This is a genomic window from Paraburkholderia sp. RCC_158 (assembly GCF_041355255.1).
In the GTDB taxonomy this organism is placed as follows: domain Bacteria; phylum Pseudomonadota; class Gammaproteobacteria; order Burkholderiales; family Burkholderiaceae; genus Paraburkholderia; species Paraburkholderia graminis.
Window position 1 is genome coordinate 1 of record NZ_JBFUPM010000022.1, and the last position, 49,416, is coordinate 49,416.

General features: G+C 61.6%; 88 protein-coding genes (1 of these 88 only partly in view). 5 read left to right on the top strand and 83 right to left on the bottom strand.

Going from position 1 to position 49,416, the window contains the following annotated elements; all coding sequences use genetic code 11:
- From AB6809_RS29295 to AB6809_RS29410, 24 genes are all read right to left on the bottom strand, one after another.
- The coding region (locus AB6809_RS29295; protein WP_371027740.1) for a tape measure protein at positions 1-1,031 on the bottom strand (1,031 nt) is incomplete at its 3' end.
- 10 nt (positions 1,032-1,041) lie between these two features.
- Complete coding sequence (locus tag AB6809_RS29300; RefSeq protein ID WP_371027741.1) at positions 1,042-1,284, bottom strand: hypothetical protein; 243 nt, start codon at positions 1,282-1,284, stop codon at positions 1,042-1,044.
- Positions 1,285-1,379: 95 nt separating this feature from the next.
- Positions 1,380-1,745, bottom strand: a complete 366-nt coding sequence (locus AB6809_RS29305) for a hypothetical protein (protein ID WP_371027742.1) — start codon at positions 1,743-1,745, stop codon at positions 1,380-1,382.
- Positions 1,746-1,819: 74 nt separating this feature from the next.
- Positions 1,820-2,668 (bottom strand): hypothetical protein, encoded by an 849-nt coding sequence (locus AB6809_RS29310; RefSeq protein WP_371027743.1) that lies wholly within the window; start codon positions 2,666-2,668, stop codon positions 1,820-1,822.
- 58 nt (positions 2,669-2,726) lie between these two features.
- Positions 2,727-3,110: a minor capsid protein gene (locus AB6809_RS29315; RefSeq protein WP_371027744.1), complete on the bottom strand. Its 384-nt coding sequence runs from the start codon at positions 3,108-3,110 to the stop codon at positions 2,727-2,729.
- The gene (locus AB6809_RS29320; RefSeq protein WP_371027745.1) at positions 3,110-3,568 is read right to left on the bottom strand and encodes an HK97 gp10 family phage protein; all 459 of its coding nucleotides are present in this window, start codon (positions 3,566-3,568) and stop codon (positions 3,110-3,112) included. The genes AB6809_RS29315 and AB6809_RS29320 overlap by 1 nt, the downstream gene beginning before the upstream one ends.
- Positions 3,559-3,900: a hypothetical protein gene (locus AB6809_RS29325; protein WP_371027746.1), complete on the bottom strand. Its 342-nt coding sequence runs from the start codon at positions 3,898-3,900 to the stop codon at positions 3,559-3,561. Before AB6809_RS29325 ends, AB6809_RS29320 begins: the two co-directional genes overlap by 10 nt.
- A gap of 3 nt (positions 3,901-3,903) precedes the next feature.
- Entirely contained in the window at positions 3,904-4,665 is a 762-nt protein-coding gene (locus AB6809_RS29330; RefSeq protein ID WP_371027747.1) for a hypothetical protein, read from the bottom strand.
- 2 nt (positions 4,666-4,667) lie between these two features.
- Positions 4,668-5,483 (bottom strand): hypothetical protein, encoded by an 816-nt coding sequence (locus AB6809_RS29335; RefSeq protein ID WP_371027748.1) that lies wholly within the window; start codon positions 5,481-5,483, stop codon positions 4,668-4,670.
- Between the two features lie 3 nt (positions 5,484-5,486).
- Positions 5,487-6,020 (bottom strand): hypothetical protein, encoded by a 534-nt coding sequence (locus tag AB6809_RS29340; protein ID WP_371027749.1) that lies wholly within the window; start codon positions 6,018-6,020, stop codon positions 5,487-5,489.
- Positions 6,021-6,105: 85 nt separating this feature from the next.
- On the bottom strand, positions 6,106-7,008 hold the full coding sequence (locus AB6809_RS29345; RefSeq protein ID WP_371027750.1) for a major capsid protein: 903 nt from the start codon (positions 7,006-7,008) through the stop codon (positions 6,106-6,108).
- An 86-nt stretch (positions 7,009-7,094) separates the two neighbouring features.
- The gene (locus AB6809_RS29350; protein WP_371027751.1) at positions 7,095-7,994 is read right to left on the bottom strand and encodes a DUF6651 domain-containing protein; all 900 of its coding nucleotides are present in this window, start codon (positions 7,992-7,994) and stop codon (positions 7,095-7,097) included.
- A 74-nt stretch (positions 7,995-8,068) separates the two neighbouring features.
- Positions 8,069-9,640, bottom strand: a complete 1,572-nt coding sequence (locus tag AB6809_RS29355; protein ID WP_371027752.1) for a hypothetical protein — start codon at positions 9,638-9,640, stop codon at positions 8,069-8,071.
- A 55-nt stretch (positions 9,641-9,695) separates the two neighbouring features.
- Complete coding sequence (locus AB6809_RS29360) at positions 9,696-10,982, bottom strand: hypothetical protein (protein WP_371027753.1); 1,287 nt, start codon at positions 10,980-10,982, stop codon at positions 9,696-9,698.
- On the bottom strand, positions 10,969-11,634 hold the full coding sequence (locus AB6809_RS29365; RefSeq protein ID WP_371027754.1) for a hypothetical protein: 666 nt from the start codon (positions 11,632-11,634) through the stop codon (positions 10,969-10,971). The genes AB6809_RS29360 and AB6809_RS29365 overlap by 14 nt, the downstream gene beginning before the upstream one ends.
- 350 nt (positions 11,635-11,984) lie before the next feature.
- Complete coding sequence (locus AB6809_RS29370) at positions 11,985-12,461, bottom strand: hypothetical protein (protein WP_371027755.1); 477 nt, start codon at positions 12,459-12,461, stop codon at positions 11,985-11,987.
- The gene (locus tag AB6809_RS29375) at positions 12,458-13,438 is read right to left on the bottom strand and encodes a hypothetical protein (protein ID WP_371027756.1); all 981 of its coding nucleotides are present in this window, start codon (positions 13,436-13,438) and stop codon (positions 12,458-12,460) included. Before AB6809_RS29375 ends, AB6809_RS29370 begins: the two co-directional genes overlap by 4 nt.
- Positions 13,435-13,764, bottom strand: coding sequence for a thioredoxin family protein (locus tag AB6809_RS29380; RefSeq protein ID WP_371027757.1), 330 nt, complete (start codon positions 13,762-13,764; stop codon positions 13,435-13,437). The genes AB6809_RS29375 and AB6809_RS29380 overlap by 4 nt, the downstream gene beginning before the upstream one ends.
- Positions 13,764-14,549 (bottom strand): ATP-binding cassette domain-containing protein, encoded by a 786-nt coding sequence (locus AB6809_RS29385; RefSeq protein WP_371027758.1) that lies wholly within the window; start codon positions 14,547-14,549, stop codon positions 13,764-13,766. The genes AB6809_RS29380 and AB6809_RS29385 overlap by 1 nt, the downstream gene beginning before the upstream one ends.
- Positions 14,477-14,833 (bottom strand): hypothetical protein, encoded by a 357-nt coding sequence (locus tag AB6809_RS29390; protein ID WP_371027759.1) that lies wholly within the window; start codon positions 14,831-14,833, stop codon positions 14,477-14,479. The genes AB6809_RS29385 and AB6809_RS29390 overlap by 73 nt, the downstream gene beginning before the upstream one ends.
- A 30-nt stretch (positions 14,834-14,863) precedes the next feature.
- A complete protein-coding gene (locus AB6809_RS29395) occupies positions 14,864-15,511 on the bottom strand; it encodes a ParB/Srx family N-terminal domain-containing protein (protein WP_371027760.1) in 648 nt (215 codons plus the stop codon).
- Positions 15,508-15,816: a hypothetical protein gene (locus AB6809_RS29400; protein WP_371027761.1), complete on the bottom strand. Its 309-nt coding sequence runs from the start codon at positions 15,814-15,816 to the stop codon at positions 15,508-15,510. The genes AB6809_RS29395 and AB6809_RS29400 overlap by 4 nt, the downstream gene beginning before the upstream one ends.
- Positions 15,813-16,298 carry a DUF2829 domain-containing protein gene (locus AB6809_RS29405; protein WP_371027762.1) on the bottom strand — a complete coding sequence of 162 codons (486 nt, stop codon included), beginning with the start codon at positions 16,296-16,298 and terminating at the stop codon, positions 15,813-15,815. Before AB6809_RS29405 ends, AB6809_RS29400 begins: the two co-directional genes overlap by 4 nt.
- Positions 16,295-16,957, bottom strand: a complete 663-nt coding sequence (locus tag AB6809_RS29410) for a ParB/RepB/Spo0J family partition protein (protein WP_371027763.1) — start codon at positions 16,955-16,957, stop codon at positions 16,295-16,297. The genes AB6809_RS29405 and AB6809_RS29410 overlap by 4 nt, the downstream gene beginning before the upstream one ends.
- A gap of 163 nt (positions 16,958-17,120) precedes the next feature.
- Between AB6809_RS29410 and AB6809_RS29415 the strand changes: the two genes are divergently transcribed.
- The 4 genes from AB6809_RS29415 to AB6809_RS29430 all read left to right on the top strand — a co-directional run bounded on the left by AB6809_RS29415 (position 17,121) and on the right by AB6809_RS29430 (position 20,024).
- A complete protein-coding gene (locus AB6809_RS29415; RefSeq protein ID WP_371027764.1) occupies positions 17,121-18,749 on the top strand; it encodes a DEAD/DEAH box helicase in 1,629 nt (542 codons plus the stop codon).
- A gap of 75 nt (positions 18,750-18,824) precedes the next feature.
- Entirely contained in the window at positions 18,825-19,118 is a 294-nt protein-coding gene (locus AB6809_RS29420) for a hypothetical protein (RefSeq protein ID WP_371027765.1), read from the top strand.
- Entirely contained in the window at positions 19,115-19,633 is a 519-nt protein-coding gene (locus tag AB6809_RS29425) for a hypothetical protein (protein WP_371027766.1), read from the top strand. Before AB6809_RS29420 ends, AB6809_RS29425 begins: the two co-directional genes overlap by 4 nt.
- Positions 19,634-19,718: 85 nt before the next feature.
- A complete protein-coding gene (locus AB6809_RS29430) occupies positions 19,719-20,024 on the top strand; it encodes a hypothetical protein (protein WP_371027767.1) in 306 nt (101 codons plus the stop codon).
- A 618-nt stretch (positions 20,025-20,642) separates the two neighbouring features.
- On the opposite strand, the gene AB6809_RS29435 is transcribed toward AB6809_RS29430, so the two are convergent.
- The 7 genes from AB6809_RS29435 to AB6809_RS29465 all read right to left on the bottom strand — a co-directional run bounded on the left by AB6809_RS29435 (position 20,643) and on the right by AB6809_RS29465 (position 23,917).
- On the bottom strand, positions 20,643-21,398 hold the full coding sequence (locus tag AB6809_RS29435; RefSeq protein WP_371027768.1) for a hypothetical protein: 756 nt from the start codon (positions 21,396-21,398) through the stop codon (positions 20,643-20,645).
- Between the two features lie 522 nt (positions 21,399-21,920).
- Positions 21,921-22,091 carry a hypothetical protein gene (locus AB6809_RS29440; RefSeq protein ID WP_371027769.1) on the bottom strand — a complete coding sequence of 57 codons (171 nt, stop codon included), beginning with the start codon at positions 22,089-22,091 and terminating at the stop codon, positions 21,921-21,923.
- 160 nt (positions 22,092-22,251) lie between these two features.
- The gene (locus tag AB6809_RS29445; protein WP_371027770.1) at positions 22,252-22,416 is read right to left on the bottom strand and encodes a hypothetical protein; all 165 of its coding nucleotides are present in this window, start codon (positions 22,414-22,416) and stop codon (positions 22,252-22,254) included.
- 77 nt (positions 22,417-22,493) lie between these two features.
- Positions 22,494-22,901 (bottom strand): hypothetical protein, encoded by a 408-nt coding sequence (locus AB6809_RS29450; protein WP_371027771.1) that lies wholly within the window; start codon positions 22,899-22,901, stop codon positions 22,494-22,496.
- 296 nt (positions 22,902-23,197) lie between these two features.
- Positions 23,198-23,356, bottom strand: a complete 159-nt coding sequence (locus AB6809_RS29455) for a hypothetical protein (protein WP_371027772.1) — start codon at positions 23,354-23,356, stop codon at positions 23,198-23,200.
- 4 nt (positions 23,357-23,360) lie between these two features.
- Positions 23,361-23,534, bottom strand: a complete 174-nt coding sequence (locus tag AB6809_RS29460; protein ID WP_371027773.1) for a hypothetical protein — start codon at positions 23,532-23,534, stop codon at positions 23,361-23,363.
- A gap of 134 nt (positions 23,535-23,668) precedes the next feature.
- Positions 23,669-23,917: a hypothetical protein gene (locus AB6809_RS29465; RefSeq protein ID WP_371027774.1), complete on the bottom strand. Its 249-nt coding sequence runs from the start codon at positions 23,915-23,917 to the stop codon at positions 23,669-23,671.
- Positions 23,918-24,872: 955 nt separating this feature from the next.
- Here AB6809_RS29465 and AB6809_RS29470 point away from each other — a divergent pair.
- Positions 24,873-25,262 carry a surface-adhesin E family protein gene (locus tag AB6809_RS29470; protein ID WP_371027775.1) on the top strand — a complete coding sequence of 130 codons (390 nt, stop codon included), beginning with the start codon at positions 24,873-24,875 and terminating at the stop codon, positions 25,260-25,262.
- Position 25,263: 1 nt separating this feature from the next.
- Here AB6809_RS29470 and AB6809_RS29475 read toward each other — a convergent pair whose 3' ends face one another.
- The 52 genes from AB6809_RS29475 to AB6809_RS29730 form a co-directional block, all read right to left on the bottom strand.
- Complete coding sequence (locus tag AB6809_RS29475) at positions 25,264-25,926, bottom strand: DNA ligase (protein ID WP_371027776.1); 663 nt, start codon at positions 25,924-25,926, stop codon at positions 25,264-25,266.
- Positions 25,904-26,122: a hypothetical protein gene (locus tag AB6809_RS29480; protein ID WP_371027777.1), complete on the bottom strand. Its 219-nt coding sequence runs from the start codon at positions 26,120-26,122 to the stop codon at positions 25,904-25,906. Before AB6809_RS29480 ends, AB6809_RS29475 begins: the two co-directional genes overlap by 23 nt.
- Before the next feature lie 167 nt (positions 26,123-26,289).
- The gene (locus tag AB6809_RS29485; RefSeq protein ID WP_371027778.1) at positions 26,290-26,475 is read right to left on the bottom strand and encodes a hypothetical protein; all 186 of its coding nucleotides are present in this window, start codon (positions 26,473-26,475) and stop codon (positions 26,290-26,292) included.
- 9 nt (positions 26,476-26,484) lie between these two features.
- Entirely contained in the window at positions 26,485-26,781 is a 297-nt protein-coding gene (locus AB6809_RS29490; RefSeq protein WP_371027779.1) for a hypothetical protein, read from the bottom strand.
- A 79-nt stretch (positions 26,782-26,860) separates the two neighbouring features.
- Positions 26,861-26,989, bottom strand: a complete 129-nt coding sequence (locus tag AB6809_RS29495) for a hypothetical protein (RefSeq protein ID WP_371027780.1) — start codon at positions 26,987-26,989, stop codon at positions 26,861-26,863.
- A gap of 9 nt (positions 26,990-26,998) precedes the next feature.
- A complete protein-coding gene (locus tag AB6809_RS29500; RefSeq protein ID WP_371027781.1) occupies positions 26,999-27,298 on the bottom strand; it encodes a hypothetical protein in 300 nt (99 codons plus the stop codon).
- A 43-nt stretch (positions 27,299-27,341) separates the two neighbouring features.
- A complete protein-coding gene (locus tag AB6809_RS29505) occupies positions 27,342-27,857 on the bottom strand; it encodes a hypothetical protein (RefSeq protein ID WP_371027782.1) in 516 nt (171 codons plus the stop codon).
- Positions 27,858-27,888: 31 nt separating this feature from the next.
- Complete coding sequence (locus AB6809_RS29510; RefSeq protein WP_371027783.1) at positions 27,889-28,215, bottom strand: hypothetical protein; 327 nt, start codon at positions 28,213-28,215, stop codon at positions 27,889-27,891.
- A complete protein-coding gene (locus tag AB6809_RS29515) occupies positions 28,212-28,463 on the bottom strand; it encodes a hypothetical protein (protein ID WP_371027784.1) in 252 nt (83 codons plus the stop codon). Before AB6809_RS29515 ends, AB6809_RS29510 begins: the two co-directional genes overlap by 4 nt.
- Positions 28,460-28,765 carry a hypothetical protein gene (locus AB6809_RS29520; protein ID WP_371027785.1) on the bottom strand — a complete coding sequence of 102 codons (306 nt, stop codon included), beginning with the start codon at positions 28,763-28,765 and terminating at the stop codon, positions 28,460-28,462. Before AB6809_RS29520 ends, AB6809_RS29515 begins: the two co-directional genes overlap by 4 nt.
- Positions 28,766-28,802: 37 nt before the next feature.
- Positions 28,803-29,207, bottom strand: coding sequence for a hypothetical protein (locus tag AB6809_RS29525; RefSeq protein WP_371027786.1), 405 nt, complete (start codon positions 29,205-29,207; stop codon positions 28,803-28,805).
- Positions 29,207-29,398, bottom strand: coding sequence for a hypothetical protein (locus AB6809_RS29530; protein WP_371027787.1), 192 nt, complete (start codon positions 29,396-29,398; stop codon positions 29,207-29,209). Before AB6809_RS29530 ends, AB6809_RS29525 begins: the two co-directional genes overlap by 1 nt.
- A complete protein-coding gene (locus AB6809_RS29535) occupies positions 29,389-29,586 on the bottom strand; it encodes a hypothetical protein (RefSeq protein ID WP_371027788.1) in 198 nt (65 codons plus the stop codon). Before AB6809_RS29535 ends, AB6809_RS29530 begins: the two co-directional genes overlap by 10 nt.
- Positions 29,577-29,798 carry a hypothetical protein gene (locus AB6809_RS29540; RefSeq protein WP_371027789.1) on the bottom strand — a complete coding sequence of 74 codons (222 nt, stop codon included), beginning with the start codon at positions 29,796-29,798 and terminating at the stop codon, positions 29,577-29,579. The genes AB6809_RS29535 and AB6809_RS29540 overlap by 10 nt, the downstream gene beginning before the upstream one ends.
- A gap of 1 nt (position 29,799) precedes the next feature.
- On the bottom strand, positions 29,800-29,982 hold the full coding sequence (locus AB6809_RS29545) for a hypothetical protein (protein ID WP_371027790.1): 183 nt from the start codon (positions 29,980-29,982) through the stop codon (positions 29,800-29,802).
- Positions 29,979-30,368, bottom strand: a complete 390-nt coding sequence (locus AB6809_RS29550; protein WP_371027791.1) for a hypothetical protein — start codon at positions 30,366-30,368, stop codon at positions 29,979-29,981. The genes AB6809_RS29545 and AB6809_RS29550 overlap by 4 nt, the downstream gene beginning before the upstream one ends.
- On the bottom strand, positions 30,365-30,910 hold the full coding sequence (locus tag AB6809_RS29555; protein ID WP_371027792.1) for a hypothetical protein: 546 nt from the start codon (positions 30,908-30,910) through the stop codon (positions 30,365-30,367). The genes AB6809_RS29550 and AB6809_RS29555 overlap by 4 nt, the downstream gene beginning before the upstream one ends.
- A gap of 65 nt (positions 30,911-30,975) precedes the next feature.
- Positions 30,976-31,623, bottom strand: coding sequence for a hypothetical protein (locus tag AB6809_RS29560; RefSeq protein WP_371027793.1), 648 nt, complete (start codon positions 31,621-31,623; stop codon positions 30,976-30,978).
- A 29-nt stretch (positions 31,624-31,652) separates the two neighbouring features.
- Positions 31,653-32,042: a hypothetical protein gene (locus tag AB6809_RS29565; protein ID WP_371027794.1), complete on the bottom strand. Its 390-nt coding sequence runs from the start codon at positions 32,040-32,042 to the stop codon at positions 31,653-31,655.
- Between the two features lie 66 nt (positions 32,043-32,108).
- Entirely contained in the window at positions 32,109-32,750 is a 642-nt protein-coding gene (locus tag AB6809_RS29570) for a hypothetical protein (protein WP_371027795.1), read from the bottom strand.
- A 290-nt stretch (positions 32,751-33,040) separates the two neighbouring features.
- A complete protein-coding gene (locus tag AB6809_RS29575) occupies positions 33,041-34,126 on the bottom strand; it encodes a hypothetical protein (protein WP_371027796.1) in 1,086 nt (361 codons plus the stop codon).
- A gap of 313 nt (positions 34,127-34,439) precedes the next feature.
- On the bottom strand, positions 34,440-34,808 hold the full coding sequence (locus AB6809_RS29580; RefSeq protein WP_371027888.1) for a surface-adhesin E family protein: 369 nt from the start codon (positions 34,806-34,808) through the stop codon (positions 34,440-34,442).
- A gap of 35 nt (positions 34,809-34,843) precedes the next feature.
- Positions 34,844-35,323 (bottom strand): hypothetical protein, encoded by a 480-nt coding sequence (locus tag AB6809_RS29585; protein WP_371027797.1) that lies wholly within the window; start codon positions 35,321-35,323, stop codon positions 34,844-34,846.
- On the bottom strand, positions 35,320-35,985 hold the full coding sequence (locus AB6809_RS29590; RefSeq protein WP_371027798.1) for a hypothetical protein: 666 nt from the start codon (positions 35,983-35,985) through the stop codon (positions 35,320-35,322). The genes AB6809_RS29585 and AB6809_RS29590 overlap by 4 nt, the downstream gene beginning before the upstream one ends.
- Positions 35,986-36,010: 25 nt before the next feature.
- Positions 36,011-36,550: a hypothetical protein gene (locus AB6809_RS29595; protein WP_371027799.1), complete on the bottom strand. Its 540-nt coding sequence runs from the start codon at positions 36,548-36,550 to the stop codon at positions 36,011-36,013.
- A gap of 69 nt (positions 36,551-36,619) precedes the next feature.
- Positions 36,620-37,102, bottom strand: a complete 483-nt coding sequence (locus tag AB6809_RS29600; RefSeq protein WP_371027800.1) for a hypothetical protein — start codon at positions 37,100-37,102, stop codon at positions 36,620-36,622.
- A gap of 152 nt (positions 37,103-37,254) precedes the next feature.
- Positions 37,255-37,446 carry a hypothetical protein gene (locus AB6809_RS29605; protein WP_371027801.1) on the bottom strand — a complete coding sequence of 64 codons (192 nt, stop codon included), beginning with the start codon at positions 37,444-37,446 and terminating at the stop codon, positions 37,255-37,257.
- The gene (locus tag AB6809_RS29610; protein ID WP_371027802.1) at positions 37,443-37,706 is read right to left on the bottom strand and encodes a hypothetical protein; all 264 of its coding nucleotides are present in this window, start codon (positions 37,704-37,706) and stop codon (positions 37,443-37,445) included. Before AB6809_RS29610 ends, AB6809_RS29605 begins: the two co-directional genes overlap by 4 nt.
- Positions 37,703-37,909 carry a hypothetical protein gene (locus tag AB6809_RS29615; protein ID WP_371027803.1) on the bottom strand — a complete coding sequence of 69 codons (207 nt, stop codon included), beginning with the start codon at positions 37,907-37,909 and terminating at the stop codon, positions 37,703-37,705. The genes AB6809_RS29610 and AB6809_RS29615 overlap by 4 nt, the downstream gene beginning before the upstream one ends.
- Positions 37,906-38,355, bottom strand: a complete 450-nt coding sequence (locus tag AB6809_RS29620) for a Lar family restriction alleviation protein (protein WP_371027804.1) — start codon at positions 38,353-38,355, stop codon at positions 37,906-37,908. The genes AB6809_RS29615 and AB6809_RS29620 overlap by 4 nt, the downstream gene beginning before the upstream one ends.
- The gene (locus AB6809_RS29625; RefSeq protein WP_371027805.1) at positions 38,352-38,549 is read right to left on the bottom strand and encodes a hypothetical protein; all 198 of its coding nucleotides are present in this window, start codon (positions 38,547-38,549) and stop codon (positions 38,352-38,354) included. Before AB6809_RS29625 ends, AB6809_RS29620 begins: the two co-directional genes overlap by 4 nt.
- A 20-nt stretch (positions 38,550-38,569) precedes the next feature.
- Positions 38,570-39,505, bottom strand: a complete 936-nt coding sequence (locus tag AB6809_RS29630) for a hypothetical protein (RefSeq protein ID WP_371027806.1) — start codon at positions 39,503-39,505, stop codon at positions 38,570-38,572.
- Positions 39,502-40,341, bottom strand: coding sequence for a hypothetical protein (locus tag AB6809_RS29635; protein ID WP_371027807.1), 840 nt, complete (start codon positions 40,339-40,341; stop codon positions 39,502-39,504). Before AB6809_RS29635 ends, AB6809_RS29630 begins: the two co-directional genes overlap by 4 nt.
- 112 nt (positions 40,342-40,453) lie before the next feature.
- Entirely contained in the window at positions 40,454-40,603 is a 150-nt protein-coding gene (locus AB6809_RS29640) for a hypothetical protein (RefSeq protein ID WP_371027808.1), read from the bottom strand.
- 87 nt (positions 40,604-40,690) lie between these two features.
- Positions 40,691-40,894 (bottom strand): hypothetical protein, encoded by a 204-nt coding sequence (locus AB6809_RS29645; RefSeq protein ID WP_371027809.1) that lies wholly within the window; start codon positions 40,892-40,894, stop codon positions 40,691-40,693.
- Entirely contained in the window at positions 40,869-41,561 is a 693-nt protein-coding gene (locus tag AB6809_RS29650) for a ribonuclease HI (protein WP_371027810.1), read from the bottom strand. Before AB6809_RS29650 ends, AB6809_RS29645 begins: the two co-directional genes overlap by 26 nt.
- Positions 41,552-41,761: a hypothetical protein gene (locus AB6809_RS29655; RefSeq protein WP_371027811.1), complete on the bottom strand. Its 210-nt coding sequence runs from the start codon at positions 41,759-41,761 to the stop codon at positions 41,552-41,554. Before AB6809_RS29655 ends, AB6809_RS29650 begins: the two co-directional genes overlap by 10 nt.
- A complete protein-coding gene (locus tag AB6809_RS29660; protein WP_371027812.1) occupies positions 41,758-42,060 on the bottom strand; it encodes a hypothetical protein in 303 nt (100 codons plus the stop codon). The genes AB6809_RS29655 and AB6809_RS29660 overlap by 4 nt, the downstream gene beginning before the upstream one ends.
- Positions 42,060-42,659: a hypothetical protein gene (locus AB6809_RS29665; RefSeq protein WP_371027813.1), complete on the bottom strand. Its 600-nt coding sequence runs from the start codon at positions 42,657-42,659 to the stop codon at positions 42,060-42,062. Before AB6809_RS29665 ends, AB6809_RS29660 begins: the two co-directional genes overlap by 1 nt.
- A complete protein-coding gene (locus tag AB6809_RS29670; protein ID WP_371027814.1) occupies positions 42,656-43,225 on the bottom strand; it encodes a hypothetical protein in 570 nt (189 codons plus the stop codon). The genes AB6809_RS29665 and AB6809_RS29670 overlap by 4 nt, the downstream gene beginning before the upstream one ends.
- Complete coding sequence (locus tag AB6809_RS29675) at positions 43,222-43,728, bottom strand: hypothetical protein (RefSeq protein ID WP_371027815.1); 507 nt, start codon at positions 43,726-43,728, stop codon at positions 43,222-43,224. Before AB6809_RS29675 ends, AB6809_RS29670 begins: the two co-directional genes overlap by 4 nt.
- Positions 43,725-44,309: an exonuclease domain-containing protein gene (locus tag AB6809_RS29680; protein ID WP_371027816.1), complete on the bottom strand. Its 585-nt coding sequence runs from the start codon at positions 44,307-44,309 to the stop codon at positions 43,725-43,727. Before AB6809_RS29680 ends, AB6809_RS29675 begins: the two co-directional genes overlap by 4 nt.
- A 76-nt stretch (positions 44,310-44,385) precedes the next feature.
- Entirely contained in the window at positions 44,386-44,607 is a 222-nt protein-coding gene (locus tag AB6809_RS29685) for a hypothetical protein (protein WP_371027817.1), read from the bottom strand.
- The gene (locus AB6809_RS29690) at positions 44,604-45,062 is read right to left on the bottom strand and encodes a hypothetical protein (RefSeq protein WP_371027818.1); all 459 of its coding nucleotides are present in this window, start codon (positions 45,060-45,062) and stop codon (positions 44,604-44,606) included. Before AB6809_RS29690 ends, AB6809_RS29685 begins: the two co-directional genes overlap by 4 nt.
- Entirely contained in the window at positions 45,059-45,532 is a 474-nt protein-coding gene (locus AB6809_RS29695) for a hypothetical protein (protein ID WP_371027819.1), read from the bottom strand. Before AB6809_RS29695 ends, AB6809_RS29690 begins: the two co-directional genes overlap by 4 nt.
- A 76-nt stretch (positions 45,533-45,608) precedes the next feature.
- A complete protein-coding gene (locus AB6809_RS29700) occupies positions 45,609-46,100 on the bottom strand; it encodes a hypothetical protein (protein ID WP_371027820.1) in 492 nt (163 codons plus the stop codon).
- Between the two features lie 103 nt (positions 46,101-46,203).
- On the bottom strand, positions 46,204-46,599 hold the full coding sequence (locus AB6809_RS29705; protein WP_371027821.1) for a hypothetical protein: 396 nt from the start codon (positions 46,597-46,599) through the stop codon (positions 46,204-46,206).
- Between the two features lie 130 nt (positions 46,600-46,729).
- Positions 46,730-47,194: a hypothetical protein gene (locus AB6809_RS29710; RefSeq protein ID WP_371027822.1), complete on the bottom strand. Its 465-nt coding sequence runs from the start codon at positions 47,192-47,194 to the stop codon at positions 46,730-46,732.
- Positions 47,191-47,763, bottom strand: a complete 573-nt coding sequence (locus AB6809_RS29715; protein WP_371027823.1) for an Nmad5 family putative nucleotide modification protein — start codon at positions 47,761-47,763, stop codon at positions 47,191-47,193. The genes AB6809_RS29710 and AB6809_RS29715 overlap by 4 nt, the downstream gene beginning before the upstream one ends.
- Before the next feature lie 162 nt (positions 47,764-47,925).
- Positions 47,926-48,555, bottom strand: a complete 630-nt coding sequence (locus AB6809_RS29720; RefSeq protein WP_371027824.1) for a hypothetical protein — start codon at positions 48,553-48,555, stop codon at positions 47,926-47,928.
- Positions 48,552-49,208, bottom strand: a complete 657-nt coding sequence (locus tag AB6809_RS29725) for a hypothetical protein (RefSeq protein ID WP_371027825.1) — start codon at positions 49,206-49,208, stop codon at positions 48,552-48,554. Before AB6809_RS29725 ends, AB6809_RS29720 begins: the two co-directional genes overlap by 4 nt.
- A 67-nt stretch (positions 49,209-49,275) precedes the next feature.
- A protein-coding gene (locus AB6809_RS29730) for a hypothetical protein (RefSeq protein WP_371027826.1) crosses the window boundary here: on the bottom strand, positions 49,276-49,416 show its final stretch. 189 nt of this gene lie beyond the right edge of the window; only the last 141 of its 330 coding nucleotides appear in the window; the start codon falls outside the window, past its right edge; its stop codon occupies positions 49,276-49,278.

Here is a 49,416-nt window from a genome sequence, read left to right on the forward strand (position 1 = left end):
GCGAACACGGCGAGCACTACCTTGCCCAGCTCAACGATCTCCGGCAGATATGCCTGAATCTCTGTGCGAACCGAGTGGAACAGTCCCACCAGCGAGGTGAACTCGTTACTCAGCCCTTGCGCCCAGTTCTTTGCATCCGGCGTGCCAAAGAGCTCCATGATGGAGTTCAGCTCGTCCTTGGCGGCCTTGAAAAAGCCCGCATCGCCGACGTCGGCCTTGAACAGATCCCATTTGGTGTTGAGTTTTTCGAGCGTGCCCATCCAGGTCTGCATCTGCTCGGCAGCCGCGCCCATCGAGTCGATCTCGAAGGCGCCAAGCATCTTCTTGATTGCGGTGCCCGAGGCGATAGTGCCCTTGCTGATCGCCTTGGTCAGGTCGGCCATCGACATGCCCATCGAGTCGGCCATCATCTGTGCGGCGTTCGGGATCGCCTGCGAGAGCTGCATGCGCAGTTCCTGCAGCGACACGACGCCCTTGCCCGCCATCTGTTGAATTGCGAGCGCAGCACTTTTCAGCTGTTCGGAACCCCCACCATACTTCGCAACCTGATTGAGCAGCGCCTCCATCGACCCGTTCATCGGGTCAATGCCCCCGGTGCGCAGCTTCACGAAGGTGTCCGTGAGCGACTGGAGCTTGAACGGGACGTTCTGTTCGAGATTAAGAATGAACGCCTTGCCGAGCGCGGCATCGGCCGAGCGGCCCGCGTCGTCAGCGGCACTGGACAGGCCCTTCAGAACCACGCCCAGCTTTTCGAGCTCGCCGGACGTCTCAAGCACTGCCTTGGGCAGCGCGAGGAACACGCTGTCGAGGTCCATCAGCGCGAACTTGACCGCGCCGATCGACGTCACCCACTGGTGGAAGGTGACGCCGGCCGAGTTGATCTTCGCCTCGATCGCGGCCACCCCCTGTCCGGTGCTGGCAAACTGTGCCTCCAGCGCCTTGAGCTGGGCGGCAGTTGCCTGCGCCGTGACCCTGAACCCGCTGTCGTCGAGGATCAGGTTGTAGCCGATATTGTCGAGGGTATTGCTCATCGTGGTCCTGTCACAGTCCTTGACGGGCCATCGCCTTCAACTCTGCGAAGCCCGCCTCGTCGCGTTCCGCCTTCAGGGGATCAAACCCTTGGGCAGTCTGGAAAATCTCAGCTCGGAGCTTGGCTTCGTATGCGCTGCACCCTTCGGCGCTCTGGCGCGATACATGCAACGTCATGGCGCGGAGGTCTTCTTCCGCGAGCAGCCGGTTGATGTTGCGGTTAAGGGTCCAGAAGGCCCGAACGGGCAATGCCATTACCTGCTCGTAGTTGAGCGGGTAATGGCGCATCACACGGGTGAAGAGCAGGCCGAAGTCGAGTTCGTTCGGGCTGTCGTCTTCCCCGTCAGGACCTACTTTTTTTCGGCGTCTGCTCCGGCCGCGGGTGCAGCGCCTTCGACGTCAGCCTTTTCGGGGTCGAAAATGCCGCGAATGAAGCCCACCAGCACGCCGAGCTTTTCCAGCGGCAGCTTGTTCAGTTCGCTCTCCGGGACGGTCGGCACCGCGCGCTTGACCGACGCGATCATTTCCGCCATCTGGACCTTCGGGTCGCTGTTGCCTTCGAGGCGCTCGGCCGCGAGGTTCGTCTCGATGAAGTCCTCGACGCTCATTTCCTGCACGTCGTAGGACGCGCCACCCAGCGTTACCTGGCGCTTGGGCGCCTTGGTCGGCAACGTGTCGAGGTTCAGGATCTTGATGTTTGCGGCGCTCTTGCTCATGGTGTATTCCGATGTAGGCAGGCCGGCATTGAGCCGGCCTTAATTCATTTGTGACTTATCTGACGCGCCGGGTATTACGCCGGTGCGCCGCCGATACCGAACAGCTGCTTGGTGGCCGGGTCCGGGTAGCCCGTGAACGTCACGTCGAAGATGCGTTCCTTCTGCACGTCATACGTGTAGTTCATGGCGCCCGCGGTTGCTGCCAGCGGGATCACGAAGTCCTCGCTGTAGTCGTTCGCGGCCTTGCCGATCGGGTGCAGACGCAGCTCGCCGGCGAGGTCCAGCAGGCTCGTGCCGACGCCCGTGGTAACGATCGCCTTGGCCGTCGAGTCGACGCCGCCCGCGAGGGTCGCGCCTGACAGCGTGAAGTCGGCCGGCACCGAGACTGCCAGCGAGAACGTGTTGCCCGTCACGCTATTCGTGAGATAGCTTACGTTCACGTCCGAGCCCGATGCAGCGTAGTGCGCAACGGTCAGGGCCGGATCGATCGAGGCCGCGAGCGCCGCGGCAATCGCCGACGCCTGTGCTGCGTTCGTGCCAGCAATCAGGATTTCGTTCGATGCCGAAGCTGCTGTCTTGAACGTGAAGACCTTGCCGTTCACCGTCAGCGTGTCGCCATCGACCGGCAGTGCCGAAACCGTGATCTTGCCCGTTGCGGCAGCGCCACCCGAGCCAACCAGCGACGCGCCCGGCATCGTGGTCACGAGGTTATCCAGCGTCGTTTCGGCGAGCGGCGTCTTCACCGACACGTCGCGCGACATGATCGTTTCGTTGACGGTCGTCTGACCGAACTGGTCCACGTTCGTCTTGTGGGTGTTGGTCGTGACGGCCACCGTCACGCCGCCCTGGGTGTAACCCAGATCCTTGCCTTTGTAGAAGACGGAGCAGATGCCCATCTTCACATTTTTTGTATCGCTTGCCACCTGAAAAACTCCTTTGCAAAGAGGTTTGAACGGAGACAGTAAGTCACACGTTACTTAACTATAGCGGAAGCACATAGGCGCAGTCAATGTTCGTCACGAACTCGGTCAGTCCACCGGCGGGAATCGGGTAGCTGACGGGGAGCGTGCGCGGCCGCGAATACTTCACGAGCATCGGTCCAACCTGCGTCTCTGCGTTGATGGTGAGCGCGGCCATCGCCTGCATGATCAGCGTGCGCGTGGCGGTGTAGTTCTTGCCGCGCGCGACCAGCGCGAACTCGCCCTTGTAGTAGCCTGGGAGCTCCGGGTCGATCTTCGTGCCCTTGTAGCTTGCCTTGAGCAGAATGCCCGCGTCGCCCGCGCGCATCTCGTTGATGAAGATGCTCTGTGCCTTCACTCCGCAGCCTGTCTGCTCGAGCAGTGCGGCGATCGGTTCGAGTTCCATTACACGCTGTCCTTTACGATCTGCTTGACCTTCTTGCCCATTTCGCCGACCCGCGAGCGCATCGCGCGTTCCATATACTTGCCGCCGACCTTGCCGGAGCCCCCATCCTTGGCAATCGACCCCTCATCGAGCTTGTAGCCGCCGGTGCCATAAGGTGCGAGCGCCTCGTGCATGATCACCGCGTATTCGCTCACCGGCTTGCCGTGAATGTCGATCGCGGCCGGGTCCACCTGCACGGTGATCTGGGTGCGGTTGTTGATACCGCCGCGGTCTTCGACAGCGTGGATCGCGTCTTCGAGGTCGCCATCCTTGTGCGGCGCGTTCTCCTTGGCGAGCTCGACGATGTTATCGGCCTCCTCGCGCATGACCGCGAGGATCTGCCGGCTCGAGCGCTCGCCGAGCTGGTTCAGCCTGATGGCGAGCAGCTCCGGGCTGAAATTGCTTTTGACTAGACCCATGGCGTGCCCCCGGCGAGGTAATGGTCAAGCACGCCCATCGTGCTGATCTGTGGCTCCATCGACACGATGCGCAGCACCTGGCCGGCGATCGTGAGCTGGTCGCCGAGCTTCGCCTTCGTCGCGGCAGTGAGCATGATGCTGGCGGTGACACCCAGGTCTTCGGCGTGCTCCATCGAGCCCGCGAGCTGCGCGCGGGAGTTCGTGGCCTTCGCCTCGGTTTTCAACGAGACAAGCGCGCACCCCTCGGGAAACGGCGTGCCGGGCACGTCTTCGCCGTAGAGGTTGCGCGCGCTGTTCGGCGCAATGAGGCAGCGCATGTTAGGTGTGAACATGGCTTACCCCGCCACCGCGAGCAGCGCGCTCGAGTTCGGATGGAAAATCTCATCGCGCACCGACAGGTATGACGGGTGAACGCCCCCATCGGAGATCGCGAGGATCTGACCATTGCCCTCGTGCGCGGGGTCCGGGTAGCTCACCTGCACCCGCGACGCCCCGCGCGCTGCGGCGATGCGCACGAACGCGTCAGCATAGGTCGTCTGCAGTGCGGCGCGCACGGTCGCCGCGGCAAACACCGAGGGCTTCCAGTTGCGCCCGCGCGTGTCGAGCACCGCGAACGACAGGGGCTTTTCCTGACTGGCGATGCGCACCGCGCGGATCGCATTCTCGTAGGGGCAGCCCTCGTTGACCATCATGAGCTCCACGCGCAGGTAGAAGTCCCGCATGCGCTTGGCGGCCACCGCGCAGTCCTTGTGCAGGGCTGCAGACAGGATGCCGAGCACTTCGGCGCGCGTGGCCCGCGCGGTCTTCACGATGTCAGCCACGAGCGGCTCAGGCACCTGCCCGGCGGCGCCCGCATCGTTGACCGCAGACTCCGAAGCGTCCGCAAGTCCCGAATCCAGCCAGTTGGCGAACGCGGTGAGCGTGCTCTGCTCCAGCTGGTCGCTGTTCAGGCGAAACGTGTTCATCGCGCGCGCCGAGGTGGGCACCGCGCCCGACATGCTCTCGGCGACGAGCCCGGTGAGCGCCAGGTGAAAGCTGCGGTAGGTCTGCTCAACGAGCGCGCCGATCGTATCGGTGGTGTGGTTTTTCAGGCTCATGCTCAGGCTCGCGAAAGGCGGACACGTTTGACGATGTAGCGCGAGAGTTCGTGCATCGCGCGCGGACAGATCAGCTGGCGCACCGGGCGCACCTGACCGAACATCGTGGTAGAGCTGCCGATGGTCTCGGACGTGATGCCCTGCTGGCGCTTGGCGAGCACCGGATCGGTGCCCAGCAGATCGTCAGCCTCCATGACCTGCGCGCGCTCCATGCTCTGCCGGAAGTCGATCGGCAGCGACAGATACTGGTCCTGCGTGAACTGGATGATCGAGTAGATGCCGAACTCCGGGAAAATGAAGTTCTGCCAGTTCTCGCTCCACCGGTAGCGGTAGCTCATCTGCCCGAGGTTCAGGCGGGCCTGGATCATCGCGGCCACGCGCGCGCTGCGGTCGGCCGCGTTCCAGCCGTTCAGGTTCGGAATGTCGAGCGCGACGAGCTCGGCCTTGTTGATCGTCTGGAACGAGTTCGTGCCCGGCACGAGCGCGCTGTTGCTGTCGCGCTCGAGGATGTATTCCTGCGTTTGCAGCACGTCGCCCGCAAGCGTGCCGAGCGTGAGCTCGACGCGGCGATACGCGCGCAGCGTGCCGAACTGCGGCACGAGGTTCGAGGCCGGCGGCGCGGGCGTCTGGTTCATCGCGGCCGGAATGAGAACGATCAGCGGGTTGGCCGAGGTGTCCATGGCGACTGGCCCCGCCAGCACCGTGCCGTCCTCATCCAGCACGCGGTAGCTCGCCGCGCTGGGCAGAACGGGTTGGCCCTGGGCGTCAACGGCCGGAAAGCTCAGTTTGACATCCGACGCGGCGAGATACGTGTTCATGCGTTACTCCGCGGCCGGCGCAGCGACGGGCGCTTCGGCGGTCTCGGCGACAGGCGCGTCGACTACCGGCTCGACCGCTGCCTCAACTACGGGCTCGACCACCGGCACGGCTGTCTTCACTTCTTCAGCCGGCACGTCGCCCGCGGCCTTCGCAGCCTGCGCATTCAGGATCAGCTTGATGAGCTCGGCGATGCCGGTCGCTTTCACGCCGTAGACGTCGCCAATCTCGCGCAGCCCCTTGATGCCCTTCTCGCCCGCGATGTGCTCCAGCTGCTCGACCGAGAACTGCAGCACGGGCTTCGGCGTGCCCGTGGTGGGGTCGGTGCCGAGCACGCTCATCGAAATGCACTTGCTGTCGAGCGCTACCTGCGAGGAGCTCGGATTCGTGCCGTCGAGCCGGTCGATGCGCACGATGTTCGCAAGGCGGCGCGCGTCGCTTTCTGCTACGTCACTGACCGACTCGCCGGCCGCGAAATTGACGCCGCCAAAGTTGCCGGTATAGGACTCCCAGCCCTTCTGAACCAGTTTGATCTTCATGTGTTCCTCTCAAGAAAAAAGGGCATGGACCCAAGCCCATGCCCTTTATTTTAGCAGGGTAAGTCACGGGTGACTTACCTATCGCTTAGACGTTCGTGATGCCTCGCAGGCGGGCCAGCGAACGCGTGGACTTCAGTGCCGAACCGCAATACCACTTCACACGCAAGCGGTCTGCATCCTTGTTCTGCACCGTGCCGATGTCCTCGACGCGAATGCCCGCTTCCTTGCCGCCCCACAGGCCGTGGAAGCCGTCGAGCTCGTTCAGGCGGATCGCGTAGACCGACGTGGTGTTCACGTTCGTGCCCATCGTTTCGCCAGCTTCGAGCCAGTCGTTACGCAGGATCGGAATGCCGTTGTGGCCGAGCACTGCCTGACCAAAGTTCGGAATCTCGACCATCGCCGGCTGGATACCGCCGGTTGCATACAGCAGCGCGCGATACGCGCGGATCGTGCCCGCACGCATGACGTATGCGTCGGCGCCGTTGATTACGGCGTCGGCCAGTTCGTCCAGCATGTTCAGCGTGAGCGCTGCGCCGTTCGTATCGGCGTCCAGCGTCATGGCCGAGGTGACCAACTGCGGCAGACCGTCGAATTCCTTCGGGCTGGTCGTGGCGTTGCCCTGCGCGATGGTCTTTTTGAACTTGCGACCGACCGCCTTGGCCTTCAGACCGATCTGCGTCGCGCGCTGATCGTTCGTGTCCGACTCGGTTTCCTGCAGGAACTTGTCGACGTCCACGTCACCCGCAAGGATGCGCAGCTTCGACACGACTTCGGTGAACGTGCCAGCCGATTCGTTCACCTCGTCGTTCGGCGACAGGAAGTCGGCGTCCGGCAGGGTGTTTTCACGGTCATACACGTAGGCTTTGCCGTTGATGCCGACGAACGGCAGCAACGCGAAGAGCTCATCCTTCTCGATGATTTCCTCGATAACGCCTGCGACCAGCTGGTTGTTACTCAGCTTGTCGGCTTCTACTTGCAGCAATGGCATGGCTGTTTCCTTTCGAAAAGAAATGGGTATAGTAACCCGTGACTTACTTTATCAGGAAAGCCACGGGTTTACAAGCGGATCGCCTGTTACTTCACGCCCGCCTTGGCGAGCCCTGCTGCGATCTTCGCGCGGCCATGGCCGACCACCTGCCTGTTGGGCGAGGCGCCGACCGCGGCAGCCGGGTTGGTGTTCGAACCGGCGCCGGCCTTGAGCTTCGATTTCAGCAGCGAATCCTTGTCAGGATCGATGTCGACGAGCTTGGCAAGTGCCGCATCAAAGGCCAGCGGTTCGCCCTTGGCATCGACCAGCACATGACGGTCTTTCGCACCCGCCGGCTTGTCGAACGCCACGACCTGACCGTCCTGGAATTCAAAGTGGCTGCCATAGACACGCCGTGCCTTGGCAACGGAGAGCGTGAGCTCATCCGAAATGAACTTCGAGGAACCGAAGGCATTGCCCACGGTCAGCTCGGCGATCTGGGACTCGAGACCCGCGGCGCGCTGCTCCGAGGCCGTCAGCTTGTCGTCACGCTCCTTGAGCGCGGCGCCGTGCTGCTCGACCATCTGCGACTTCAGCGCGTCCCACTGGCCCTTCGCTTCCAGCTGCGCGACTTCGGCATCCTTCTTCGCCTGCACCAGCGCGCGCAGCTCCTTCGGGTCCAGACCATCGAACTCCTTCAGGCGTGCGGCGGCCGTTGCGAGCTCGGCATCCTTCGTCTTGAGCTTTTCCTTCTTGTCCATCACTTCGCGAAGCAGTGCTGCCTCGGTGTCAGTTGGCTTCTTGCCGCCAGTCGGAGCCGGGTCACCCTGCCCACCCTGACCGCCTTCACCACCTGCATTGCCGGTGCCCGCGCCAGCGCCGCCGGCACCACCTTCGCCGCCGCCTTCACCACCGGCACCGCCACCGCTGCCCGCGCCACCTTCGTCGCCCTGCGGCGCCCAGTATCCACGGCCAATCAGCGTCTGCTTCACGTTACGGAATCGCATGTTCTCTACTCTCGGTTTGACCGTTCTCTCGGTCGGGTTGGTTTGGTTAGGCCGATCGCTTGGCCCAATCTTTACTACGTGGACTTCAACATCTGATTCGAAATGGTTCTGCCACCCATTTTCTGAATCGAGGCGCTGGACATCGGATCACCCGATGCGCCGGCGCCAGGGGCTGCCAGTGCGTCCACTGGCGGCCACGCTTTCAGCTCACCCTTCATCTGCTTGATGATCGCCTCGGAGATCATCGGGAAGAGCTTGTCGATCACCGCGTCCATCTGCTGACGGCGCACCGCGTCGGGCGCATCGATCAGCGCGAGGCGCGCGGCGATGTCAAATTCGTCATACAGGCCGCGCACGTCGAAGTTATCGGGATACGCGACCATCTGGCGCTCGGCCGTCACGGTCGCATCGGGCGCGGTATCGAGCGGCACGCCGTTATAGAGCGACACCAGCTCGCAGAGCTTGCGCTCGACCTGTTCCAGCGCGTCAGCCTTGGCTGAGAGCAACGAGTTCACTCGCTCGAAGTCGTATGCCTTTGCCACGCCGGAGCTGTTGTCGATGCCCTGCGAGTTGTCTTCCTTGGTGCGCTCGCCGGCGAGGCCGATCGAGTGATAAATCTCGTTGATGATCTTGCTGATCACCTGCAGCACGAGCGCTGCCTGTTTCACGTCCGGGCTGATGAACTCGGGCTTGCCGCCGCCCGAGGCGTCGTAGCTGAAAATGCGCTTGGTGCCCATCTCCACCAGCTTGTCGAAGTTGCCCTCGTCACCGGCGGTGAGCGCCTGCGCCGGGATCACCAGCTGGCTGAAGGTCTGGTCCTGGATAATTGCGTCCAGGTTCGACAGGTAGTTCGCCACCGCCCGGTCCAGATAGGCGACGTCGGTAATCAGCGCGGGCGACGTGTAGGGGCTGTCGGAGATCACGTTGTCGGCCGCAAACACCGGCACGACGCCGAGGTTGTGCATCGCCTGCTCGCCAACCCTGATCGTTTTCCGGCCCTTCGCATCGACATCCACCGTGAACAGCTGCGAGAACTCGCGCGTCCACAGCCGGAAGCGGTCAACGATATTGCCGCTCGACTCAAGCGGATCGGCGTCGTCGCGCGCAGTCTCGTAGATGAGAATCCAGTTCAGCTTCTGGTTCTCGTCGTAGCTCATGTCCAGCGCGTGCTGGGGCTTGACGATGTAGGAGTAGACGCGCGCGTCGCTCGCCTTCTCGTCGGCCTTCGTCTGCACATCGGGCGTCTTGGTCGAATCGACCACAATCCACACGCGGCCGAAGGTTGACGTCCGGTTGCTCACGCGCTTCATGTAGTCGCCAATGGGCGAGTCGTTCAGCGTGGCACGCTTCCAGAAGTTCTTGATGCACTCGGGCGCGTCGTCGTTGCGCTTGATGTCGATCTTGAAAACGTATTTGTCGAGCAGGTCCACCACCTCGCGCGTGTGGTTGAACCGGTAGGCGCGCGCGAGCCGTTTCTTGAACTCGTCCTCGCCTTCCTTGATGTATTTGTGCAGGTTCTCGACGAACCAGGCCCGGCCACCCTCGTAGGTGGATTCCAGAAAGTCCCAGTGCGCCTCCATTGCTTCGTAAAGCGGGTGGCGGCGCGCGACGAACTGTTCGAGCTTCTTTTGATGACTGAGTGCCATGGATGCCTGTGTCCTTGTTCCGCGTGATTAAATCACTCGTGACTTACTATGTCAATCAAATGGAGACGCCTGCGATGGTCAGTTCGCGCACCGGGAACATGTATTGGACCGGATAGCCCAGCGCATCGCCCATGTGATCGACGCCCATGCTCTTGTCCACCTCGCGCCCGCCTTCCTGATAGATCGTCTGCTCGAGCGCACGGATCACTTCCTTGCACTTTTTGTCGACCTTCAGCTTCACCTTGCCGTCGGCCGAGCGCAGCATCCGGTTCACCGAGTTCACGCGGTCGGCCACCGGCGGGTGCTTTTTGTGGAAGACGATGTGCTTGAAGCCCTTCTGCTTGAACATGTCGATGTCCGACTCGCCGCGCGCGTGCTGGCGGTAGGAGCCGGCCGGATCGGGGAAGATCGTCACGCGCTTCATGAGCTTCCAGTAGAGGCGCTCGAGCTCGTCGCAGACCTCCTCGGTGTTCGAGGATTTGAGCGACAGCTCGTGCACCACCCAGACCTCGCCGTTTTCCTGCGGCTGCAAGATGCAGGAGCTCATCGGGTCGATGTTAAAGTCCTGCCCCACCCAGATCGGCAGCGCCGGGTTGAACGCGTAGTCGCCCGTGTGGATCTTCCGGTCAAACGGGTAGTAGACCCGGCCGCTCATCGTCTCGAACGAGGCTTCAAACTCCTGCTTGAACGATTTCTCGTCCATGTCGGCGCGCGCGGCCTCGATTTCGGACGCCGGGATGAACGGCGAGGTGATCGTCGGGAACTGCCAGCTCTTCCAGCGCCCGAGGATCTGGTTCTTCGTGTCCTGGCCGAGCACGTAGAGGTCGTAGAGGAAGTTGTAGGACTTCGGCGTGCCGATAAAGAGCGCGTGGCCGCCGGTCGACGCGAGCGTCGGGCGCAGCACCTTTTTCCAGGCTTCGGGGTTGATATCCTGCACTTCGTCCATGACGAGAAAGTGCACCCCGACGCCGCGCAGCGAGTCGGGGTTGTCGGCGCCCTTCAGTTCGATGCGTGTGCCGTTGACCAGCAAGATCGTGAGCGTGGTCTCGTTGACCTTCTTGATCCAGCGCTTCGGGATTGCTGCAAGCAGGTCCGGCCACATGATCTGTTTCGCCATCCGGTAGGACGGCGCGACATACCACACGAGGCGTTTTGGCACCTTCGCGTATTTGATCAGCGAGACCTTCGCCAGCTGCGTCTTGCCCCAGCGCCGGCCGGCGACCACCACGCGGAAACGGTGCGGCGAGCGGAACACCTCCATCTGCTTCGGATGGAGGAAGATCGCCCCGAGCTCCGCGGTGATCGCCTTGACGGAGGGCAGCCCCGGCTCACGCAGCTGCATCGCCACCCTCGTCCATGTCGATCGTGTCGGGCGATGGCAGCACGGTCATGATGTCGTCGTCGCCCATGTCGATGCCGCTGTCATCCTGACGCTGCTGCATTTCGAGGATCTGGTCCGCGGTCATTTCGTGGATGCCCAGCTCCGGCAGCTCGTCTTCGTCGCCCTTCTCGCCGTCGTTGATACCCAGCAGGATGAAGCGCTCCTCGCGCAGCGTGGCGAGTGCCTCGGCCGCGAGCTTGAGCGTCTTGATCTCGTTCTGCACAGTGGCGAAAGGATGGCCCTGCTGCTGCGCGGTGACGAGCTGCTTCTGGATGAGGCCCGCGATCACCTTCGCCGCGGCGTAGTGGGAATCCTTCGTCTCGCGAATCTTGCCCGCGATGACGCCCGCCTCACCCGCAAGCTGCGCGTTGACCTGTTCGGTGACCGCGGACTGCACCTGCGCGCGTTTTGAGCCCTTCTCGGCCCCTGCTTTCGACAAGACGAGACTCACCCCGCGCTCGGTGCGCGCAAAGCGCCGCGCGAGATCGGAAAGCGTCACCTCGCCCGACTCCCACAGGGCGATCATGGTGGCCTTCTGGCTCTCGGTGAGCTTTTTCGTGCCGAGCCCCTGGCCCACCCGTGACTTCGGGGCCGCGCTGTTCGTGTCGCTCATCACTGGACCCCGTAAAAAAAATGGGGCGACCTGTGCGGTGCGCCCCTTGGAGGTGTTGCTTCGAGGAGCAAACTATAACCGTTCGGCGCCAAGTTGTAAATAACCCGTGACTTATCATTATGGGCAGACTGATCCACCCGCAGACTTCTGTTCATTGCTTCATCCTGTGCCTAGAGACCCCAACCTTCCCGCGCCGCGCCCTCTCTTACGATTCTTTCAAAATGTGTCACTTTTCGGGGTTCCCATAGTTTTTAAATGTAGCTTTTATAAGGTTTTAAAAAAGAAGGGTTATATATAGAGGGAAACCGAAAAAGTGACACATGGTAACAATTACAATTTTTGCTCACTTTTTAATCAATGATCTCTTCCTCGAAGAAGACCTGCGGCTCGGGGAAAGTGAGCTCCGGGAGAGAAAGAAGCTGCGGCTCGAGGGAGACCTCCGCGGCTCCCATATCCAGCTCCGGGATAAGGGCGGCCGAACCGGAGACCTGCGGCGCGTCCTCTTTAATTGACGGCCCACTTACCTGCGCGGCTGCCGCACCGACCGCGGCGCCAGGCCCGGGTGCCGGCCGGCCCGTGCCACCGATGACTGCATGTCCCAGCGCCGTCGGTGCGATTAGCCGGCGCACGCGGCCGCGGCGGTGCTCGGCGACGCTGCGGTCGATCAGCTGGTGGCGCTCAATCGCGCGCAGCGAGAACTGCAGGCTTTCCTTGGACGTCGCGTAGGGCAGGCGCTCGAGCAGCTGGTCAAGGTCGACCACGGCGCCCGCGGCGGCGCCGGCCACCACGACCTTCATGATCTCGATCTGCTTGATGGTGAGGTTCATGGCGTCTCCAGAAGATCCAGGCGCAACGGCTCGTCAACGCCCTGATTCTCAAACGCCGACAGGGGAATGCGCGCCGGCAGCGCGCGCATCGCCTGCGTGGCCGCGTCCCAGTCCGGGTTCACCCATGCCGCGTAGACAGTCGCGCCGAACACCAGCTGCTGCGTCTGCTTCAGGAGGTAGCCGATTTCCATCGACTCGACGCGGCTCGTGCCGTTCAGCCGGTTGTCGCCCGACTTCTCCATCGAGCTGTTGCGGTAGTAGAAGGCGCGCAGCTCCTTTAACGTGTGCTCGCGCAGGTAATCGGGCATCGCCTCGATCTCAGCCTTGATTGCCACGTAGTCGTAGGCCGGGCTCTTGAAATGCCGCGCGAAGAACGCGAGGCCCGACTCGAACGCCGGTGCCGACTTCGGTTTCACGAAGCGCATGCCCGCCTTGATCGAGAACGGGTTGTAGCGGCTCATCGAGCTCCGCGATTCGACGTAGCGAAAGCCCATCAGCCGGTAGCCGATGTTCTTGAACCGGTAGGCAATGCCGCCGCCGCGATACATGGTGTCGAGCACCGTGCGCGACGAGAGGATCAGGTTCTTGTTGATCCACGCCATGCGCTGCACGTTCATGAGCTTGGTGTCGCGCCCGTTCTGGTTCGGCCGCATGTGCGGGAACACCTGATTGCGGCCGGAATCGAGCGGCTTGGGGACCGTGAAGACCATCACGCCGATGGTGTGCGCGGTGTTCACCCCGTCATCAAGCACGAGGCGCACGTAGCGCGGGCCGATCCCGTTCTGGCTTGCCTTGTAGTGCAGCTCGTGCAGCAGCTGCCAGTCTTCCAGCGTGCCGCGCTCCACATACATGTGCTTCATCAGCGAGAGCGGCCGCGTGCCGGCCGCCGGGTCGCGCCAGGCGAGCAAGGGGCTGTCCGGGTCGTCGGAAGCCGTCAGCTGCTCCGCCAGGTTCAGTGCGGTGGCCGGCGCGCTCATTCGAAACTCAGCCCGCGTGCAATCACGCCGTGCACGGTCAGCCAGTCCTCGACCTGCGCCCTCGTGCGCGCGCCGACGAACTGGGCCTTCACGACCGTGTTATGGACCACGCGCACGTTCGGCACGTTGCGCACGCCCAGCGTCTGCAGATCCTCGGGGCTGAAGTCCTCGACGTTCAGCTCGGTCAGGTCGAGCCCATACTCAGCCTTGAGCGCGACGAGCGCCGGCTTCACCATCTTGCAGGGACCGCACCACGGCGCGGTAAAGATCACGACTTGCGGAGCCTGCTTCGAGGCAGCCACCGCCGTTTCATAGAGGGCGTTCATCAGGCCATCCTTTTCAAAAGTTCATAGGCTTCGTCGCGTGTCATCGCGCGATGCCCCTCCGACGCGTCAGAAAGCGCTGTGAACGCTTCGATGCGCAGCTTCTCCCGATACCGCTTCTCGATGTAGAGAGACGGCTGCAGGTCTTCCACGAGGTCGAGGTGGGTCGTCGCAACGATCACCGTCGCGTTGACCTTGCGCGCGGTCTTCTGCAAGGCGAACGCAATCACCTTCGCGGCCGTGCGGTCGAGCACCGCCATGAATTCGTCAGCCACCCACACGTCGGCCTGGCTCTCGATCGCCTTCGCGAGCTTGAAGCGATAGCGCTGGCCGTCGGAGAGCTCGCCCGGCTTGCGAATGAAGAGGTAGGCGTCGTTAAGGCCGGCGATGGAGAGCAGCCGGATCGCGTCGTTGGTCGAGGTGCCGATCTGGTCGATCAGCGGCAGATCCGGGTCGATCGCCACCTCGTCAAGGTTCGCGACTTTCTGCCCTTCGCGCGCCATCTGCTGCGCGAGCTCGCGCAGCAGCAGCGACTTGCCTGAACCGGACTGGCCCGTGATGTAGACGACATCGCCCTGCGCCACGTCGAGCTTGAGCTGGTCGAAGATCACGAATTCCTTGTCGTCGAGGCCCAGGCCGAACGCTTCAGCGACCTCCACGACGCGCTGGCTACGCGCGACGCGGGTGTGAAAGCGCTTGTCGATGGTGTAGACGCTCATGCCAGCTCCATCGAGTTGACGTGCGACCACCAGATCATGACCTTCGGGTTGTCCTGCCAGAAGCGGCATAGGCCGTGCGCGAGGTGCGTGACGTGGAACTCCTCCTCGTCCTTGCGATCGCTGCCGTCGTCGGCCTCGCACAGGGTCAGGATGCAGTGCATGACCTCGTGGATAAACGTGTCGGCGAGGTTGCCCGGCGACTGCTCTTCGCGGATCAGGATGTTCTCCCGAATGCCCGACGATGCGCCGTAGAAGCCGCCCGTGGCGTCGCCCACCTCGGCGCTGACCAGTTCGATATCGAACCAGAGGTTGCCGACCCGCACGCGCTTGGGCAGGCCATCGTAGTGCTTCATGCTTCGTTTTCTCATACAGTCACCTGTGACTTATTCGACAGTCTGAAGGAATGCCACCAGCGCGTCTGCGCCGGCAAGGCCCGTTGCTGCCTGCGCGCGCGCCATGAAGCGCACGATGTGGATCTCGTCGGCGCCAGCCACATCCTTGAAGCCGAAGACCTTCGCGAGCGGCACGCGCCGCGCGCTGACCTCATCAGCCTTCGCGTGGGCCGCCTCCTCCTGCAGCTCGACGGCAACAGCGACATCCGGCACAAAGGCGGCGTCGTTCAGCTCGCCCAGATCGGCGGCCGAGAACTCGAGCTCCTTGGTGTCGAAAATGCCGGTGAGCAGTGCCTCAAGCCCGCCTACTTCGTCGCGGAACATCAGCGTGTCGATGCCGCCCTCGTTCGTGCGGTTATCGGCGAGGCGCAGTGCGCGCTTTTCTTCGTCGGTGAGGCCCGAAATGACCACGACCGGCACGTCTTCGCGTCCGAGCTTGATGGCGGCCAGTCGGCGGCCGTGGCCGGCGATAATCTCGCCGTGCACGTCAATGACGATCGGCTGGGTCCAGCCGAACTGCTGGATCGATTCGACAATCTTGGCGACCTGCGCGTCGTCGTGCTTCTTGACGTTCTTCGCGTAGGGAATCAGGCTGGCGACCTTCCAGGTGCCCTCCTGACGCGTAATGCGGGGCTTCATTGGGTCTCCAGTTCTTCGGGTTGGGAATACGCGGCGAGCACGCGGTCAAGCTCGTCATCGGTCTCAGGCTCGACGCCATCGAAGATGGGCGACCAGTCGATCGACGTGGCACCGCCGTGAAAGCGCACGAGCGCCGCCTTGCGCTCGGACATGTGCTCATCGAGGTTGTCGATCGGCTCAAAGTGCTCTGCGCGCACGCAGCTCTCACAGATCGCCGGCTCCCGGTTATGGAAGTAGCACTGCTGGCACTCCGGGTATTGGAACTCGGCGTGCGGGATGCGGGCAAAACCCTGCGGTCGGCTCATACGGTGATCCAGTCGTCCGCGAGGCAGTCATTCACGCTCGGCACCCAGGTGCTCACCGTGTCATCGACGTTCTTGATGGCAAAGTAGGCGTTGTAGGGCACGAGCGAGCCTTCGCCGAAGTGGGCCTTCGCCGCACCCGTCTGCACCGGGTAGGCCGCGGCCGGCACGAGGTAGACGAACATACCCCTACCGTTCCAGCCCACGCGCGCGAGGCGGTGGCCCATGCGCATCGCTTCGAGCGCCATGCCGAAGCTCAGGCCGACGGCCGCGCGATAGGAGCCTTCAAACACATCCTTGGGCGACCAGCTCACGTAGCCGGCGCGGCCTTCGACGTTGGGCTTGCCGCCGTCCGCGTATTCGACGAGGAAGCCCTCGTCTGCGCCGTTCTCGTTGGCCGGCAGCGGCCAGCCGCGAAACTCGTTGTAGGCCGCGCGCGTCATGGGTTCTGCGAACACAACGTTCGTGCCGATGTATCGGTTCATTTGTATGCCTTCATGAGATCGACGAAGGCGTTGCCCGCATTCGTCATGGAGTCTTCGGTGGTGAATCCCTGTTCGCGCTGGCGGCGCTCGATGGCGCTCGTGACCCAGGCCACGTCTTCGACCGGCACCTTGAAGCGCATCACCTGATGGGTGGCGCCCACACCGGCGCCCGACAGATCAGGCATCGGCGTGTCATCGAGCCGGTCAAGCTCGTCGATGTCTATACTCGACGCTGCGAGAATGGTTTCCAGCTCGCCTTCGGTGTAGGGCAGAAACGAGCCCACGTCTTCGGCGCCAAGCTCTTTCAAGAGGCGCGACAGTGCGAGGGTGTCGTCTTCGCCGTAGCGGCCGTTATCGGCCAGCCCGATTTCTTTTGCGACGGTATCGCTGACCGGGCCGACATTGACGATCGGCACTTCGGTGTAGCCCGCGCGCCGTGCTGCTTCCCAGCGATGCTGCCCACCGAGGATCTCAAGGTGATCAGCGTTCAACGCGGGGCGCACGACGATTGGCTTGTAGAGGCCGAAGCGCTTCAGGCTCTCGTCGAGCTTGGCCTCGTTCTCGACCGTCATGGTGTTGGTGTTCCAAGGGTTCGCGCGAAGACTGTCGATAGCGACCACGCCCTGCGTAACCTGGAATCTGGTGGGTGAACCTGACATAATGTGTCCGTATAAGGAAGTCACCGCTTACTATACTTCCTCACTCTTATAGAGGCAAGAAATGACCACTCCCATGACCCTCGCCGCTGGTGCGGTGAACGCGAAACTGATCGGTGCGAGCCGCGAGGTGAAGCTGCTCGTTCGCGAGAAGCTGTCCTATCTCGTGGACGGCGCGAGCTACTCGCAGGCGTTCAAGGGCACCTCGTGGGATGGCTCATCGAGCTTCTACGACTTCGCGACCGACACCTTCCCGGCGGGCTTCGTCTACAAGGTGTATTCGACGCTCCTGAAAGCGGGCTACCGCGTGAATCTGGTGCGCAAGCCCGCGCCCGCGCCGCTCGGCCCGGAGCGCCCCGAGGTCGACAGCTTTGGCTACGACCCGCGCTATGCGTATCAGCCCGAGGTGGCCGACAAGCTCGTCAAGCACCGCCAGATCATTGCGCGCGTCGCAACGGGCGGTGGCAAGTCCCGGATCGCGCGCATCTGCTACAAACGCATCAACCGCGCGACGCTCTTTCTGACCACGCGGGGCATCCTGATGTATCAGATGGGTGAAGCGGTCACCGAGAACCTCGGCGAGCGCGTGGGCATCGTGGGCGACAGCCAGCGCGACTATTCACGTCAGTTCACGCTGGGCATGGTGCAGACGATCAGCCAGGCGATCGAGAAGTGGACCGACGAGGGCGAGCTGCTCGCGTTCATGAAAAACCGCGAAGCGGCCGAAGACCGTGAGGTCGAAAAGCAGCACGCGCGCCTCAAACGCCAGAAGGCGACGACCACCGAGATCGCAGAGGCGACCACGACGCTGCGCAGGCAGCTCGTCGCCGCGCGCCAGCCGGACGCCGTAGTGGTTGCCGAGATCCAGGCGAAGGTGAAGGAACACAACCGGAAGCGCGAGGAAATGATCGCGTTCCTGTCAAAAATCGAATTCGTGATCCTCGAGGAGGCGCACGAAGCATCGGGTGCGGGCTTCTACGAGATCATGCGGCACTGCGTGAATGCGCACTACCGGCTGGCGCTGACCGCGACGCCGTTCATGAAAGACAGCCAGGAGGCGAACATGCGCCTCGAGGCGTGCAGCGGCCCGGTGGCGATCACCGTCACCGAGAAGCAGCTGATCGACCTCGGCGTGCTGGCGACGCCCTACTTCAAGTTCATCCGGCTGCAGAACCCGGCGCCGCAGTATGAGGAAATGGTCGAAAGCAAGGGGCTCACGCGCAAGGTCACGCATCGGCTCTTCCGCTCGACCCCGTGGCCCAAGTGCCTTGAGATCGGCGTCGTGCACAATGAGGAGCGCAACCGCGCGATCGTCTATGAGGTGCAGCGCGCGGCCGCGCACGGGCTGCCGTCGATGATTCTGGTCGGGCGTAAGGACCACGGCCGGCAGCTCTCGGACATGCTCACGCAGGCGGGCATCCGGTGCAACTTCATCTTCGGTGAGCACGACCAGGATGAGCGCAAGGCGGCGCTCGCCGCGCTCGGTGACGGGCGCATCCAGGCGCTGATCGGTTCGACCATTCTGGACGTCGGGGTCGATGTGCCCGCCGTCGGCATGATCGTGCTCGCGGGCGCGGGCAAGGCCGAGGTGCAGACCCGCCAGCGCATCGGGCGTGGGCTGCGCGCGAAGAAGGGTGGGCCGAACGTTGCGTTCGTCGTGGACTTCATCGAAGCGGCCAATACGACGCTGCGCGACCATCAGGTCGAGCGCATGCAGATCATCCAGAACACGCCGGGCTTTGCCGAGCACATCGTGGGCGACTTCGACTACTCGGTTTTCAGGAAGGCCGCGTGAAGCACACCGTGTAACGACATTGCCGCGCAGCCCCTATAATCAAAATATGACATAACTTTTGGGGCTGCATAACAAATGACTGAACGCACACGAACCGGCATCGCGCTCGGCGAGCCGGCCCGCAATCGCATTGCGGAACTCTCGCACCTGACGGGCCTCTCCCAGAACGGAGTGATCGAGTCGCTGATCCTCGGCGTCACTGACGAACAGGTGCAGGCGATCATCGCGCGCGGCAACGCGCTCGTGAAAAGCGAGAAGCGCTCCCGGCTCGACCAGAAGCGCGTGCTGCGCGAGAAACTGCTGAACCTCACCCCTGAACAGCAAAAAGTGCTGCTGGAGTTGGCACAGAAGAGCGGTGGCGCGCAGTGAGCGCCTTCCATGCGGTAATGGAGTATGCGCGCGAGCACCTGCCCGGGATCGCCGCGGATATTGACTACGACACCTCGAAGAGCCTGCGCAGCCGTCAGTCTGTGATGAACGCGGTCGCGGAGGTCATGCGCCGGATCAACTACGTGCCCGACGCTGCGTCACTGCCCGAAGGCAAGGGCGGCTGGCGCATGACGCTCACGAGCAATCGTATGCTCAACCCAGCGTCTGCGGCGACTCTCTACAAGCGGTTCGTCGCGGATATGAATGACGACATGGTGAACTCGTTCAGGCATGCGCTCGAGTGCCGGGTCGCGCGGGAGAAGGGGTTGCCCGAGCCAGCGCCGCCGGTGCGCCACGGGCTTGATGACGATGAATGGGAGATGCGGGAAACGGCGAATCCGCCGGCGGCGGCGAAGATAAAGCCGCGGCGCTCATCGGACGAGGAGGTCAACGCGGTAGTGGGCAGGCTGCTCGAGCAGACGCCGCTGAATGACGAAAACTGGGGCGCGTGGTAGAAAGGCGCCTTTCAATACGGGGGAAATGATGAGAAAGCTGTTTTTACCGGCATTGCTGCTCGCGCTTACAGGGTGCGCAGCACAGATGGAAGACCTGCGCGCGACGGGCGCAAATGAGACGTTCACGGTCGCGGCCCCGCTGTCGTGCCTCTACGAGAAGGGCGTCGAACACACGGCCGGGGCAAATAGCTTCTCGGAGCCGCCCTTCACGTCATTCATCAACCGCACGGGTGACTCGGCATGGTTCAGGCAGCCGTTGACGCTGGTCGAGCTCAAGCAGGTGTCGGCCAATGAGACGGCGGTCGATCGGCGGCAAACTGGGTCGGCTTCAGCATTTGGTCAGGCGAACGATCTGCTCCACTATCTGAAGTCAAATCCCTGCGCGAGCTAGGCGTGGGGCACGACGGTAGCTGAGGGGCGCGCCAGCGCCCCAAGGCGCCGTTGCCTGGCCCCGCAGGGCCGAGCCAGTGCGATTGACCACTCGGGGCGTCCCAGAGCCCCAGAATCCCCTTCCCCACCTTCCACGCTCCACTGTCCACTGTCCACCCTGGCCGTATAAGGATCGCAATTCCACCGGCGCCTGGCTGTATAAGGATCGGGTTTCGACTGGCAAAAAATTAGGCGCGAGGCCCCACACCACACTTGACAAATCCTAAGACCACCGACGTCTGCCGTGATGGTCTTGACACTTGCGAAAAACCGTGCACCACTTCGCACGGTTTCGAATGATGGTTCGGTCGACTAACTAAATCAGGGTATCAATCGAGAGTGAAAACCGGTCGATTGCATCGCGTTCGAATTCAGCGCATTCGAATGCGCGCGAGTCATACCGCACAGGTGAGAAGTCATGTGCGTCGTGCGCGTCGTGCATTGCTTGTGTGCTGTGTGGGTTGATTGCTTGAAAGTGGGCGATTGCAGCGGTTTTCATGGGCGCGGGTATGGTCTGGTATGGGCGAGGGTTAGCGGGCGCGCTATGCGCCCGCTAATTCATTGGTGACTTACTTTGCAGTTAGTCTTTCTTTGCGCCCTTAACCAATTGCAGGGTCTCTTCACTTGCTTGCTCGACCATCTTAGCGATTGCAGCGATAAAGGGGGACTTTGCATTCACTTCAATGCTTGATTCGGTTGCGCCCTTTGCTTTAACCATCTTGCCCATTTGCAGGTATTTACAGAACCCGTTAGAACCGAACGAACGACTATTCTGTGTCGGTTCAGTAGTCACACCTACCTTGCGCATAACCTTTTGCAGTTTGCGAACCAATGCGGTATCTGCTACCACATCGCTAGTCGTTTCGTCCCCTTTGCCCGTAGCAGCGAACGCAAGCGCGCTTCGTGTGGTAGCGCCCGCATGCACAGCAGACAGCAGGGAAAGCGCTGTAACACCGTCGAGCATGCTGTAATCTTTAGCATGCAAGCATGCGAAGAATTCAGACACGCGCTTGACTGCTTTCACTCCCATATTGTCAGCGATGGTTGCGAGAAAGGTAATCTCATCAATGCGCGCTTTCTTCAGCATGCCCGCAGCAAACACGCAGAGTTTTTCATCCCAAAACTTGCGCGCGGTTTTCAGGTCGTCACATTCACCCGCTGAACCCGTTTTGACCGACCAACGATCGTTAGCGCGTTTGATTGCAAGCATGACATTTTCAAGCGTGAATTCGGTTTGGGCGATTTGTGCGTTCGACATTTTGATTACCTTTGATTGAGTGATTGATTCGGGATTTTTCCCGCTGCCCGCTTGGTTGCGAGTCAGTGAGAGAATCATAAGTCATCGATGAACTATCTGCAACGCTTTTTTGCTACTTTTTAAAGTTATGTCGTTTTGTGGTTTTTACGAGGATGGTATTGACGCACGAAAACCGTCGTGCTATTCGCGCACCCGCTCACACTTGAACAGTGCAGGAGCCCACTATGCGCAGCGCGACGCGGAGCGCATATGCCCTGACGTGGATTTGATCGGGAATGCGATGCTTCGTGGATCGAACGATCGGATGCTTCGTGGATCGAACGATGCGCTGCCCACCCGGTGCCATGCGTGCGCCGGCGCACGCAAAGCCGTTTTCTGCCAAGTTGCCCTTACCTGGCCCTTGTTTTTCCAAAAATCGCCAAGGATCTGAACGGATTTCAGGGTGGTCACCGAGAGCCGCGGCCCGCCATGGATACCTTACCTGGACCGCAGCCGCGGCAATTCACGGCATGAAAAAGACCAGCACCCGAAGGTGCTGGCAAAGTCACACGTATCACGGCGGGACTCACTCAGGTAAAACGGCACAGCACCAGCTTGTATTCAGTCCGCGTATGAACGGTCGGCGATCAGGGGTCGACGGCGGCGCGCGGTCATGGTGCGCAGCAGACGTTGCTCCTCATGCTCCTGTAGCAGCTCCAGGTCGCTCAGCTGCTCGTCGGTGTCGTCCTGACGGGCAAGCGCTGATTCAACGTGGATGCGACGGATGGACATGATGATCTCCTTGATTCGGTTGAGCGCTGCAGTGCGCTGTCGGGAGATAGAAGTTTGACGACCGAAGGGTGGCACACGCTTGGATGCGCGTATGCGGGCGCGGGGCACGCCATGGAGGGTCAGCTGACACACAGCGCAGGGCGCACTGTGCGGAAAGACGCTAGAACGAGCGGTAGCGATGGGCACGCCGCAGGTCACGCTCATAGCGTGCGCGGTCGAGGCGATCACAGATGGCCGCGGTCACCATCACGACGAGGAAGACAACGATGAGCACAGCACCCAGCAGCGGGATGGTCCAGAGCCCTTTGGCGAAGAAGATTTTCATACCGGTCACTAGCGAGGGAAGACCACCAGCTTAGCGACCAGTCTGCGGACCCGGGCAGGACTCCCGGGTCGTTCGGATTACACAATCGCGTGGAATACGTGTCCAACGACGGGCATCAGCCGGCTCAGGTGGTGCACGATGCTGGCGGGCGAGAAGCCGCCATCAAAGCCGACCACGCTCAGCGCAAGGCTGCCGAACGCGGCAACGCGCGTGCCCAGCCGGCTCGCCCATGCCGGCACCGCCGGCAGCAGATCACGCCATGACGACTGGGCCACCTGAGCCGGCCGGTGCGCCGGCACAGCATGCAGGTCCATGTCAATGGGCATTTCTTCAATGCGTGAGGCCGAGATCACCTCGATGCCTACCCGGCGCTGCGCATCGACCACCGCCGCGATGCTCTGGGTAATCACGTCGTTCTCCGACTCCACGTTGATGGTGAACAGGTGGCCTTCCTGATCCAAACACTCGAATACGATCCTGCACATGCTTGTATTGACTCCAGGGGAGATTTGTCTGCTTTTATAGGCGATTAGGCCGTTTTTGGACGGCAATTGTGTGCTCAAGCACTGAAGCCATTTTGCGCTTTTTTGTTCTGTCGGAAACACTTTCTTACAAACGATTTCTCAAGTAACTTCTTCCGATTGCCGTAAACATGCGCCTCACGGACATTATTGCGGCACTGGCAATAAGTCATTGCCCGCCTCGGCGTTGCGTCCCCGCACCTGGCCGTCTTATCCGCATAACAGAGAGGCCCGCTTTCTGTTATGCGAATCCTGAAGAGTTAGCCTCGCCGTGCCCGACGCTCGGCCCAGCGCTGGTAGTGGCGCGCGGTGCGGTAGGCTTCACGCGGCGACGCCCCTTCCGAGCGGGCGCCCAGATAGGTGTTGCGCTCGATGAACGAATACAGGCGGTTGGCCGCGTAGTGAATGGTCGCTGGCATCGCGTCACCCCTTCATGAGGTCAGTAATGCGCTTGGGCATCGCACAGCGACGGCCGCGGGCCGCGCGCTTGATGCCACCCGTCACGAGGTCGATCAGCGTGTAGACGACCGCACCGATGGCGACCGCGGCGCAGATGACCAGAAGCACGGCACAGAACCACTGAAGTTGTTCGATCATGATGAAAGCTCGTTCGGGTTGGTGAGCTTTCAGTTTCGCGATCAGACCCTGGACCACTGCAGGATGCGTTTGCAGGTCCGGGGTGTGCTCCATGGCCCAGAGTTGGGTTGACGGGCCGAAGCCCGTCTGACCGCTTACTCGACGCCCATCTCTTTCCAGAACGCGCGGTCGCCGGCGAGCTTCTGCTTTTGGCGCGTGTCGAGCTCCCAGCGGATCGGGTAGCCCATCACATCGTCGCGGTATGGATGAACGTCGAATACCCGGTCACCGAGATAGGCGTAGCGGTTACCGATCGATGAATCGAGGTAGGTGTCGGTCGGGTTCTGCACGGCACCGTAACCATAACCTTGGCACGGGACAACGTTCGGGTGTTTGATCTGCATGGTGTGGTGTGCTGCGTCGTGGTTGGGAGACTTCATTTTCACGACGAAGGCTTGGAACCTTATAGGGCAGACACACCTATCCACATAGAGAGCACCGCCATGGATACCGAACCTTATAGGGAATTGCGCCGAACCTTATACGTAGCCATGGCGAACCTTATAGGGCACTCTTATAGGGAGAGCGCGAACCTTATACGTGGCGGGTCGAACCTTATAGGGCCGAGGCATGCCTACCGGGCGTGCGTCTTTCCGAAAACTGCCAAGGATCTGAACGGATTTCGGGCCATGGCGAGATTGCCTTGGATCGCCGCGGCCCTTGCTGGGCTTGGCGTTACGTGCCTTGGAGCGTCCTTGGCTGGGGTTGGCGTGACGTATAAGAAATTGTTGGCGATCGACGATTGAAAGACAAGGATGCGGCCCCCGCCTATGAAGTTCTTATACGTAGCGTTCCTATGCGGATAGCGATGTGTGAATGCGTATGCATAGAGCCAGTGTTCTCTACACCCGGATGATCTATGTGAGTGCGCAATGTGATCGTCTATGTCTTCCGCGATGTCTCTATTCGATTTGTCGTCCTCGGCGTTCTCATCAAAAGTGCGCTTTCTATCCTTTCTCTCTACCGGGAAAATAATCAGGTCATCAGCGCGTGATTCGGCGATCGGTTTGGGCTTCTCAGATCGGTCGGCAGCGGGCTTGCGTGAGCTTTCCCTCGTCTGTCTACCGGGAAGAATGCGGCGGGCTTGGTGGGGCTTCTGTGGGCATCCCTGACGGTCTGAAGTGGACTGGAATCATGCGGGAACGTTGCTTGCGCGGCTCAGCGTGCTTTATCGTTTGAAATCAATGGCTTAGCTATGGGTGCGCGCGATGCGCCCCATACCCTGAAGTAATGGGCAAACTTTCCACCTCTTGACTGCCGTTATCATGCTGGCAAAACTACTATCAAGAGGGGCCGAAAATGATCAGGAAAGGGGTGGTTTGTGCCGCGCTTCTAGCTGCGGCTACCGGGGTTCACGCCCAGTCAAACTGGGTGCAAGTCGCCGATTCCGGCGACAGCAAAGTATTCGTCGATACGGCGTCCATTATTCGCTCGGGCAGCACGGTTAAGGTCTGGACAGATTCCATCTATACGCCTCCGACAAACGACTTTCGAACCGCGCAACCTGTCGCTGAAGACAAGGCGCGCTGGACATTCGACTGCGCGCAGCAGATGAGCAATGCCGGTGGATTCGCTCTCTATGGCACCGACCGAGCATTGATCTATAGCGGGCCATCATCGAGCAACTGGAAGGATGTGATCCCCGGCAGCATCGGCGACGCTGTGATGAAGGCGGTGTGCCGGCAGTGAGCTAGGGCGTTTCCTTGGCGGCGCGTCCGAACCCTAGCGCTTCCTGTCTGCTGTAATCGGGGTATTTGACCTTGAGCCAATCCCTTGTCCGACCGCGCTGGTATGGCGCATCAAGTCGCTTGCCGACCATCCCTTCGAAGTCGTGCGCTTGCACCTGCTCAAACACCCACTCGCCCGCCTCTGCGATGCCATTAACGTAGACGAGCGCGGCGGTGTTATCAAAGCTGTCGCGCAGTATCTGCTTGCGCTCGATGAGAGGTAACTGCCGAATGTCCCGATCATTCTCGGCGAGCATGTCAAACACATAGAGGCGCGCGGGGTGCTCCCGGATAGCGGCGCGCACGCGAGACGGAACCGACGTGCGCGCCCGTGTCTGGAGTCGCTCGAATGAAGAGCGGCCGTTGGACTCATCCACCGTGAGCTCGGCGTCCCACACGAACTCGCCCGGCACCGCGGCGACCGCCGCAACGATGTCCGGGAAGGAGCGATTTAGCAGGTTGCCGTTCCGAGTGATCAGATCGACCATCGCCCCGCCCCGCTTGCGAACCAGGCACCGGTATCCGTCATACTTGAGTTCATAGAGCCAGCCCTTGCGCGAGAACGGCTTGGGCCACAGTGTTGCGAGCATCAGGTCCGCGGCTTCAATCGTCTGGACGGTGGACATTGCACTCCTGCTTCGCAGTGATGAATGCGAGCTTTACCCAGGCGAAGTTTTTCGCGCCGAGCAGCTCTTCCGAGCACCCGGAATAGGCGCAGAAATGTTCGAAGTCATCGAGGGGCGTATAGCCGCGGCTATTGGGCGTTAGCGGCGTCACCTCAAGCATCTTTTCCAGAATCTCGACAGGTTCCTGATAGCACATTGCGGCCTCCATGGCGGACCAATAGGACCAGCAAAAATAAAGCCCGGTGCTCCGAAGGAAGACCGCGCTATTCATCAGGCAAGGAAGCTCAGAACATCTTGATTCCGCGATGCGTGGTCTGGAAAGTGATGTCGTTGCGATTGATGTGGAAGGGCATGGCGGTTTCCTCAGAGTGTTTCGACGTTCATCGTCTTGAACTGGACGCCCGCAGCGGCACACACGTCGCGCGCTTCAAGCAGGCATCCGTATTCGCCCATGTCTTCGTATTGGCGCATCGTGTATTCACCGACGAACAACTCGGCGCCCGTGGTGGTGACGGCGCTCACGCGCAGGAGTCGGACTGGTTTTGTCATGGCGAGGTCTCAGCGGACGGGAATAGGACCGGTGGTCGAACCGAACGGCAGCTTGGACTTGGCCCACAGACGTTCGCGCTTTGCTTTGGCTTGCTGCTGCTCGTCGGCGTAGCACCACGCGTCAACGATCTGTTCGAACATCGCGGAGCTTGGCGCGAACGCAAGCTCCGCGATCGTTATCCAACCCGCGGCACATTCGAGGCCCGCGGTGATCTGATAAACGGCTTTGCGATTGCCCGGTGCGGAACCGGCTTCGAACTCGCGGCCCATGAAGTAGAACGAACCGCGCTCAAGGTAATGGCTCATCGTCTTGCCCTGCTGTGTTGTGGTTGCGATGAAGTCATTTTCCCGACCGACGCGTGGCGCGCGAACGGTCGGGTGAGGATCAGTCTTCGAACTCCTTCTCGCGACGCTCCTGCTCTACGGCGGCGTCGTGCATGAGTTCGCCGAACTTCTCCGGCGGCAGTCCGTAGTGCGCTGCCTGTTCTTCAATGATGCGGTCGAGCCAATCCATTGCTGCTCCTTACCAGTCGTATTGCGGCAGGTCATCGACGCCCGTCGCGTCGCAGTCGAGGCGCAACCATTGGACCCTGTGGCGATTGCCCCATTCCATGACCTCTCGCAGGTCAGCCGGCATCTCCAGCGCATCGAGCAGATCGAGCGGCTGCACGTAGAGGAACCAACCGTGCTCATACGCGGCGACGATCGCCCACGGGCATTCCTTGTCGCCCTTGTCCAGCGCCTTCGCCGTCTCTTCAGAGACGTGGCAGGTGGAAATGGTCGGGATAATATCCACATCGAATTTCTGTGTGACTTGGCTCATGTTGTTCTCCAGCGCACCCGGGCGCGGCCCGGGTTGCACGTTGTCAGGCGATCAGCGCAGCGTCGAGCATGCGGACCAGTTTCTCGTTGGAATAGCAGACGTCGTGGCGCAGGTCGTGCACCTGTTCAGCAGTCATGCCCACGCGCTTCAGTATGTCGAGCACGGCAATCGCGCGCTGCACGACTTCCTCGGTCACGTCATCGTCTTCGACATTCGCATCGGTCGTTTCGACCAGTCGGCGCGCGAAACACACGGCCCAGTCTTCGGGCGTCTTGCAGTGACTTTCCCACGGCGACCCGAACTCGGATGAGGCGCTGTCGAGGTCGTAGATCCAGTGCTCTTGCGGCCCGCGTGCGAAGATCACCTTGGCCGCTGCGTAGACCATGCCCACCGACGCGGCGCAGATGTCGTGGTTGTGGAACTGGTCGATCACGAACCCGTAGTGGTCCAGATACAGGTTGTCGAGCACTTGCGGCGGGCAGTGCGCGAGCGGGTCGGCGCTCAGCTTGTGCTCAGACGTGTCGACCGTGGCGAGAATCTCTTCGTAGGTGATGGACATGGTTCTGTGTCGTGGTTTGGTTGCGATGTAGCTATTTTCGGGATCGACCGTTGGCGACCTTGCGGACCTGTTCGGGCACGGGCGCCACGACCGGATACCTGGCGGTGAGCCATTCGGTGAATGCGGCGTGCTCGGTCCAGCTCATGCCGGCCGGCGGCGTGTTGGTCTCACGGCACCACTGCCGCGTCTCGTCAGAGAGCCACATGGCAAAAGGCATCATCCAGCGATGACCCCACCGCGCCTTGTCCACCTGTTCCTGTGCGGCGGCCGACGCCGCCCCCTGCGCGACGCAGTAGGCGACATAGCGCGGCTGCACATGCTTGAACGGATCGACGCGCGGCGGGATGAAACGCATCACCAGCAGACTTCGACGGCAGCGATCTCGGTGACGTCGATGAAGGCCGTGACGTCCGTCGGCTGCATCACTCCGTCGTTGTCGCCCTCCCAGACTGCAAGGCGCAGCATCCTGTCGTCAAAGCGCACGACGGCGCCCTGAATCATCCGGCCGCCGCGCAGATGCACGCGCAGCGTGTAGCCGTTCCCGTGATTTTCCTTAGCATCGGCATAGCCGGTCGCATCAAGGAGCATTGCGTAGGCTTTGATCATGCATCCTCCTTCACCAGCTCGGCGAGGTTGCGCACGGCAGCAGCCAGATCGCCACCTTCCCAGCGCGCGACCACGCAGCGCGCGACCATCTGGAGTCGCTTGTGTTGCTTGCGCAGACGAATCAAGTCCAAATGCGCGCTGGAGTCGAGCAGTTCGACCACCTCGGCACGAATGTCCTGGTTGTCGAACTCGTTCGTGAGGAATGAGAACATGTCGAAGTCCGCTTCGAGACTATCGCCGTAGTTCTGCTTGCCGGTGCTCATGCTGGCGGAGCCCGCAGGTGAAACGAGGATTGATTTCATGATGGTTCTCAAGTAACGCGTGACTTACGCGACAGATTCAATTTTCGTCGTCGGGATGCGGCACACCATCAGCGCTGTGAGGATGCTTGTGAAAGCACGCGCCGTAGTCGCGGTCGATCCAGCTGTCGATCGCGTTGCGACAGTCACGGCAGTAGTAGAACCGGGTCGAGCGATTCCACCACACGATGCCTTCCCCGCGATGGTCGCAAGCGGTGCGGTTGCACTTGCCCTTGAACAGACCCTTGCCGGTCTGATCCACTTCGTGCTCGACCAGATGGCTGTCGATGACGCGTTGCGCACGCTGCTTTTCAGACGCCGCGCGGATCGTCACCGGCTTCGATGGACGGCGCTTGAGCGGGCCGTGAATGCGTGCGAGCGATACGCGCTGTGTTGCCGTCATGCGCGTGCCCAGCAAGGCGCGCTCTCGTTTGGTCAGATGCATCAGGATCTCCAGCCGCCGGCGCCAAAGCCCAGCGAGTCGTCAAAAAAGTTGTCGTCCAGAAAGTCAGCAGCGGCGTGCCACTGCGCGTTACCTTCGAGGCGCACCTCGTTGCCGAAGTCGTCGATGGTCGTGCCGGTCAGCGCGATGGCGAACGGCGTCGGGGTCGCGTAGCGGAAGTGGACTAGACGCATGCGACACCTGTGAGCGCCTTGACCACGCGTTCGTCACCGGCGCGCGTCATGCAGTCCAGTTCGTCCACGTAGCCGAGCTCACGAAGGCGCTTGAAGTCAGCCTCCTTCGTGCCGCACGCGACGCTGGCAACAGGCGAGCCGCGATACAGTGCGAGCAGCAGGATCAGCTGGTTGCAGGTCAGGCGCATGGCTTCTCCGTGATCCGTTCGAGATAGCAGGACGCGCGGCGGTCGCCGTTTGCACGGTCCCACTCGTAGAACAACGTGAGTGCGGCGAACACGGGCGAAATCGCCTTGAACTCGCCCGTCTTCTGCCAGTGCTCTGTGTCGAACAGGAAGCAGCCGATCAGCCCGCTCGTCACGTCGCGGCACTGGATCGTGTAGTTGGTGAGGCATGCCATGTCAATCGTCTCCGTTCAGATCGCCGTAGTCGAACGAGACCAGCACGCGCGGCTTCTTGCCCTCGCTCAACTGGATCGTGTCGATCGAGGAATCGCAGGTCCAGTCGGTCAGCACGACCTGCTTGCGGCCGTGCCCTTGGTCTTTGAGCGCTTGCAGCGCCTTGATGCACTCGTTGACCGTCATGCCGTCACCCCAACCGGGACGTATTGGCTGCCACCCCAGACCTGAAGGTTCTCCACGTCTACCTTGTCGTCGGTGCCGCGCTGCGCTTCACGCAAGGCGTCTGCATGATCGGTCGCGCCAATCATCATCCAGCCATAGCGGCCCTTGTAGCGGTAACTAGTCAGGCCCGCGGCGGCGAGCGGTTTGTCATGGATGGCGACACTCGACGGCAGGTGCGGCAGCCAGTGCTGGTAGCGTGCCCACAGCGACGGGCGGCGCTCGATGTTGCGCGCGAGCTCCTCGCGTGTGAGCCCATCCTTCACGAGCTCGAGGAAGGTGTCGTTGACTTCGGCAACGCGGCGCCCGGCCGCGTGGAACATCTGTTCTTGCGTCGCGGCGGTTGTCATGCGCTCTCCTTTTTCTTTGCCTTCTTCTCGATCGTGTCATCCACCAGCCCACCGATCACCGACAGGAAGTCCTTCCCATCGCGCGGATCGACCTGCGGCAGCCCGAAAATCCCATCCTTCAGGTTGAACCCGTTGCGATCGACGGCGCCCTGCTGGTGCTTGCGCTCGTAGAACACCGTGCGGACACCCGTGCCGACCAGCACACGGCGCGCGAACTCGGGCAGGTTGCCTTCAGGCACGTAGCCGAGCTCCTGCTCCAGCTTCTTCAGCTTCTTGGCGATGCCCGTCATCACCTTGTGCGCGGCGTTGAGTTCGTCGAACTCCAGCTGATCACCACCATCGAGGCAGAACTTCACGCCATACGGGTGCTCGAACTGGCTGCTCACGTAGCAGCGGATCACCAGCGTGGAGCTGTAGATGTGATCCTTGTAGACCAACCCGCGCACCAGGCGGCGCAGTTCGATCTTGATCTCGGCGAAGTCATACGCATTGCGCGAGAAGGCGAGTGCGTAGGGCTCGTTGTTCTGGACGGTCGGTGTCATCGTCGTGTCGGTGTGTGGTTGCGATGAATGTATTTTCCCGGGCACCCATAGGCGCACCGGTGGATTCATTTCGGGAGCGAGTCGACGTAAACGGCGATCACCTTCTCGGCAATCTCGGGCGTCACATACTTGAGGCTGATCGACACGCTGCCGCCGCTGCAGTCCACTTCCAGTGAGCGACTGGTCGGCTGATGCCAGCGACTGAAACGCTCGCTTGCAAGGCTCTGCTCTGAAAGCGTCACGCCGGCCGCGTCCGCAAGACGCTGGATGCGCACCGTGCGCTGGCTCTGCCGGTCGATTGTGTCCGCGTTGCCCTGATGAACTGCGGCAAGCGCACGCAGGTAACCCTGCAGCAGGCGGCGCTTCACGCTGGCCGCCACCTGTTCCGCCGTGCTGTCGAGCGCGACGGTGATCTTCGGCACATACCCGAGCGATTCCAGCGCACTCGCGTCGAGGAAATTGCCGGGCACATTGACCGTGTGCCTCAGCGCTTTCACCGCCGGATACAGGCAGCCCACCACGATGCGACCCTTGGCGCTGTATGGTGAGAAATGCAGGTAGAGTGCGGCGTCGTTCACACCGGCTTTCGGCAGGTCGATGCGAAAACGCGACGGCAGGTTTTCGTCCGGATACTGTGGCGACGCGATGCCGTCCAGCTGCGCGGCAATGCGCTCCGCTTCAGCCGCATAGGCTTCTTCGATATTGGCGTTCAAGGTCGTTCCCCGTTGTAGTTGCGATTCATTCATTGTCGGGACGAACCCGCGGCGATTCGCTCTAGCACCGTCAGGTATCCGGGCACGATGCGCCGCCGGATATCGGCCGCAATCAGCGCCGGTGTCTTCTTCAGCGACACTGTGATCTCTGGCACATACCGGAGCGCCCTGAGTTCGTCCGCGTCGAGGTAGTCGGTCGGCACCACCGTCACGCCCTTGCGCTCGGGAAACAGGCAGCTCACTGCAAGGCGCTCATTCCCGCGGTGCGGCGAGAAGCGCAGCAGCAGTGCGGCGTTTCTCTGCGGCAAGGACACACGAAAGCGGAACGCCGCTTTCGATCCTTCATAGAGTGGTTTCACGATGCCATCCAGGTTCTTCGCGATAGCTTCGGCAATACTGTCGTAGCTCGATTCGCTCATGGTGTTTGTGCGGGCAAGTGGGATAGACCCACTCTCGGGATGCCCTTACGGCACTCGCACGGATTTTTATTCGGGGTAGCAAGTGTCCACGTAGACGCGATGAAGCGTCGCGTCAACGCGCACGATCAGTTCGTCGTCCAGCTCGGCGCCCTTGAGCTTACGATCGGCTTGCTCCACGATCTGATCGAACACCCACGCCATGTTGTGCGGGCCGGCGGCGGCAAAGCGGCGCTGCGTGCGCCGGTAGCCGATCCGCATGTAGCTGCGCACGTCGTTCCGGTTCAGCAGGCGTGCAGTCGATTCACTGCATTCGTCGAGGATTTCCTTGAACCCCTTCTGGATGCAGCGCTCGATCGCTTCTTCGGCGCAGTCGTCGGACAGGCGTTGCGTTCTCGGCGCGGCCCTGAGCCGTCGGCACTCGCTATTGAGATACTCGGCCTGCTCGCGGATGTCCCCGCTCATGTGAACTGCGACGTCGCTGTCGGTGCCATTACGGCCGAACCAGCTAGCGCCGTCGCGCAGCCACACGATCGCGCCGAATGCCTTGAACTCTGCTTCAACCGTGCCGTCGTCGCTGACGAGGTGCTCCAGCGTGTCGTGTGCGACACCCAGGCCCGGCATCGGGTCAAAGTGCGGCATCCAGCTCGGGCGCCAGCCATTGAAGCCGCCTTCGGGGTGTTCCTTACAGATGAATTTCCGGGTGATCATTGCTGCGGCTCATTGGTGGTTTCGATGAAACCATTCTCATTACGATTGTGCGGCGCTTAGTAAGTCACTGCTTATTCATCCATTATAGCCAGCGAGGATCTGGGCGTTCATCTGCTGCGCAACTTTTTGCACGAAACATGCAACTTTTTACCGGGCGCGGCGCGCGTCGGCGTGCCCTTTGCGGGCACCGGGTAAGGGTCAGGTATGGGTAAATTTCGAGGGCAGGCACCGTGCGCCTTGGCGCAACACCCGCAAAGGCAAAGCGGGCCGAAGCCCGCCCTGCCCGCACATCATTCAGCCGCCGTTTCTTCGGTCGTCTCGACAGCGGGCTCCTCGACCACCGGGGCCGGGGTCTCGACTGCCGGTTCCTCTGCGACCGGCTCCGCGCCCGTGAGCTGCTGCGCCATCACGAGAAAGAGCGATGCCGGATTCGGCAGGTATTCGCCCTTGGTTGCGCCTGCCACAATCATCTTGGTCTTCTCCATGACCGTGACCGTGTTGCGGCCCATCGCGCGCGCGGCGCTCGGGCTATACGGCTTCGCGATCAGGTTCTTGTGGAGGTTCCCGTTATCGCCCGTGGTGATCTTGCCGTCCGCTGCGAGAACATCGAGCGCACGCTTCAGGATCTCGTTCGGCTTGCCGGTCTTGCCCGACAACCAGTCCATCAGCAGCGAGGCGCGGTTCTTCACCTTCACGGACATCGCGTCGATCACCGCGAGCGTTTCGTCCTGCTTGGCCTTCAGCGCGTCACCCTCCAGCAGCGCGTCGTCGAGCTCCAGCACGAGGTAGTCGCCCAGCTTCGCACCGAGCCGCGCCTTGATGCGGTCGGTCTTGTTCTGGTAGTGCGTGCGCGGCGCACGGGCCGGCTTCGCTGCTGCGGGCTCTGCGGCGGTCGCGTCTTCAACCGCGGCGTCGTTCACCAGATTCTCTTCGGCGAGCAGGCGCTCTTTCTCTGCCTCCTCGTCGGTCAGTGCATCGTGCGGGGCCGCGTCGGCGGGCACCAGTGCATAGTGTTCGGACACTTCGAGCCCGGCGATCGCAGCCGACAGCGCTTCATCGCTCGGGGCAACCGGCGCATCGAGCAGCTCGGCGGGCAGGACGATTTCTTCGGGCAGTGCAGGCAGTTGCGGCGCGACGTCGAGCGTTTCGACCGTGGCTTGCTCGATCACGTCGGACGATTCGACGATCGGGGCGGCGCTGCCCTCGATGGTCTCGAATGCGGGCAGGTTACCGCCCTCGCCCAGCACGTCAAGCAGGGCGGCAATCTGCGGGTCCATCGCTGCGGACGCTTCGCTTGCGCCCAGCATCTTGACATCGACGGTCGTTGCGGCAGTCTTCTTCGTGTTGCGTGCGCGGCTGGTGGTCTTCGTGGTCATAGTGCTCTCCTGAGTGAGATTGGGTAACGCGTTCATCGCGTCAGAATCAATTTTGTCGATCAGGTAGAGGCGCGTATCGCTTGAATCAGGATCGTTTCTCTGCCCGGTCTGCGTGTCGTTTGCTGCGCGACAGGTGTTACTTTAAAGACCGGGTATTGGCAGGCATCCTGCGGTATCGGATGCGTGAACGCTGAATGAGAAAGTGCGCGGGCGCGCGCGAATAGCAGCAGAGGCTAGGCAAAAAAATGGGCGCACGAGGCGCCCTTAAACACACCGCTTCGGACACCCGAAGCCGCGATTCAATGAAGTGGGTTTAGTGGTGGACCGCCTCGCATGCCATGGTGACAACGGAGTCTATCGATGACCCGGGCGTCAATGACCGCACGTCATGATCCGTGTCGCTGTGCGTGTTTCTACCGGCACCGTCAAACGTGTTGAAAGCATCACGCACGTAAGTCGCAGGATGGTCGCAGCGCGCCGCAATGTGCTCAACAGTCGCTGCCATCATTGGCTTGGCTGGATCTAAGACGGTGCGCATCCAGAAATTCACGGTTTGAGGCCCAGCTTGTCTAACCGAGTTTGCGTCCACATACACCGTGTTGCGCTCAATGTCCCCGACCTTGAGCCAGTTCGGCCCAGCTGCCATCGCCGGTGCGCTTACTAACAGGCCCGAAATAACCATCCTCAATTTTTTCAATTTAATCCCCGATTTATCATTTACCAACTCCCCGCCAATTCAGCGATATCGTCGTCCAGCCCGCGCGTGTCCACAGCGTCGGGCGGCGGCGGAACCAGAATATTACCCTTCTCGACAAACTGCCGGCCGCCCTCGCCGGTCGATGACGGCAGCCATTCGCAATCTGCGTAGCGCACCAGCAGATCCTCGTAGGCGTCGATGCACTCCTGCATCGTCCTGAATTCTCGCGACACCTGCGGGTCAGGTGTGCGACGCGGCGCGTCCAGCGGGCGGCCCTCGCCATCGGTCGTGACGATGTTCTCGACGTTCAGGCGGTAGAGTTTCCAGTGAGCGCGCGGAATCGTCTTGCTGTTCTTCTGCACGCCGAGCCACTCGCACGTCGCGTGGATGCGCGAGTTCTCGAACTCCCGGAAGAACCGGTAAGCCGGGTCTTTCTGCAGGCGCTGCCACTCCACCTGCTGAAGCAGGTGGCCCTCCTTGCTGACGAATGCGATGCTCATGGTCTACTCATCCTAAATAATGTCAGGCGATCAAGCCAGGCAACCCATTCATCGAATGGAAGATCGCGCTTTGCCTTGTTACAAACACCGCAGCACGAAACGACATTGCCAGTAACGTAGCCGAGAGTATTCTCGATGCGGTCGATGCCGTTATATTTGAACGAACCCGCGCCGCGCGTAACGGTTTGCGAAGGAGGGTGTCCGCAGTAATCGCAGTTCCCTTGGACCAACTCGAAGAACTGCTCGTCGGAAAGACCCCATGCGAATTTCTTTTTTGACGCCCTGTATTTGTAGCCGAGAAGAATCACATTTTTTGCCACAAGACCGGGTGCCAATGTTCGCTTTGTCGCGCTTGCGTCAGACGCCTTCCTCATGCGCTCCGAAGCCTGATCCCAAAACATGCACCCGCAGCTTTTCGTGCCTCTACCTAGATGCTCTTGCGAGACTGCAACCTTCTCGCCGCACTCACATAAACAGCCCCAGTAGCGAGCGTATCTTGTCGAATGGACACCAAGATCTTCAACTAAAGTTAGCCTGAATAGCTTCTCGCCTTTGTAACGCCGACCTCGAACATTCGGCGTCTTTCTGAACGTTGGCATTTCCTTACCCGGGAAGCGCCACCCGCCGGGTAGAACGATGCTTTCTTTTTCAATCTTTGCCATGCTTGTCTCACCGGCGGTTCGCCTGTTATTTCCCGGTTTGAGCCACGCTGTAAACCGTCTGCCCCTCAGCATTCACTGACTTGCTCGGATCTGGCCTTTGGATAAGGCCACGCCGCGTGAAGATGTCCCGGACCTTTGGGTCAATCTCTGCAAGAACGTCCAAAGCCGCCGCACGCAGTTGTGCAGCATGCTCGGAATCAGACGTCGCGGCCTGCTCGATACGCTCAAAGACGCGCAGGAAGCGACAGGTGTCGTCCATCTTGGGCGCACCGCCGGAGACCGAGAAGCCCGGGCCGCCTACCGCGAGCCCCGCCGTGCCGCCGCAGTAGTCGGAGCTGAACGAGCCCGCGAAGCCGCTGACAACGGCCTGACCGGTCGTGCGCGCGGTGTAGGAGCCCGAGTAATGCTGGTCGCCCGCGTTGTTGAACGTGATCTGCTGCGCGTTGCCAGCGTTATTCGCGCCAGCGGTGGAGGCGGTGGTGGCCGAGCTGTTCGAGTCCACTGCGGTCTGCGCGTGAGCCGCGCCGGCGAGCAGCATCGCCGCAAAAGCTACTTTCAGTTTCATGGATGAAGCCCCTCGAATGATGACCCCGGCCGCAGCCGGGGTGTGGTTCAGATTGCGACTGCGGACGCTTTAGAAGCGCGTGCTGCCGATCGCTGCGATGCCGCCGATGCCCGCGACACCACCGATGGCTGCTGCGCCGAACGTCGAACCCACCGAGGCGGTGTTATCGACCTTGCCGAAGCCGGTCGTGCCGTTCACGATCGAGCCGCCGTCCATGTTCGGTGCGCCGCCCGTGGTCGTGCCGTAGCTGTGCTGTTCGGACAGCTGCGTCGTCTGCGAACCGATGGTGGCGCCCGCTGCGTTGATGTTGCCGCCGATCGTCGCGGTGCCCTGCGACACGCCGTCGGTGTGCTGGAACGACGTGCCGTTGCCCATGATCTCGGTCGTGGAGATCGCGGTGCCCGTGCTGGTGGACTGCGCGGTGCCGTTGATCGTGCCGCCGTAGCTGTTCGCGAAGCCGCCCACCACTGCGCCGCCGCCCACTGCACCACCTTGTGCGAGTGCTGCTGCCGATGCGAGTGCCAGGACTGCCAGTGCGATTGCGTTTTTCATGCGAAGTTCTCCTAAATTGGATTGACCGGAACCCGCCGGTCACGGTTTTTAAATCTGCCCCGCTTACGCTGCGTTTTGTTTAGTGCGCTGCGTTTCGGTATATGTATTTTGACTTTCGATTCTTGGCGTGTTTTTGGATCATTGCGCTGATTTCAGCGATAGATCGACAACTCGCCCGGACAGCGACGCACCGGCTTGTCCCTGCCTTCGAGCTTGGCGCGCTCGCGCTCGCACTCCTGGTAAATCTGCTCGGCGAGCTTCTTGTTGCCGTCCTCGAGCGCTGCGTGCAGGCGGCTGCCCGGCGCGGCCCACGTGTCTTTGTAGCGGATAGACCTGTTATTCATGACTGTTTGTCCTTGCGTGCGGCATCGACCGCCTTCTCCATGTTGGGGCGCCCTTTCTTGACGTTCACCGAGACCCACCAGCGCCCGCCTGGCCCGCAATCGCGCTCGTCCTCCCAGTGGGCGTGATCACGCAGGAACCGATAGCGCTCCGCATCCTCCGAAGTAGCCTCGATCACCTTGACCACGCGTCGAGACATGGCGGGCGGCAGCGTATCCAGCAGCCACGCCTTGTCGCTCTCGGACAGTTTTGCAGCGCTCATTGCGGGTGGTTGCGCCGGCTGATCGCACCGACGGCGGCGTCCGACGTCTGAGCGAGAAGCGCGCGGGCCAGAATCTTCGCCAGCTCGAACACCTTCTCCAGAGCCTTTGCGTCGTAGTTGGTGCGCTCCTTGACGTGCATGATCAGGAACGTCGGATCGCAGCGCTCAATGAATTCCAGCTGCTTGCGTTGTTCGGGCGTCATTGGGGGTCTCCGTTTGCGGATTGAGCGGCGCGGCGATTCCACGCGGCGAGGGCTCGGTCCTTGTGCAGGCCGTATTCCGCATCAAAGCAGCCGCGTCGATTGTTGGCATACCCTTTAGGGCCTTCGGCGCCACAGTCGCTGCACTTGACTTGCGCGGCCCATCGCGTGGCGTCCACTTCTTCCCACTCGCTCAACTCAGCCTTAGAGCTACAGAATGGGCAGGGTGTTGGCTCTGACGCTCCGCGCTCACCCTGCGCCACATTGGCGGAAGTTGATGCGGCGTTGAGGTCGCTCATGGCTCTGCGTGCGCGTTCAATGATTGCTCGAAGACGAATGGCAAGTCGGTCCTTGCTCATGCGGTCCAACTCGTCGGGGTCATACGCAGCGATATAGTTCATCTGACCACGCAATTCTTCAAACGCCCCGCGCTCGTCCTGCCCATTCATGTTTCGCTCCTAGTAGCTATGAACGCCCGAGCATCCTCGATGACCTTGTTGATCTCTCCCTCTGTGGCAGAAGCTGCTTCTTCCGCCTCCCCTATAGCCCGTTGCTCGCGAATCGACTCCTGACTCCACGTATGGTCAGCAGGCAATTCAGGCTGGCGTGTCAAGCGAAGCAGCTTCATCAAAAACTTTTTCATTGGGGTCTCCGGTGCTCGCGTTATTCGGGTTTCGGCGTAAAAAACTGGTCTGCGCCGATGTAGCACTCGTCGGGAGCTTCGGGCCACTCGCGGCGACACGATTCGAACTCGCCTTGATTCCACAGCCGCAGCCACGTCATGCCCTCGTCAGCGTCGAGCGCGAACTGAATCGCCGCGACCGACGCGCTGTTGCCCACCGGCGGTTGCGCGGCGACCTCCACCTTGCAGGCGGCCTCGATGTCGGCAAGCGCCTTGATTTCATGCTCGACATAGGCGCGGTCATACGCCTTGTTAGTCAGCATGTGCGCAAGCGCCTCGCGCCACACCGAGGTATGCGTCGAGACCATTTCGGCGATCGACTGATGGCCCTTCAGGTGCCCGCCGGCTTCCAGCAGCGCCCAGCCCTTGACGAGCGCCTGGTATTCGGGGAACTGCGTCACGTCCACGTCGAACGCATTGCGCATGAAGCGCGCGGCGCCCTCGTTGCTGATCCGGTGCTTGTTCAGCGTGTCGCCGGCGGCGTCGTAGAACGCCATCGCGATGTTGCAGTGCCAGCCCCACGCGATGTCACCATCCGTCTTCATGGCTGCCTTCAGCGTGTTCACCGCTGCTGTGACCGAAAAACGCGAGCCCGATGTGGCAGTTAGCTTCACGCCGTCGCCCACCAGGACGTAGAGCGTGTTCTGCGTCTGGACGACGCCCGTCGTCACGTTGGCCCTGACGATCGGCGAAGTGCGGACGAACCCCGCGTTTCCGAGCGTCGGATGGTTGTCGACATAGCCGTGCAGTCGGTTGTCGATGATCGACCAGTCCCGGATCTCGACGCGCGGCTTGGCAGTCTGTTCACTGACCTCCTGCCAGCCCTCTTTTTCGGTGTGCTGAATTGCCACCGGCTTGTGACCGCGCGCGATCAGTTGCTCGGCGGTCATGGTGGTCCAGTCCTGTGTATCGCTCATGCTTCCCTCTGTTCGTTTGAATGATTCGATTGTCCCGACGCAGCGTTGGCGTCGCGACGCGCTTTCTCGGCTCCCTGCTCCCAATGCATGCCGAGCGCGTTGCAGATGGCGCGAAACGCGTTATCCATCGCGACGCCGCTATGTGCCCGCGTGTCGAGTGCAAAGTGATAGTCCTGGATCGCGGCGCGGATCGCCTGCATGTGCGGAACCGTGTTTTCGAAATAGGCGTTCTTGTGAATCCAAGCACCGCGCAACCGTCCGATGTCCACCCGATAGACCAGCGCCATCTGATCGGGCACGGGCAAAGGCTGCTGCACGCAATACGCATCCGTCAGGCGCTTGAGCGAATGCGGGAAGGCCGGGATCGGGTCGTCGGTGCAGGCATTGAAGTCAGCCGGCGCCTCGAGTTGGCCCGTGAACGCCTCGAGGAGCATCTTCTGCACCTCAACCAGACGTTGCAGGGTGCGCATGTGCTGGTAGGCCCGCGTGCGCTCCACGGGCACGTCGGTGCGCTCCATCAGCACGCGGGCGCGCTCGACCTGCGCGTCGTGGTTGGCCTTCCAGTGGTCGCGCTCACGTTCGAGCTCGGCGATCCTGTCTGCCTGTGCTGTCTGGGGATGAATGCCCGCGAACACGGCGCCGCAGTCGATGCATAGGTAGCCCGACTTCACAATCTCATTGCGAGCGTCCACGATTCGGTGAGCGCACGATGCCGGCGCGGCAGATTCCGCAGCCGGCGCGTCATCAATGCGCTCGACCGTGTAGCCGCAGTTGCTTGCGACGCGCGCCTTATTCTCGGTATGGACAGGATATTCCCGGCGGTTGCCCTGCGTCACGCGCCAGGTGCCTTCTTTCTGTTCGCTCATCGCTTTTCTCGAAATTGGAACGGATAAGTCATCCGTGAATTAATCGAGCCGGCGCAGTGCCGGCCCGGTCCTACGGTGCTACTCAGGTGATCGACGTCATGTCGCCTGACGACAGATAGCCGACGCGCTGCACGTTGCAGCCGGGGCACGTTGAGGTCAGGACGAGCGTTGAGCTGCCGGGAATCCCGGTGCCCGTATCAGGCTCACCCGCGAGGATCGTCGAACAGCTCACGCTATCCTCACTTAGGTCTTCACCACAATCACACGAAAAACCAGCCATACGCTTTCTCTCTTCTACAGGTTCAAGTCTAAAGACCGATCACTGGACCGCGCGCAGTCTGCGCATGAGTTCCTCGATCGACACGTTCTCGCTGGAGACCCGACCCAGCAACCCGAGAACGGGCAGCTTGACCAGGAGCACCAGCGTCGACCAGAGCCGCGCGGGCGCCGTTACCGGGCGCGCGAAGCAAGGGACGATCAGGTTGAACAGCAGGATCTCAGGCAGCGTGAGAAAGGCCCACACCGTCCCGAGCCAGAGGCTGTTCAGGTAGTTCTTGTTCTTCCCAAGGCGGTATTGATGAAAGCTCGGGGTCCATGACATAGCGGTTCCACTCCTGTTGATCGAATGCGAATGTGCGGCGGTTGCGCTGGTCCTGCTCGCGCTCGGCGCGTCGATGGCCGGGGACGCTCCGGTGCTTCTGCGGCTTCGGCTGCTCGATCAGTTCGGGCAGCACTTGCCTGCGCGTCGCGTCGCGTGCCTCACGCATGCCCTGCTTTGCCAGCGCGTCGCAATGGTTGTTGACCCACAAGCGGGGTTCTTTCCCGCTCGTGTGGCCCTTGACGTGTCTGAAGCGCACCGTGGCGCCCTTGAGCTCCAGGAGCGTCTTCAAACCCTCAACCAGAATTGTCTCGTCGGGTTGCAGGACGCGCTTGCCCTCGAACGCGAGAATGGCCGCCTGACAGTCGGTCTGCGCGAGGATCGCGTCACCCGGCAGCGCGACGCCATGCACGAACGCCAGATGCACGCCGTTCATGATCGCCATCATTTCGGCGACGTTGTTATTGCGCGAGAGCGACTTGAACGGGCCACCGCCGGACTCGCGCTTACGCTCGGACACGGCCCAGTAGCCGAAGCCGCCAGCGCGCGTCTGCGGGTCGTATGAGGCATCAGCGATCACAGTCACAAGCATGGCTGCCCCTCGAACGGTTGCCAGCTGTTGATGACGACGAGCTCCATGTTGTTGAGCGCCTCGAGATCCTTCATGATCCGTCTGAGGTCTTCGAACCCGGTAATCGGCGCATCGCGCTCGATCTGAGTGCAGGCGACGCCCTGCGTGCTCTTGCCGTCCGCGCGCCAGTAGGTGTAGGAGACGAAGTAGCGGCGCTTCATTCGACACCCGCCTTCGCCAGCGCAGCGCGCGCCTGGGCAGCCGGCGTGTCACCGGCGACGTCCCGCGCGCTGTCGCAGTCCAGGTAGCGCTGGAGGGCCGCCACGAGCTCGTAGTGGCTGTTCCAGCACTTGACCAGATGCGCGGCGTTCGCATCGCGCTCCTGGTGGCTCATGTCGAGCCCGGTCGTCGCCATGAAAAGCTGCGACTGCGCGTCGCCGTTTGTGAACTGGTGGAACGGGCCGCCCTTGATAACACCCAGCTTGCCGAGCGTGAGCGGCCCTTTCGTGTGTCCAGCCATTACGCAACCTCCATTATCTTGAGAGCCTGGTTACGCAGTCCCCACGCCTCGATCGGCGCCGGCGCGCGGGACTGCGGGAACACCATTTCGGTGCCCTTTCGAAGATAAACAGTCGAGGTTGGAGAGGTGTCGGCAAACTGAACGAGCCCGAGCAGCACCGGACGATCTGGCACGATCAGCGTATGGATGTCGTCCGTGCCCACCCAATACGAATCGTTGTCCGAGCGGGCCAGGTGCGCTACTGCACTCCTTCGCAACAGTCCAACTGCGCCCGCGCCGATGCGGATCTTCGTCTGCGGCTCGTAAATGAACCTGTCATAGTCCGAATCGACGCCTTCAGTGAACGTCTCGTGAACGAGCTTTCCAGCGAGCACCGTGCTTTCGAAGGCGTAGCGGTGCGTGTGCGGGGTCACGAGAATGGAGCCCGGCGTCTTCCCTATTCGAGCCGGGTCGATCAAATACAGCTTGACCGTGAGCTTCGGCGAGCGGTGCAGGCAAAGATAGTCCATACCCTCGACGTGGTGATTCAGCGCCGAGTGCGCGGCAACTTCCTGCGGGTTCAGCTCCTCGAGCATCTGCTTGAATGAATGGCGGTTCACGACTTGACCTCCTCGACCGAAAGAATCTCGAAGCCGAACTCCGGGTCGCGGTTGCCTTCGTGGTCTTCGCGGTCGTTAAACCAGAAGCGCACACGCACGCGATGCAGGCCGAGTTTCTCCAACAACCCCTCGGTGCTCACGTTGAACAGTTCGTCCGTGACGACGCCCATGCGGCCGTAGTCGTTGATGACTTCCTGCACCTGCTCGGGCGGGTCGATCCAGTGCACGTCAACGCCATGCTCGTGCTCGGCCGCCGGCAGGACAGCGAAGAAGGCATCGAACTCCTCGCCGTCGTGCGGCCATGGGCGGGTCGTGAAGTCGTTGCACGCCTCGACGCGCACGGTCACGCCCTGCATCTTGTCCAGACCGCCCGATTCAGCGGTCTCAGCCGGGACGTTAACCGCTTCGGTGGTTGCACCAAGCACGCCCACACCGAAACGCACGGCGCGCGCGACGTTGGTCACCTGGCCTTCGTCGTCACCCCATACGTTGACCATGACGCGGTTCGACTTCGGACGCTCGACGGGCTTCGATACGAGCATTTCGGAAAAGGCGATCGGGCTCACGCTGCCACCTTACGGCGCGTCGGCTGCACGCACGACCAGTCGCCCTGCCCACGCTGATAAAGGGCGATGAATTTCTTCGCCGCTTCGACCGGGTTTTCATCCAGAATCTCGTCGCGCTGCGCGCCCTCCGGCTGGCGACCCCAGCTCCACATGTAGTAGCGCACGTTGTCGCCGCTCCTGCGGTTGTGGATCGGGCAACCCGCGATGTCTACCGCGCGGCGCGATTGGACTATCGTCCATTCGTCCGGGGTGAGCCATTCCTGCACCCGGCCCTCGGACGGCAGGTAGCTGTTGCGCGGTTCTTGTTCGAGCTCCAGCTCGATCTGCACGCCCGCGATGCCCATGCCAACGCTCGTGTCCAGATCGCCGATTTCGTCTTTTGCGGTCGGGCCGAGCGACACCTCCGCGAGCGAACCCGCTGTCAGAAGGTTATGGAGGCGCAGGAGAACTGGCACGCGACCGATGCCCGCGCGACCGCGGACGATAACTTTTACCTTGCTCACGCTGCTACCTCCTCAAGAATTGCGGGAACCGGCGTGATGTTCGCCGGCCCAAAGAAGCCCATCGCACGCGCGGCGAAGTAGGCTTTCATCATGACTTCCACGTCGTATAAGGCGGCGTGGGCCTGGTCGGGGTCATATTCAACGCCGCACGCGAAAGCAAGCTCCCCGAGATTCGGCAGCTTCCCGAGCGGCGTCGCCCAGCGTGCGTCCGCGCACGTATCGATCGCTTCGAATTTCGGCACCGCGACACCGACGCGCTGGAACTCATGGGCTGTGAACGGGAAGTCAAACCCGATCCCGTTGTGCGCCACCACGTAATCGCACTTGGAAAGCACATGCGCGAGGTTCGGCGCAACCTTCTCCCACGTCGGCTCGTGCGCGAGCACGTCGAACGTGATGCCGTGCACGCGCTGCGCGTCCGGGTCGATCGAGCGCTGCGGGTTCACTCGTTGAACGTATTGACCCAGGCGCTTGCCGCTGTCCAGGTCATAGAGAACTGCGGCTACTTCGATCAGTCGATGACCGGCAGCCCAATCGAGACCGGTGGATTCGACGTCATAGCCGGCAATGATTCGTGGCATCTGCTTCACCTCGTTATGTAACTCATTGATTACTTATTATAGTGCGCGGGAATTGGACCGCGCACTTATTTGCTGCTCAGAACGAATCGACCATTTCCGCATGCAGCAGGAACATGTTCAGTGCAGGCTGATTAACGTCGATGGCCCAGATAGGATGCTCAGCGTTGCCCATGTTCTCGACGCCGGTGATTCGCATGTCGTGCGACTGGTGGATCGCTTCACGGCTGGTCAGGTGCAGTTGCTCATAGCCGTAGTCGTTGAGGCGAACGCGTTGGCCGATTAATGGCTTCGTGTTCATGGCGTCGGCTCCCACACCTCGATGCGGTTCACGTCGTCCAGCTTGGCCCAGAAGCGCACGCTCTTTTTGATCGTGCGCCCGTTGATTGCCACCGGGTTCTGCTTCGCCTTCAGCCAGAAGGTCACGCTGTCGAAGTCGGCGGCGCCCTTGCGAATGAAGATGCGGTCGATGCTCAGCGTGGCGAGCCGCGGCATCGTCAGCGGGTGGCACATTCGGTGATAGTCGTGGCTCTCTTCGGGAAGCGTGCCATCGGACATGCGCCACTTCGTGCGGCTGACCGTGTTGATGCGCTCCTCTTGCCTCGCCTGCCAGAAGTTGGGCAGCAGGTCAAAAACGCGCGTGATGCCGGCCGCGGTGCGCAGTCCTTCGTTGCGGTGCTCATCGAATAACTGGAATGTCCAATCTTCGGCGACGATGATCTCGGTGCCCAGGCGGGGAATGTGCAGGCGGCTCATGGCGTCAGCGCCCGTTGCACGACGGCTTGCTGGTGCGCGCGGCGCTCGAGTTGCTCCTTCAGCTGACCGTGCTTGCTCAGGAACTTGAGCACGCGGGCGAGGAAAATCTCCTTGTCGGTGGCTTGCTCGCGCAAACCGAGATCACGCGCCGGCGTGTTCCAGCGTTCACCAAAGAGGCCGTATGCGTCCTCGAATTCCAGGCGAAACAAAACCGCCAGCGCATCGATACGCGTCTGCCCCGCGAACGACGGCCACGGTCCCATGCTCTGATCGCATTCGGTGCGTTTGACTCCAAGACCGAGCTCCTGAAACTTCGGGTGCAGCGTCAACCAGCCGGCGGCGCATGCGATCGTGCCGCAGCTTGAGCCCTGGTCTTTCGTGCGCCAGCGGTTCAGGGCAAGGTTGTCGTCGGGAATGCCGTCGATGATGGCGTAGGCGTCTTTCAGCAGTTCAAAGTTCGGTGCGGTCATGGGTTCTACCCTGTTCTGATTGCGATTCGGTCATTGTCCCGACCGGGCATTGGCGCCCGGTCGGATGCAGCAGGTGTTACGCGTTAGCGTTCGCTTGCTGGTTTGCGACGTTGCCCACGAGGCCGACCGGGAAGCTGAAGGCAGGCGCGTTCTCGACGACACCGCCGACCGGAATCTGTGCGTTCAGCGCAGGCGTCACATCACCCGACAGACCCTTGAACGTGTCCATCGCGCCCTTCAGCGCTTCGTTCGGCAGGGGCGGTTGAGCCATTCCCGCTTCGAACTTCGCCGACTGCTGTTCGTTCAGCTTGATCGGTGCAGTCTTTGCGCGCTTCGGTAGGATCTCGCGCAGCTTGTCCGCGTGGTCGTAGATCATCTGTGCGATTTCCGCCGTCATCAGGTCGGTCGGCTCGGTGGTCGCGTCGGTCAGCGCCTGTTTCACGAGGGTCTTGAGTTCTTCCAGGCGCGTCAGTTCGCGCTGATGCTTCTGCGCGTCTTCCTTCTTCTCGAAGGTCTGACCATCGGTCGTTTGGTAAGCGGCGGTCACGATGCGTTTCAGTGCGGTCATGGTGTCTATCCTTATAGGTAGTGAAAAATCGGTCCCCCGCTGGCGGGGATTTTTGGGTTCTGCAAAATTTTGACGGGCACCCAAAGGCGCCCTGTCGGATTCGTTACAGCTTGACGCGGGCGCTCTCGCGCAGCACGTCCACCAGCTGCATCGTGGACATTTCGATCAGCAGCAGGTCGCGGTGGCGCGCGGGGTCCACCTTGCGCAGCGAGCCGGGCACGGCCATGTTCACGCGCTCGATCGCCTCGACGAGCTCTTCGCGCAGCTGGAGCAGCAAACGCGGCTCGGCCAGCGTCTTGTGCGGCGAGAACATGCACGAAATGCTGTCGTTCACCATCACGCCGGGGATGTATTCCACGATGTGACCGGGGAAGTGCGCGCTCTCGAACAGGAAGACGCCGCCGCCCTTGCGCGACTGCGCGAAGATCGCCTTCTTCTCGTCGTCGGTGCGGTTTTCGAGCTCACCGAGGATCGTGTAGAGCTTGTCCTCGTCGCTCACGATCCGAATCTCGTCGGCGCGGTTAAGCAGGCTCTGGACGTCGAGCCGGATATTTGCTGTGGTGCTCATGGTTCCCTTGTGTGATAAGTGACTGGTTACTTACGAGTATGGTCGCGCGAAATGATCGGAGTTACAGCGGCTGTGCGCCCGCCATGTCCCGGAACTTCTTCGTCGTCGTCAGGTAAAGACGCAGCGCGGTCGCCGGCGAGCCGTCCTCGACCTGGATTTCCTTCACTGCGAGCGGCGTGCCGGGCTTCTTCAGGCTCGTCTCGACCACGATGCCGCCGACCGGCCAGCGCACGACTGCGACGATCTCGCCGATGACGGTCACCGAGCGCATGGACTCGCCGAGCCCTGCCGGATACTCCTTCTGCGCCGCGCTGATGAGCTCCATCGATTCCTTGCTCACGAGGCCCGCGACGCCGCCCCAGAGCCCTTGCAGCGCCTGGTGGTAGCCGTAGCTGGTCATCTTGCCCTGACGGACGGCCAGGAACGCGCGCTCGATCTCCTCGACCGTCTTGCGCTCGAGCTCCTCGCGGATCGACGGCGGTTCGCTGTTCAGCGCCTGAAGCGCCGCGGTTTGTTCGGGTGTCATGCCGCCACCAGTGCGAGGCCGCCTGTCTTCTTCGCCGGGACGATCACGCCCACCTTCACGCCCGCATCCTTCAGCGCGGCGTTCAGATCAGCGACCGGCAGCGCGGGTAGTTGAGGCTTCGGTGCTGTCATGTTGGCCGGCAGGAAGCCTTCGACCTCGGGCCACATTTCGATCAGCTTCCTCAGAGAGGTCGTGGAATAGACAGTGCGTTTGATGCTATCGCGCAATGCATATTTCTTTTCATTCACCGCGTCGCGCTCCTCGACGATTTCACGATAGATGCGGTAGAGCTCCGGGTCTTCGATCGAAATGAAGCCGGTAGTCGTTGCCGAGCGAAACGGCATGGCCCGCTTGACCTCAATGTTGTGTTCATCGGCGAGGCGGCGGCGGCTACTGCCTTGCTCACGGAAGCACAGGCGGAAATTGTTGGTGAGATTCAGAAACTCAGCGGGCGCCTTGCGCGCTGCCTTCTCCTCAGCCTCGCTGACTACGGAGCGGTAGCAAACCATCGCATGTGCCGCCAGCTTCGCTTTGATCGCCTTGAAATCGGCGTCGAACGCGCCATGCATTGCGTTCTTGACGATCTCGTCGCGGGAATAGTTGCTGAGCTTAACGCTGTTCGACATGGCGAACTCCTCTAATTGTTTGATTAAACAGGGAAAATCAACACTTAGAAGTGTAGTCTTCCCTGTTTGGAATGAGTAACTAATTACTTATGTTACCCGACAAACTCAATGCAGCACAAGTCCTGTCTCGTGCATGGCTTCCATCTTTGCGCTGTGTCGGGAGGCCGACTTGCGCACCGCCTGCGACACCGCGGCGACCCGCTGATCCAGCTCCGTGCAGGCGCGCGGGATCTGGAAGTGGTCGCACTTCAGCATCCCGTTCGCCATCAGACCCAGCATCAGGTTCGACAGGTGCTCGATGTGGATCGGGTTGGCCGGGGCCTTCCCTTCCTCATCGACCAGCGTGATACCCGGCTGCACCAGCACCAGCGTCGTGAAGTGCCGGTTGGCACACGCATAGCAGTCTGCGATGTAGCGCTGCACGTCGCCCGCGAGCCGGTAGGGCACGTTCGCCCGCGTGACGTCAGCCAGCAGGTAGCCGAGAAAGTCGATCGGTGAGCGGTCGGTGATAAACCGCACGCCGCTTTTCTCGTAGAGCCGGTCGCAGTCGCGCAGGATCTCCTGCTGGATGCGCAGGCGCACGTCGAACGGATAGTCGACCTTCGGATCAAGGCCCAGCCGCTCGAACGTCGCAGTCGCCCCGGTCGGCACGAACTTAACGCCGGTCTCGTCAGCGAACGCTTTGGCAAGCGTGGTCTTGCCCAGGCGTTGCGCGCCCGCAAGACCGTAGCTCATTGTGCCGCGCCTTCTTCCAGCAGCTCGCGCTCGGCGCTCACGTCACGGTCGATCGCAGCGTTCGAATCGAACGCGCCCTTCTGGTAGCGGCCCGCCTTCTTGTCCGTCAGCTTCTTGATGTTCGCGAAGTTGCACTGCTCGCGGCTGTAGCCGAGCGCGTCGAGCGCGATCTCGCCATACCACGAAGAGTCGCCCTGCTCTTCCAGCAGGTTCACCTTGTCGACCGGCTGTCCCAGCAGCGTCGGCACGATGCCCTCGATGAACTCGCCCGCTTCGGTGAACTGGCCGATTGCCGCGTGCAGCAGACGCAGGTCAAGACCTTCCGGGTTCAGGTTCTTCGCGACCTCTTCCGGCAGGTTCTGCATGAAGAAGTGCACGTCCTGCGGATCGCGGTAGCGGCCGGTGCCGATCGGGAACTTGAGCGCTTCGCCGGCCGACTGCATGACGTTGATCGCGTCGAGCGCCTTCTTCTGGTCCATGTCGCGACCGTAGTAGATCGCGCGCTTGACCTGATCGAGCGCCACGCTTGCGGCGATCGCCATGTTCAGCGCGACCAGCAGGGTAGCCGGGCCGAAGTTCAGGGCTTCCGGCTTGCTCTCGGTCGAGAGGACGGCGGCGCGGTAGTCGGCGTTGTTCAGGGTGTTTTGGGTCATGTGTTACTCCGTAGTTTCAAGGGTTGTTAGGTTACTGCTTACTTATGAGTATAGACAGGCAGCGGGTTTATCGTGCAACTAGCAGGGCATGCACCAGCGCAGCGATGAGGAACGACGAGGCGGCTGGCAGCACGACGTCGAGCACCATATAGGCGTCCCACTGCCACGGGAGCCAGCCGCGCGTCCACGTATCGACATGGGTCTGCCC

Bases quoted from the DNA above. Each gene is read 5' to 3' on its own strand.
- AB6809_RS29300 (WP_371027741.1), bottom strand. From the start codon at position 1,284: ATGGCATTGCCCGTTCGGGCCTTCTGGACCCTTAACCGCAACATCAAC.
- AB6809_RS29305 (WP_371027742.1), bottom strand. From the start codon at position 1,745: ATGAGCAAGAGCGCCGCAAACATCAAGATCCTGAACCTCGACACGTTG.
- AB6809_RS29315 (WP_371027744.1), bottom strand. From the start codon at position 3,110: ATGGAACTCGAACCGATCGCCGCACTGCTCGAGCAGACAGGCTGCGGA.
- AB6809_RS29320 (WP_371027745.1), bottom strand. From the start codon at position 3,568: ATGGGTCTAGTCAAAAGCAATTTCAGCCCGGAGCTGCTCGCCATCAGG.
- AB6809_RS29325 (WP_371027746.1), bottom strand. From the start codon at position 3,900: ATGTTCACACCTAACATGCGCTGCCTCATTGCGCCGAACAGCGCGCGC.
- AB6809_RS29330 (WP_371027747.1), bottom strand. From the start codon at position 4,665: ATGAGCCTGAAAAACCACACCACCGATACGATCGGCGCGCTCGTTGAG.
- AB6809_RS29335 (WP_371027748.1), bottom strand. From the start codon at position 5,483: ATGAACACGTATCTCGCCGCGTCGGATGTCAAACTGAGCTTTCCGGCC.
- AB6809_RS29340 (WP_371027749.1), bottom strand. From the start codon at position 6,020: ATGAAGATCAAACTGGTTCAGAAGGGCTGGGAGTCCTATACCGGCAAC.
- AB6809_RS29345 (WP_371027750.1), bottom strand. From the start codon at position 7,008: ATGCCATTGCTGCAAGTAGAAGCCGACAAGCTGAGTAACAACCAGCTG.
- AB6809_RS29350 (WP_371027751.1), bottom strand. From the start codon at position 7,994: ATGCGATTCCGTAACGTGAAGCAGACGCTGATTGGCCGTGGATACTGG.
- AB6809_RS29355 (WP_371027752.1), bottom strand. From the start codon at position 9,640: ATGGCACTCAGTCATCAAAAGAAGCTCGAACAGTTCGTCGCGCGCCGC.
- AB6809_RS29360 (WP_371027753.1), bottom strand. From the start codon at position 10,982: ATGCAGCTGCGTGAGCCGGGGCTGCCCTCCGTCAAGGCGATCACCGCG.
- AB6809_RS29365 (WP_371027754.1), bottom strand. From the start codon at position 11,634: ATGAGCGACACGAACAGCGCGGCCCCGAAGTCACGGGTGGGCCAGGGG.
- AB6809_RS29370 (WP_371027755.1), bottom strand. From the start codon at position 12,461: ATGAACCTCACCATCAAGCAGATCGAGATCATGAAGGTCGTGGTGGCC.
- AB6809_RS29375 (WP_371027756.1), bottom strand. From the start codon at position 13,438: ATGAGCGCGCCGGCCACCGCACTGAACCTGGCGGAGCAGCTGACGGCT.
- AB6809_RS29380 (WP_371027757.1), bottom strand. From the start codon at position 13,764: ATGAACGCCCTCTATGAAACGGCGGTGGCTGCCTCGAAGCAGGCTCCG.
- AB6809_RS29385 (WP_371027758.1), bottom strand. From the start codon at position 14,549: ATGCCGCTTCTGGCAGGACAACCCGAAGGTCATGATCTGGTGGTCGCA.
- AB6809_RS29390 (WP_371027759.1), bottom strand. From the start codon at position 14,833: ATGAAGCACTACGATGGCCTGCCCAAGCGCGTGCGGGTCGGCAACCTC.
- AB6809_RS29395 (WP_371027760.1), bottom strand. From the start codon at position 15,511: ATGAAGCCCCGCATTACGCGTCAGGAGGGCACCTGGAAGGTCGCCAGC.
- AB6809_RS29400 (WP_371027761.1), bottom strand. From the start codon at position 15,816: ATGAGCCGACCGCAGGGTTTTGCCCGCATCCCGCACGCCGAGTTCCAA.
- AB6809_RS29405 (WP_371027762.1), bottom strand. From the start codon at position 16,298: ATGAACCGATACATCGGCACGAACGTTGTGTTCGCAGAACCCATGACG.
- AB6809_RS29410 (WP_371027763.1), bottom strand. From the start codon at position 16,957: ATGTCAGGTTCACCCACCAGATTCCAGGTTACGCAGGGCGTGGTCGCT.
- AB6809_RS29420 (WP_371027765.1), top strand. From the start codon at position 18,825: ATGACTGAACGCACACGAACCGGCATCGCGCTCGGCGAGCCGGCCCGC.
- AB6809_RS29430 (WP_371027767.1), top strand. From the start codon at position 19,719: ATGGAAGACCTGCGCGCGACGGGCGCAAATGAGACGTTCACGGTCGCG.
- AB6809_RS29435 (WP_371027768.1), bottom strand. From the start codon at position 21,398: ATGATTCTCTCACTGACTCGCAACCAAGCGGGCAGCGGGAAAAATCCC.
- AB6809_RS29440 (WP_371027769.1), bottom strand. From the start codon at position 22,091: ATGTCCATCCGTCGCATCCACGTTGAATCAGCGCTTGCCCGTCAGGAC.
- AB6809_RS29445 (WP_371027770.1), bottom strand. From the start codon at position 22,416: ATGAAAATCTTCTTCGCCAAAGGGCTCTGGACCATCCCGCTGCTGGGT.
- AB6809_RS29450 (WP_371027771.1), bottom strand. From the start codon at position 22,901: ATGTGCAGGATCGTATTCGAGTGTTTGGATCAGGAAGGCCACCTGTTC.
- AB6809_RS29455 (WP_371027772.1), bottom strand. From the start codon at position 23,356: ATGCCAGCGACCATTCACTACGCGGCCAACCGCCTGTATTCGTTCATC.
- AB6809_RS29460 (WP_371027773.1), bottom strand. From the start codon at position 23,534: ATGATCGAACAACTTCAGTGGTTCTGTGCCGTGCTTCTGGTCATCTGC.
- AB6809_RS29465 (WP_371027774.1), bottom strand. From the start codon at position 23,917: ATGCAGATCAAACACCCGAACGTTGTCCCGTGCCAAGGTTATGGTTAC.
- AB6809_RS29470 (WP_371027775.1), top strand. From the start codon at position 24,873: ATGATCAGGAAAGGGGTGGTTTGTGCCGCGCTTCTAGCTGCGGCTACC.
- AB6809_RS29475 (WP_371027776.1), bottom strand. From the start codon at position 25,926: ATGTCCACCGTCCAGACGATTGAAGCCGCGGACCTGATGCTCGCAACA.
- AB6809_RS29480 (WP_371027777.1), bottom strand. From the start codon at position 26,122: ATGTGCTATCAGGAACCTGTCGAGATTCTGGAAAAGATGCTTGAGGTG.
- AB6809_RS29485 (WP_371027778.1), bottom strand. From the start codon at position 26,475: ATGACAAAACCAGTCCGACTCCTGCGCGTGAGCGCCGTCACCACCACG.
- AB6809_RS29490 (WP_371027779.1), bottom strand. From the start codon at position 26,781: ATGAGCCATTACCTTGAGCGCGGTTCGTTCTACTTCATGGGCCGCGAG.
- AB6809_RS29495 (WP_371027780.1), bottom strand. From the start codon at position 26,989: ATGGATTGGCTCGACCGCATCATTGAAGAACAGGCAGCGCACTACGGA.
- AB6809_RS29500 (WP_371027781.1), bottom strand. From the start codon at position 27,298: ATGAGCCAAGTCACACAGAAATTCGATGTGGATATTATCCCGACCATT.
- AB6809_RS29505 (WP_371027782.1), bottom strand. From the start codon at position 27,857: ATGTCCATCACCTACGAAGAGATTCTCGCCACGGTCGACACGTCTGAG.
- AB6809_RS29515 (WP_371027784.1), bottom strand. From the start codon at position 28,463: ATGATCAAAGCCTACGCAATGCTCCTTGATGCGACCGGCTATGCCGAT.
- AB6809_RS29520 (WP_371027785.1), bottom strand. From the start codon at position 28,765: ATGAAATCAATCCTCGTTTCACCTGCGGGCTCCGCCAGCATGAGCACC.
- AB6809_RS29525 (WP_371027786.1), bottom strand. From the start codon at position 29,207: ATGCATCTGACCAAACGAGAGCGCGCCTTGCTGGGCACGCGCATGACG.
- AB6809_RS29530 (WP_371027787.1), bottom strand. From the start codon at position 29,398: ATGCGTCTAGTCCACTTCCGCTACGCGACCCCGACGCCGTTCGCCATC.
- AB6809_RS29535 (WP_371027788.1), bottom strand. From the start codon at position 29,586: ATGCGCCTGACCTGCAACCAGCTGATCCTGCTGCTCGCACTGTATCGC.
- AB6809_RS29540 (WP_371027789.1), bottom strand. From the start codon at position 29,798: ATGGCATGCCTCACCAACTACACGATCCAGTGCCGCGACGTGACGAGC.
- AB6809_RS29545 (WP_371027790.1), bottom strand. From the start codon at position 29,982: ATGACGGTCAACGAGTGCATCAAGGCGCTGCAAGCGCTCAAAGACCAA.
- AB6809_RS29550 (WP_371027791.1), bottom strand. From the start codon at position 30,368: ATGACAACCGCCGCGACGCAAGAACAGATGTTCCACGCGGCCGGGCGC.
- AB6809_RS29555 (WP_371027792.1), bottom strand. From the start codon at position 30,910: ATGACACCGACCGTCCAGAACAACGAGCCCTACGCACTCGCCTTCTCG.
- AB6809_RS29565 (WP_371027794.1), bottom strand. From the start codon at position 32,042: ATGAGCGAATCGAGCTACGACAGTATTGCCGAAGCTATCGCGAAGAAC.
- AB6809_RS29570 (WP_371027795.1), bottom strand. From the start codon at position 32,750: ATGATCACCCGGAAATTCATCTGTAAGGAACACCCCGAAGGCGGCTTC.
- AB6809_RS29575 (WP_371027796.1), bottom strand. From the start codon at position 34,126: ATGACCACGAAGACCACCAGCCGCGCACGCAACACGAAGAAGACTGCC.
- AB6809_RS29580 (WP_371027888.1), bottom strand. From the start codon at position 34,808: ATGGTTATTTCGGGCCTGTTAGTAAGCGCACCGGCGATGGCAGCTGGG.
- AB6809_RS29585 (WP_371027797.1), bottom strand. From the start codon at position 35,323: ATGAGCATCGCATTCGTCAGCAAGGAGGGCCACCTGCTTCAGCAGGTG.
- AB6809_RS29590 (WP_371027798.1), bottom strand. From the start codon at position 35,985: ATGGCAAAGATTGAAAAAGAAAGCATCGTTCTACCCGGCGGGTGGCGC.
- AB6809_RS29595 (WP_371027799.1), bottom strand. From the start codon at position 36,550: ATGAAACTGAAAGTAGCTTTTGCGGCGATGCTGCTCGCCGGCGCGGCT.
- AB6809_RS29600 (WP_371027800.1), bottom strand. From the start codon at position 37,102: ATGAAAAACGCAATCGCACTGGCAGTCCTGGCACTCGCATCGGCAGCA.
- AB6809_RS29605 (WP_371027801.1), bottom strand. From the start codon at position 37,446: ATGAATAACAGGTCTATCCGCTACAAAGACACGTGGGCCGCGCCGGGC.
- AB6809_RS29610 (WP_371027802.1), bottom strand. From the start codon at position 37,706: ATGAGCGCTGCAAAACTGTCCGAGAGCGACAAGGCGTGGCTGCTGGAT.
- AB6809_RS29615 (WP_371027803.1), bottom strand. From the start codon at position 37,909: ATGACGCCCGAACAACGCAAGCAGCTGGAATTCATTGAGCGCTGCGAT.
- AB6809_RS29620 (WP_371027804.1), bottom strand. From the start codon at position 38,355: ATGAATGGGCAGGACGAGCGCGGGGCGTTTGAAGAATTGCGTGGTCAG.
- AB6809_RS29625 (WP_371027805.1), bottom strand. From the start codon at position 38,549: ATGAAAAAGTTTTTGATGAAGCTGCTTCGCTTGACACGCCAGCCTGAA.
- AB6809_RS29630 (WP_371027806.1), bottom strand. From the start codon at position 39,505: ATGAGCGATACACAGGACTGGACCACCATGACCGCCGAGCAACTGATC.
- AB6809_RS29650 (WP_371027810.1), bottom strand. From the start codon at position 41,561: ATGCTTGTGACTGTGATCGCTGATGCCTCATACGACCCGCAGACGCGC.
- AB6809_RS29655 (WP_371027811.1), bottom strand. From the start codon at position 41,761: ATGAAGCGCCGCTACTTCGTCTCCTACACCTACTGGCGCGCGGACGGC.
- AB6809_RS29660 (WP_371027812.1), bottom strand. From the start codon at position 42,060: ATGGCTGGACACACGAAAGGGCCGCTCACGCTCGGCAAGCTGGGTGTT.
- AB6809_RS29680 (WP_371027816.1), bottom strand. From the start codon at position 44,309: ATGCCACGAATCATTGCCGGCTATGACGTCGAATCCACCGGTCTCGAT.
- AB6809_RS29685 (WP_371027817.1), bottom strand. From the start codon at position 44,607: ATGAACACGAAGCCATTAATCGGCCAACGCGTTCGCCTCAACGACTAC.
- AB6809_RS29690 (WP_371027818.1), bottom strand. From the start codon at position 45,062: ATGAGCCGCCTGCACATTCCCCGCCTGGGCACCGAGATCATCGTCGCC.
- AB6809_RS29695 (WP_371027819.1), bottom strand. From the start codon at position 45,532: ATGACCGCACCGAACTTTGAACTGCTGAAAGACGCCTACGCCATCATC.
- AB6809_RS29700 (WP_371027820.1), bottom strand. From the start codon at position 46,100: ATGACCGCACTGAAACGCATCGTGACCGCCGCTTACCAAACGACCGAT.
- AB6809_RS29710 (WP_371027822.1), bottom strand. From the start codon at position 47,194: ATGACACCCGAACAAACCGCGGCGCTTCAGGCGCTGAACAGCGAACCG.
- AB6809_RS29715 (WP_371027823.1), bottom strand. From the start codon at position 47,763: ATGCATGGCGCGTTCGACGCCGATTTCAAGGCGATCAAAGCGAAGCTG.
- AB6809_RS29720 (WP_371027824.1), bottom strand. From the start codon at position 48,555: ATGAGCTACGGTCTTGCGGGCGCGCAACGCCTGGGCAAGACCACGCTT.
- AB6809_RS29725 (WP_371027825.1), bottom strand. From the start codon at position 49,208: ATGACCCAAAACACCCTGAACAACGCCGACTACCGCGCCGCCGTCCTC.